Origin of the sequence: Sphingomonas sp., from assembly GCF_025353885.1 — a bacterium.
Lineage (GTDB): Bacteria > Pseudomonadota > Alphaproteobacteria > Sphingomonadales > Sphingomonadaceae > Sphingomonas_O.
On the sequence record NZ_JANXNX010000042.1, the window covers coordinates 1 to 44,262 of the forward strand.

Here is a 44,262-nt window from a genome sequence, read left to right on the forward strand (position 1 = left end):
TCCTCTCCCAAAGGCACTTCCTCGGGCATCCAGTGGATCTGCTGCTGGCGTTTCCAAAATTCATAGGCCCAGGGGTATTCGAAGGGCTTATACTGGTTGCGGGCTTCGGTGAGGGACATGGTTTATGCCTTTAACAGAATAGAAATTGAGCGGGGGCCCGAATAGGGATTCGGGCGTTGTGAGAGAGGAACCAACCAAAGGAAAAAACGATGGCCGATCTTTCGCAAATTCAGGAACATGCCGAAGTCATTGGTGCCGACGGCGTCCATGTCGGTACGGTCGATCACGTCCAGGGCGACCGGATCAAGCTGACGAAAAAGGACAGCGGGCAGGGCAGCCATGAGGGACATCACCATTATATCTCGGGCGGACTGGTCGCGGGCGTCGAAGACGGCAAGGTGCGGTTAAGCGCCAATGCCGACGTCGCCGTGACGTTCGAAGAAGAAGAGTAAGCCAGACCGACGGCCTCGCGTGTCTGGATTACTGGCACGCGAGGCACTCGTCATAGTCCTTCTCCGCCAGTTCGATGACGGGCAGGAGCACGGTGTTGTCCGCCTCCACGCCACCCGCAAAGCCAGCGCGCTGGATCGATTTCGAGCGCAGGTAATAGAGCGACTTCACGCCCAGCTCCCAGGCGCGGAAGTGGAGCATCAGCAGGTCCCACTTCTCGACATCGGCGGGGATAAACAGATTGAGCGACTGCGCCTGATCGATATACGGCGTGCGATCGGCCGCCAGTTCCAGCAACCAGCGCTGGTCGATCTCGAAGCTGGTCTTGTAGGTGTCCTTCTCGTCCTGACTGAGGAAGTCGAGATGCTGGACCGAACCGGCCTGCTCGAGGATCGAGTTCCAGACAGCGTCGCTGTTCTTGGATTTTTCCGACAGCAATTTTTCCAGATACGGATTGCGGATCGAAAAGCTGCCCGACAGTGTCTTGTGGGTGTAGATGTTGGCCGGGATCGGTTCGATGCAGGCGCTCGTCCCGCCGCAGATGATGCTGATCGACGCGGTCGGCGCGATCGCCATCTTGCAACTGAACCGCTCCATTACGCCACGGTCGGCGGCATCGGGACAGGGGCCACGCTCGGTCGCGAGCAGCATCGATGCCTCGTTGGCGGCGGTGCTGATGTGGCGAAAGATCTTCAGGTTCCATGATTTCGCCATCGCGCCCTCGAACGCCAGATTGCGCGCCTGCAGGAAACTGTGGAAACCCATGACGCCAAGGCCAACCGAACGCTCCCGCCCCGCCGAATATTTCGCGCGCGCCATTTCGGGCGGGGCGCGGTCGATATAATCGGTCAGGACGTTGTCGAGGAACCGCATGACGTCTTCTATAAAGACGCGATCGTCCTTCCACTCGTCCCAGGTTTCCAGATTGAGCGACGACAGGCAGCACACCGCCGTCCGGTCGTTGCCGAGATGATCGCGCCCGGTCGGCAGCGTGATTTCCGAACAAAGGTTCGACGTGCTGACCTTCAGGCCCAGTTCGCGATGATGGCGCGGCATGGCGCAATTCACGGTGTCGGCAAACACGATATACGGCTCGCCGGTGGCCAGCCGCGTCTCGACCAGCTTCTGGAACAGGCCGCGCGCGTCGACGGTCGCGCGGACGCTGCCGTCCTTGGGCGACAGGAGGTTCCATTCCTGGCCAGCGCGGACCGCTTCCATAAAGGCATCGGTCAGCAGCACGCCATGATGAAGGTTCAGCGCCTTGCGGTTGAAATCGCCCGATGCCTTGCGGATTTCAAGGAACTCTTCGATCTCGGGATGCGAGACGTCGAGGTAACAGGCCGCCGACCCGCGACGCAGCGATCCTTGCGAAATGGCCAGAGTCAGCGAATCCATGACGCGGACGAACGGAATGATGCCACTAGTCTTGCCGTTCAGACCGACCGGCTCGCCGATCCCACGCACCGCGCCCCAATAGGTGCCGATGCCGCCGCCGCGCGACGCCAGCCAGACGTTCTCGTTCCAGGTCTCGACGATCCCTTCGAGGCTGTCGGGAACCGAGTTCAGATAGCAGGAGATCGGCAGGCCGCGCCCGGTGCCGCCGTTGGACAGCACGGGCGTCGAGGGCATGAACCACAGTTTCGAGATATAATCGTACAGTCGCTGGGCGTGGGCGGCATCGTCGGCATAGGCCGAGGCGACACGGACAAAAAGGTCTTGATAAGATTCACCTGGCAGCAGGTAGCGATCGGTCAGTGTCTCCTTGCCGAAGTCTGTCAGCAGGGCGTCGCGCGAATGATCGACGTCGACCGGATAGGCCTGCGGCATGATCGTGTGCGAATCGGTTTCAGGCCGACCCGCTTCCGATTTCGATGCGGCAACGACGGCCTCCATCAGATCGACATTCATATCCCGCATCGCTCCATCACCATCCCGAAAATCCATCGCCATCGCCCCCAGTTGTTCCGTATTCGTTCGACTCGGAGGCGAACCTCCTTTTTAACACATCGCTGACGCCAGCGGGCATATCATTTCACGCAAAATGCGCTTTCCAGACAGACGCAGACCATCGGCCGCCAAAATGGCGTTGATCACCGTGACACTATCCATAGTATTACCCCCGGCCGAAGCCGCTCCATATAGTGCCTCATCTGGAAATCTATGCAAGTCGGTAAATGGGTTGTTCACCACTCGGTTCGTCGCAATTTAGATTCGGCTGGGCGACGGGAAGGGCGATGCACATAAGCCGGGCGGGCGGCGTGGACGTGGCCTTGCTCCCGCGCTATCCGGGCCAAAAGGGCGCGCACCCAATTTGTCCGGCCAGAGGGCTCTTACATGATCACCATCCGCGAATCCGATATCATCGAAAGCGTCGCCGACGCGCTGCAATATATCAGCTATTTTCACCCGATGGACTATATCCGGGCGCTGGGTGTTGCTTATGAGGCCGAACAGGGCCCCGCCGCCAAGGACGCCATCGCGCAGATCCTGACCAACAGCCGCATGTGTGCCGAGGGTCACCGCCCGATCTGTCAGGACACCGGCATCGTCACGGTCTTTGTCAAATGGGGGCAGGAATGTCGGCTCGAGTCCGCGCGGTCGCTGCAGGAGATCGTCGATGAGGGCGTCCGCCGCGCCTATCTGTTCCCCGAAAACAAGCTGCGCGCATCGATCGTCGCTGACCCCGCCTTCACGCGCGCGAACACCAAGGACAACACGCCCTCGGTCCTGAACGTCGAGATGGTGCCCGGCCATCACGTCGAAATCACCGTCGCGGCCAAGGGTGGCGGCAGCGAGAACAAGAGCAAGTTCGCCATGCTGAACCCCAGCGATTCCGTCGTCGACTGGGTGCTGGAGCAAATCCCGAAGATGGGCGCTGGCTGGTGCCCGCCGGGGATGCTCGGCATCGGGATCGGTGGCACTGCGGAAAAGGCGATGACGCTCGCCAAGGAATCGCTGATGGGCGATATCGACATGGCGCAGCTGAAACAGCGCGGCGCGCAGACCGATACCGAGCGGCTGCGGATCGAGATTTTCGATAAGGTTAACGCGTTGGGCATCGGCGCGCAGGGGCTTGGTGGCCTTGCAACGATCCTCGATGTGAAGATCGAAAGCTGGCCCACGCACGCTGCGTCCAAACCGGTTGCGATGATTCCGAACTGCGCCGCCACGCGCCACGCGCATTTCCATCTCGACGGTTCGGGACCGGCGTTTCTGGAACCACCAAAGCTCAGCGACTGGCCCGATGTCGACTGGAAGCCCGACAAGGCATCGAAACGCGTCAATCTCGACACGCTGACGCGCGAGGAGGTTGCTGGCTGGCAACCGGGCGACCGGCTGTTGCTGAACGGCAAGATGCTGACCGGACGCGATGCGGCGCACAAGCGTATCCAGGACATGCTTGCCAAGGGTGAGCCTTTGCCCGTCAGTTTTGCCGGTCGCGTGATTTATTATGTCGGGCCGGTCGATCCGATCGCGGGCGAAGTGGTGGGACCGGCTGGTCCCACGACTGCGACGCGCATGGACAAGTTTACCGAAATGATGCTGGCGGAGACCGGGCTGATCGCGATGGTCGGCAAGGCCGAACGTGGCCCCACCGGCATCGCCGCGATCAGGAAGCACAAGGCCGCCTATCTGATGGCGGTCGGTGGGGCGGCCTACCTCGTTGCGCGGGCGATCAAGGCATCGACCGTCGTCGGGTTCGCCGACCTGGGCATGGAGGCGATCTATGAGTTCACGGTCGAGGACATGCCGGTGACGGTTGCGGTCGATGCCACCGGGGAAAGCGTCCACCAGACCGCGCCGCTGATCTGGCAGAAGAAGATTGCCGAGGAGCGATTGCTGGCCGAAAGCATTTGACCAGCAATCCGATATCCGTACAGCGCCCGCGACCAAAGGCAGAATGAGACCCATGCGGCGCGCGATCGGACTGGCAGGACGGATAATGTTGTGGACGGTCGTGGTGCTTTGCGTCGCGATTGTCGTCCTGCCGCGCTTTCTGGATCGCATCTATTATACAGGGCCGGCATCGGCCCATTTCGATACCGCACGATTTTTCAATCCGGACGGCGAGGACACGATCGCGATGCCCGCCGGGGGCAGCCGCACCAATTTCTTTGTCCGTTACTTTTTCCAGCAGGACGGTCGTCCCGCGTGGCCGACCAACGTCCCGATCACGCCGGGTAAACCTGCTGCCCGGGTCGCCGGGGAACGGATGGTCATCACCTGGATCGGCCATGCCACGATGCTGGTGCAGACCCAGGGACTGAACATCCTGACCGATCCCATCTGGGAGAATACGGCTGGCCCCTTTGGCGCGGGTCCAAAACGGGTCATGGACCCCGGCGTCCGCTTCGAGGATTTGCCAAAGATCGACCTCGTCCTGATCAGCCATGATCACTACGACCATATGAGCCTGCCGACGCTCCAGCGGCTCTGGGACCGCGACAAGCCACTGATCGTCACCAGCCTTGGTAATGATACGGTTATGTCCGGGGTAACGTCGGTGGCGCGCGACTGGGGTGGCCGGGTGAACGTGCGTCCGGGCATCGATGTAATCGTGACGCGCAATCACCATTGGGGAACGCGCTTCATGGTCGATCGCAACCGCGCCTTGTGGTCGAGCTTCGTCGTGACCCTGCCGGGTGGCAATTTGTTCTTTGCCGGCGACACGGGCTTTGGCGACGGCAAATGGCCGATGGAGGCCAGGGGCTATGGCCCGATCCGGCTGGCCTTGCTTCCCATCGGGGCGTTTCGCTTCGTCCCTGGACAGATGGGCATTGCCAGCCATGTCGGGCCGATCGATGCCGCCGAAGTGTTTGCGCGGCTGGGCGCATCGCGCGCGATGGCGATTCACTGGGGGACGTTCCGCCTCAGCTATGAGGCTCGCGACACACCGCCCCGTTTGCTCGATGCGGTGATGAAATGCCGGACCGACATCGGCGGTGGCCGGGCATTCGTCGCGGTTCGGGCGGGTGCGCCAACCGAGGTAGGACCGTTGCTGGCCGATCCCCCCCCGACCGCGCCGGTCTCACGCGATCAAGTGGTTCGTTGTCTCGATACGCCGCAGGTGCGCGCACTGCGCTGAGGCGTTACAGGCTGGTCAGCGCGCCAGCCTGCGCGCAAACTGGATATCGACGGCGCGACGCACCGCCCCCGCAATCGCCGCAAGTCCCATTGGCGACGTCAGCCGCGCGACGTCGATGGGGTTGGTGACATAGCCAACCTCGAACAGGACCGCCGGTGTGTCGGGTGCCTTCAGCACGGCAAAGCCCGCCATCCGGTGAAATTCGCCCCGGAATGGCACCGCACCCGTCGCCTCGCGCCGCAGGATGTCGGCAAAGCGCGACGAATCGTTCATCGTTTCGCGCTGGGCCAGGTCGATCAGGATTGATGACACGTCCGATGCCTGTCCCGACAGGTTGACGCCGTTGATAATGTCGGCCTTGTTTTCGCGCGTAGCCAGGCGCGCCGCCGTGGTGTCGGACGCCACTTCGGACAAGGTATAGATGGTCGCGCCGGTGGCCCCGGTCATCGGCGCGCTGTCGGCATGGATCGATATAAACAGGTCGGCCTTCAGCGCCCGGGCGATCTGGGCACGTTCCTGAAGGATCAGGAAGCGGTCGTCGTCGCGCGTCAGGGCAACCCGGACGCGCCCGCCGCGGACCAGTTCATCGCGGATGGCGCGCGCAACCGCCAGGGTCAGGTCCTTTTCCCGGGTGGCATCGGTTGGCGAGACCGCTCCCGGATCATGCCCGCCATGGCCCGCGTCGATCACCACCAGCGGACGGTCGCCACGACCCAGCACGACGGGGCGCGGCGGTCCTGCTTCGGGAGGGTCGAGGGGGATGGTCACACTGTAACGGCTGCGCGGAGGTCGGGCGTTGCGCGCGATCGGAACTTCATAGGGCCGCGCCGCCGCGCCACCGGTCACCGGCGCCGACAGGCCAACCAGGGCCGCAATGATTGTCGCAACAGGCACTGGCACTTCATGCCTTTTGGTCCGCGCGGGGTCCAGTGGTCATCGGCACCGGTCAGGGGCGCAGGATCCTGGCAATCGCCAGCGCGGCCTTTTTGGGTCGATAGTGCAGGTCGAACAGCCCGTAATGGTTGCCCAGGGCGGGATGGGCCGGATCACGGTCGGGATAGAAATCGGACAGCTGATAAACGAACACCCGGCGAATGCCCGCCGCGACGGCGGCCCGGCACCCTGCGATCAGGAGTGCCGCCTGCCGCTCCTCGTTCATTTCTGATGTGCTGTAGCCGAACTCGGTAAACTGGATGGGCTTGGTGGGGCTGGACGATTGCGCCACCCGGGCCTTCATGCGGGCGATCCGCGGTTCGAGTAACTCCCCATTGGGCGGGTAAGGATGGAAATTGAAGAAATCGGAAGCACTGTCCTGAAAGGCCAGGTCGGTGAAGGCTATGACCGGGAGATGGTGAAGCGGCGCGCTGGCGCGCACGGCGGCATACAGGTCCGACTGGAAGGCAACGGCAGCGGGCGAGCCGCTTAGTCCCTTGTACGGGAACGGGAAATTGTTGACTTCGTTCGGTCCCTCGATCGCTGCCAGGATACCGGGCCATTTGCGCTCGATGGCTTCGAGGGCAATGATCAGCGCCTTGATCGGACGACGCCCGCCAACCACTGCGGTCAGCCTGACGGTGCCTTGCATCGCGGGGACCAGGGTGGCGAGGATGGACGGCGGCAATACCGAGTCCCGGATGTGCCGCAAGCCAGTCAGCCGCAAGGCTTCGGCCACCTTCGCCGGTGGCTGTCCCTGGCCCATATGGGTATTCACGCCGAGCGTATCGGCATTAAGCGGCAGCGTTCCACTCGCTCGCGCTTCGCGACATAGCACCGAGGCCAACAGAGGTAAGGCGAGCAAGCCGGTGATCGACTCTCGACGGTTGATTCTCATAACGCCTCACCAAAGTGATCTGAAAACTATCGAGTTTAAAATAAACGATATTGCTGTGACGTCCGCGTTACACCGAACGCCACCTCGTTCGCTAAGCGAAATGACGCTATCCGCCGGCCTGGCTTGCTCCCTTATAACAGGACTGCTACGACCTGTCGCACAACGGTTCGGGGGAACCCGTCCGAACTGTTATTACAGACCGCGTATGCCGATTCTCGGCCCGGTCACTCAGGTTGAAGCTCGCATGATGCATGGTTTTCCGCATGACCGCACCGCTTTTGAAGGCGCAGCGGCTTGCCGGATCGTGAACCCGGCGCACGTCGCCCGGCATGCAAAGCGAGCAGAGGCAATTTCCATTCCATCCAGCCGGACGGGCGAGGTGCGCGGGTTCGCAGCTTCGCTACCGTCCCGGAGACATTTAAATGACAATGCGTATGCTAATCGATGCGCGCCACCGGGAAGAAACCCGTGTCGCGGTCGTTAAAGGTAACAACCGGATCGAAGAATTCGACTTCGAATCCGCCGAACATATCCAGCTCAAGGGTAATATCTACCTCGCCAAGGTAACCCGCGTCGAACCGTCGCTACAGGCCGCATTCATCGAATACGGTGGCAACCGTCATGGGTTCATGGCGTTCAGCGAAATCCATCCGGATTACTACCAGATCCCGAAGGAAGACCGCGAAGCCCTGCTGGCTGAGGAAGCCGAACATGCCGCCGAGGAAGAGCGCCTGCGGGGCGGCGATCACGACGATGACGATTATGCCGTCGACGGCGATCATGACGACGACCATGAACGCGGACAGCACGACGATGACCTGCCGCACGACGAGGAGGACGGTGATGTGCCGCGCCCTGTGCCGACCGGTCGGGGAGTCGATGAAAACGCTGCGGAGAATTTGCGCCAGAAGCGCATGAACCTGCGCCGTCGCTACAAGATTCAGGACGTGATCCGCCGCCGCCAGGTGCTGCTGGTCCAGGTCGTGAAGGAAGAGCGCGGCAACAAGGGCGCGGCGCTGACGACCTATCTGTCGCTGGCCGGTCGCTACTGCGTGCTGATGCCAAACACGTCGCATGGCGGCGGGATCAGCCGGAAAATTTCCAACGTTGCCGACCGCAAGCGGTTGAAGACGATCATGGCTGAACTGGACCTGCCCAAGACAATGGGCTGTATCGTGCGGACCGCCGGTCTGCAGCGGACCAAGATCGAGATCCGTCGCGACTTCGACTATCTTGCCCGTTTGTGGGACGAAATCCGCGAAAACACGCTCAAATCGGCAGCACCCGCGCTCGTCTATCAGGACAGTGACCTGATCAAGCGCGCGATCCGCGACATCTACAACAAGGATATCGAGGAGGTCATCGTCGAGGGCGAGGAGGGATTCCGTCACGCCCGCGACTTCATGAAATTGCTGATGCCGACACACGCGCGGCGCGTGAAACCATATGCCGATGCGGTGCCGTTGTTCCAGCGCAACCATGTCGAGGAACAGCTGTCGGCAATGTACCAGCCGGTCGTCCAGCTGAAATCGGGTGGCTATCTGGTCATCAACCCGACCGAGGCTCTGGTTTCGATCGACATCAACTCCGGCCGTTCGACGCGCGAACACGGCATAGAGGCGACGGCGGTCGGCACCAACCTGGAAGCCGCGCATGAGATCGCACGCCAGTTGCGCTTGCGCGACATGGCCGGGCTGGTCGTCATCGATTTCATCGACATGGAGAACAACTCCAACGTCCGCAAGGTCGAGAAAGCCATGAAGATGGCGCTGTCCGATGACCGCGCCCGCATCCAGATCGGGCGAATTTCATCGTTCGGCCTGATGGAGATGAGCCGCCAGCGTCTGCGCACCGGTGTGCTGGAAGCATCGACGCGCCAGTGCCCGCATTGCGAAGGCACCGGGCTGGTCCGGACCGCTTCGTCGGCGGGCCTGTCCGCGCTTCGCATGCTGGAGGAAGAAGCCGGCAAGGGCCGCGCGACGATCTTCACCCTGCGCGCCAGCACGGAGGCGGCGTTCTACGTCCTCAACCGCAAGCGTTTCGAGATCAGCGAGATCGAGGAGCGCTTCGGCGTCCGTATCGAAGTGCTGCCCGACGGCGAGGTCGAGGGCGCACGGATGACGGTCGAGGCCAGTGGCCCGCCGCCCGCGCATCCGCCGCATTTCGAAATGCCGGTCTATGAAGAGGATCCCGAACTCGACCTGATCGAGGAAGAGGATGAGGAAGAGATCGAGGAAGCACCCCGTGGCGAGCGTTCCGAACGATCGGAACGCCCGCGCAATGCCGAGGGTGAAGGCGAGGGCGACGGTGAGCCGCGCCGCCGCCGCCGCCGCCGCGGCCGCCGCACCCGCCGCGATGGCGAGGAAGGCACGAACGGTGAAGCGGCCGAGCCCGAACTCGACGACAACGGCGAGCCCATCGAACGTGAAGCCGTGGCGCCGCGTGACGATATCGCCGAAGATGGCGAGGACAATGCCATTCCCGGCGAGACTATAGCGGATGGCGAAGAGCGTCGCAGTCGTCGTGGCCGTCGCGGTGGCCGTCGTCGCGGTCGCGGTCGTGGTGGTGAAAACGGCCAGGCGGTCGAAGGCGAAGGCAGCGAAGGCGAGCCGGGCACCGAAGGCCAGGGCTTTGCATCCAATGCCGACCCGGTGACCGAGCCCGTCCTTGGCGAAGCAGCCGACACGATCGAGGCTCCCGAAGTCGTCGAAGCGGCTCCCAAGCGCGCACGTCGCCGTCCTTCCAAGCGCGACGCGGAACCGCAAGCCGCTGCCCCCAGTGAACCGGTCCCCGAGATTGTCGAGGAACCTTCGGTAGCGCCGGTCACGGAAAAGCCCAAGCGGACACGTCGCGCAAAGGCGGCTCCGGCTGATGTCGCGGTCGCCGAAACGGAAGCGGCACCCGTACCCGCCGAAGTCGAAGCGGTCGAGCCAGCGGCCAAGCCCAAGCGCGCGAGCCGTGCCAAGGCCAAGGTTGCAGCCCCGGTCGAGGAAGCGGCAGCTATCGCCGACACCGCTCCGGAACCAACCGTTGCGGGCGTCGCGCAAACAGCATCCGCATCGCCGCAGACCAGTGCGCCTGCGGTCGAGTCGACAGTTGAGGACGGCAAGAACGGCGAGGACGAGCGACCGAAACGTGGCTGGTGGCAGAGTACGTTCGGCGCGACCAAGTAACGGCCTGCCCGTTGCGCCAATGGGCGTGACGGGCAGTCTTCCAGACCGATGGGTAAGCCAGCTTCACCCTCGGTTCAGCGCAGCAGGGCGAAGGGCAACGGTATGATCGATCGGTTCCTTCGCCGCGCCTTTGCCGCCGCACTGATGTTGACGCTGTCGGTGCAGCCCGCCGCGGCGCAATCGATCCTGCGCGACGCCGAAACCGAGGCATTGCTGCACGAGATGGCCGCGCCGTTGATCGAGGCAGCTGGACTGCCGGCGAAGAATGTCGACATCATCCTGATCGGCGATAATCAGATCAATGCCTTCGTCGCGGGCGGGCAGGTCGTCTACATCAACTCCGGCCTGCTGGCCGCCGCCGACAATGCCAACGAAGTCCAGGGCGTGATTTCTCATGAACTCGGCCATCTGGCGGCGGGCGATGTGTTGCGCGGGGCCGATGGCGCAAAAGTAGCGACCGGCATTACGATATTGTCGCTGATCTTGGGTGCGGCCGCCATCGCTGCGGGTGCGGGTGAAGCGGGCGCCGGGATATTCGCCGCCGGGCAACAGGCCGCAATGGGCAAATATCTGTCATTCTCCCGAACGCAGGAATCGGCTGCGGACCAGTCGGGCCGCCGGTATCTGAGTGGAGCCGGGATCAGCGGCAAGGGCATGATCAGCTTTTTCAAAAAGCTGCAGGGGCAGGAATATCGCCTCGCGATCGAACAGGACAGCGCCTACGACCGCACCCATCCGCTAACCGGTGATCGCATCCAGGTCCTACAGGACGCGCTGGCCGCCGACAAGGCGTGGAACAAGCCCACCGACCCTGCCATCGAAGCGCGTTTCCAGCGGGTGAAGGCCAAGCTGTTCGGCTTTATCAATGAAGCACCCTTGGTGCTGCGCCGCTACCCAGAGACCGACCAGTCGATCGCAGGACATTATGCGCGCGCCTATGCCTATCACAAATCGGCCTATCCTGACCGCGCCGTTGCCGAAGCCGATGCCTTGCTAACCGCGATCCCGCACGATCCGTATTTCGAGGAACTAAAGGGCCAGATCCTGCTGGAATCGGGTCGTCCCAACGACGCGCTGCCGGTGCTGCGCGATGCCGTGCAGCGGACCAATTTCCAGCCGCTGATCGCCGCGCTGTTCGGCCACGCGCTGATCGCCACCGAAAACCCCCGCAATTACGCGGAGGCCAAGTCGATCCTGAAATCGGCCATCGCGCGGGATAACCAGAACCCGTTTGCCTGGTATCAGCTTGGCGTCGTGTACAGCCATGAGGGTGACAATGCGCGCGCCGCTCTGGCGACGGCCGAACGTTTCAATCTGGAGGGCAACCGCGTCGCGGCGCTTGCCCATGCAAAAATGGCGATGATCGGAATACCGCCCGGATCGGCGGACTGGATTCGGGCGCAGGATATTGCGCTGGTATCGGACAATGGCGACCGCAAGAAGCGGAAGAAATGAAGAACTGGAGTTACACGATCATGGTCGGATTTGCAGCATTGATCGCGGGCGCTGCGGCGACCGTTGCGGTCTCCTCAAACGCGCCGGTTTCGACGATGGACAAAGCCGCGATCGAGCGGGTCGTTCACGACTATATCCTCGCGCATCCAGAGATCCTGCCCGAGGCGATGGAGCGGATGCGCGATCGTGAGGTCGGCAAGGCCGTCGCGGCCAATCGATCGATTATCGAAACGCCGTTTGCTGGCGGGTGGGAGGGTTCCGCCACGCCCGACGTCACGCTTGTCGAATTTTTCGATTATGCCTGCGGATATTGCCGCGCGAGCATTCCCGTCATCGACCGATTGCTGAAGGAGGACCCGAAACTGCGGATCGTCTATCGCGAATTTCCGGTGCTCGGTCCCGACAGCGAAGCCGCAGCCAAGGCCAGTCTGGCGGCGGCCAAGGCAGGAAAATACGGATCGTTCCACCGCGCCCTGTTTGCCGAGGGTCGCCCCGAACCGCACACCGTCGCCCGTGTGGCCAAGCAGCTTGGCATCGACCCGACCCAGGGCAATGGCCCGGATGCAACGCGCGAACTTGCCAACAACATGGAATTGCAGCGCGCGCTGAACTTGACCGGCACGCCCAGTTGGATCGTGGGCAACAAGGTCCTGTCGGGTGCGGTCGGCTATGATGTCTTGAAAGCGGCGGTCACCGAGGCACGTTCGCTTAAGCGTTAGCCTGTCAGGCTCAGTCGGGCACGGGCTAGGCGTTCGCCGCTAAACAGCGCTACAAGCCAGCGGACCGTGGGTGACTAATTTTTGAAGTCGAAATCGTCTGACAGATCGGATTCAAAGCTAATCGTGCTTTCCAGCTCCAGCGTTGTTGGACCGAGCGACATGGGGCAGGCCGCATCGGGAATGATCGCGACATCGAACAATTCGCTGACCGCGCCATCAAGTTTGATCCATTCCACGATCTCGCCATGTCGCAAATTCACGACCATAATGCCGCACCATGGCTCCCCACCGCGCTTTGCGATCTCTCCCTGAAGCGGCAGATCTTTGAATGTGCCGTCGCGCGGCTTTGATGCGGTGACGATGGCATGATCATTATGGATTGTCATGCCGCGCAGGAAGCCGGGGCAGAACGCGATATCTTCCTTTGAGCCGGTGTCGGAATCAATGCGCACGATCTGACCGCGACCTGAATCTAGGACATAGAGCTTGTCATCAACGAGGCGCGGACTATGCGGCATCGACAATTGATCGGTGACGATTTTGTTGTGGGCGACGTCAATCACCACGCCGCCCGACGCCCGGCGTTCGCGCCAGCCGGCAAGGGTATCGGTCTGACTCACGGCGGAAACATAACGAGGGACGCCATCGCTCATCGCGAGCCCGTTGAGGTGGCAGCGATCCTCGCCGACCAGCTTCGAGATAAAGTCGGGTTTCCATAAGGGGCGAAAGCTGTGCTGCCGATCAATAGTCGCAAGGCACGAATATTTGGTGTTGACGAAAATCAGGCGACCGGTGCGATCGACCCCCATTTCGTGAATATCGATGTCGCCTGTGGTGTGTGCTTCGCGCGGAATGAAAACGCGATCGAATTTTCCGTTACCCTTTTCACCGGGGCGAAGCATATTCTCAAGTCGCCAAATCTGGAAAAGCGAGCCGATGAAGAGGCGGTTACCGTCGTTGCACAATCCCATGGCACGCACATAATTCTGCTGGTTGAAAGATATCGCGCCATCGGGTTGAACGCCGACCAGGAAAAGCTGACCGGTTTGATACGACGTGAACGCCAGGCTCACGCGATTGGCGACCAACCACGACCCGAATGTTCGGGACACGGTAATTTCGGTCGCATTGGGATCCAGCGGCGTGTCTTGCCGCCCGACAGCTGACATCAAAAGGCCCCCGCTTTCGCGGGGGCCTCCGATTCACAATTAACCGATTCGATCATTAGAACTTGATACGCAGTCCCGCACGACCGCCGCCACCCCTATAATCGTCGCTATAGTTGCCGAAGCCTTCGACAAAGCCAGTGACACCGCCGGGCGTTGTGATGTTGAAGCCGATCTTGCCTTCGCCATAAGTGCCGATGCGATCATTTCCGTAGTTGAAGGTCGAACCATTTGACGTGAATTGCAGACCCCGTCGGCCCTTGAACTCATGAACGGCATTTCCCGATGCGTAAACCACGGCACGGTTGCCGCCCATTTCAAAGGCTGACCCGATGCGCAGGCCTGCCTTGCCACGAACACCATCCAACTTGTCAAAGTCGATCGTGGCGTTTGTAACGTTGGGCGAGTTCAAGTCGGTACGCACATAGGCCACGCTGACGATCGGCTCCGCATAGAACGTATTCGACCCGAAGCGGATGCCTACTTCGCCCTGCGCACCATAGGATTTGCCGTGATAGCGGCTGCTGAAGTTAGCGACCGGACTCCTCGAATTGAGCCAGTAATAGTCGTACTTTGCAAGCGCATTCGCGAACACGTTGCCCGACACAAAGCTGGCATACACGCCACCGTTTACAACGTCATACGTCGTGCGATCGGCCGAGTTGCGGAAGCTGAGTTCCGAATTCGCGTAACCGCCGGTGACGCCGAACACAAAGGCGCTATCGCCCGATGCGCCGCCCAGATCGAGGCCGATCTGGCCGCCGAATGCGTCCTGCTTGTAGCTGGTGTCGACAGCGCGTGTGACACCGAACGCGGTGAAGTTTCGGTTGGTGTCCTTACGGGTTTGCGTCCCGCCGTACATGATCCCCCAGACCCTGCCACCGGCAACCGCAGTCTCTGGCCCAGCAGCCCATTTTGAATCGCGCAACTCCGACATATGCGCCGACCACGCGTCTGCCGACTTATACCAGACATTTTGCGCTGCTTCGTTGATCTTCAGGGCGCGGAACAGCGCGTCCCCCGGCGTTCCGACCAGTGCAAAGCTGGTCACTCCTGCCGCAGTCGACGTTGCCAGCGAGTAGTTCACAAAGCCGATATTTTGAGACTGGGTGGCAAGGCTAAACGCCGTTGCCGAAGTCCCCGCACCGCCGGTTGCAATCACCAGCCCCTGATTCACTCCGGCGTTTGCGCTGCTCACATTGTTCAGCGTCACCAGTGTCGAACCCGTTGCTGCGCCATTGACGATCAGCCTGTCGCTCGTCCCCGCGCCGCCCGTAGAAACATCGACGCCCAAGGTGCTCGCCCCGCTGCCGGTAAAGGTGCCCGGCAAGGTAAGCGTGTCACCAGTATGGCCGTTGACCAGGCTGACCGTGCCGCTGTTGTTGAACGCTTCCAGACCAGTCAGCGTAACCCCGCCCGGTGTGGGTGCTGTAGGGAGGACGTTAAAGCGACCGCTGTTGTTAAACGTGTCGTTGCCAGCCCCAAAGTCCGACCCACTGGTTGCATTGAATGTGCCCGTGTTCGTCAGCGTGTCGTTACCACCCGAAAGCATGACTCGACCGTTGATACTGCCAGAGTTTGTTACCACCGCCGGGCCCCCAAGGGCGACGACTGCGGCACCCGTTGGCCCGCCTGTAATCGTTCCGGCGTTCGTCAGCGAAGAACTTGTGGTGCCGTTCAGCACAATGCCGTTGACGCCGCCAGCGATAGAACCAGCAGAACCGACCGTTGCCGTCGTTGTGTTGCCCGTCAGTACAACCGCGTCGCCGTTGGTCGCATTTACCGCGCCGTTGATGTTGCCTGTTGCCAGGCCGGTCGCTGTTACAACCACGGCGCGCGGCGTTACCGGCGTTCCGCCCGTTGTCGACGCTCCTCCCGTTGCAGTCACGTTGTTGACGGTCGCCGTGGCGTTCCCAGCGGTGCCGGTAACGGTGATGGCATCGCCGTTGGACGAGTACGCCTTGGTGCCCGCAGTCGAAACTGTCCCGGTAGAGACGACGACTGCATTGGCGCCGGTCGCAACGATGGCCTGCGAGTCATTTGCGGTCGTGCTCACATTGACCGCGTTGACGGTAGCCGTGCCCGTCGTCGCATAGGCGTAAATGCCGCGGGACGAGGCACCGGCAGTTGTCACCGCCCCAGTCGTGCTGACGGTGGCGTTACCAGCGGTCGAATAAGCAAAAATGCCCGTGTTATCGACCGACTGCGTTTTGACGTTGGCGCCCGAGACAACGACATTGCCCGTTGCGATTGCCTGCACGCCGGTCCCGAAAGTGCTGTTGGAATTGACGGTCCCAAAGGTGGCATTAGCGCCAGTTCCGCCTTGGGCGACGATACCATTGGCGGCAAAGCCGGTGGTATTCACAGTGTTGGCGTTAACGGTCGCGGTTCCGTTTCGGGCCACCGCATACAAGCCGTTTGACTGGCCCGAGGTCGTAACGGTGCCGGTGCTCGTTATCACGACAGGACCGGTGCCATAACTCTGGGCGAAAATACCATTGGCGTTATTGCCGGTCGTTGTGACCGAGCCGGTCGAGACCGTAATTGGTCCGGTGTTCGAAACGGCCTGTACGCCGCTGGCGGAGTCTCCAGCGGTCGACAGCTTGCCCGCGGTTACAGTGATCGCACCGCTATCGGTGTTGGCAAAGATTGCCGAGCTGTTCGGAAAAAATCCGGGGCCGCCCCCCGCCAGGCCTGTGGTCGTGATATCGCCAACGTTGATGGCAATCGGACCAGTGCCGCTCGCGGTGGCATCGATGCCGCGCGCATTTAACCCGCTTGTAGAGATTGCGCCATTGCCAGTGATAACGACGCCGGTGGTCCCCACGGCCACGATGCCCGTGGCGCCACGTGTAAATGCAGTGCCATCGCCCGTTGTTGCGATCGATCCGTTATTGGTGATTGTCGTGGTGCCACCACCGCTAACATTGATAGTGTTGGTCGCGGTGACATCAGCATTGGTCGTCAGGCTGAGGTCAGTGGCCGGGATATAGGTAATTCCACCCGGATAGGGATTGCCTGCTGCCGTGCAGATCACAGTGCCAGTCGTCGCCACGCCGCATTCGTCCGCTGCTTTCCCGGGCGAGGCTGCCATGGCGCTGGCTGCAAGCGCAAATCCCACAGAGGTGCCGCGCAGCAGCGACCGACGGGAATAAGGGGTAGACGTGCTTTTGGCACTCATGCTGTAAATTGCGCGCACTTGGACTCTCCTGAACCAAACAGAATGTCCCCCCGGCGCCGCCAGTATCGCCGAACGAATGAATGCGCGACTAAATTATTTCTAGTTTCCGCACCCGAAATGAAGCATCTTTTGAAGAACTTGTTCGTATGGGCTTCCGTAATAGACTGGGGTCATATCGGTATGCCCCAACCGGGTCAGCGCAACCCGACTATTTTGACAGTCTGTGAAACTACCCAGCTCCGGGCGATGGGCATCGCGAACGGCTGACGCCTGCGTAAAAATGGTCGCTGAGTGACTGACGCGTGTCTGCGCGTCAGGCGTGGTTATTGAGCACCGCGGCTTCCGCAAGCGATCTAACAGGTCCTGGCCCCTGATGGGAAAGGCAGCGCGCGTTGGACCGGCCAGACACGCTTCGGGCCACGGTTCGCAGACAGTATATCAAGCCCGGGCGATTACCGTTCGATACAAGCTCGCCCCGGCGTAATCACGAAACTCGACGCCCATGCCGCCTTTGTCCAGCGTAATGGCCGCAAACCCGGACCGTGCGACACAAAACTTCGTGCCTGCAACCGGCTTGACCGGACGAACCTCCGACCCGGCACCACAGCCCAGATACGCGACACCGTTGTCGACGATATGCTGCAAGTCATGGTCGTGGCCGTTGATATACGCCTGGACGCCGTGCCGTTCCAGCAGCGGCTTGATCACCGCGACCATTTCCGGCGTGTCGCCATGACCGCTCCCGCCAGAACGTATCGTGTGGTGGCCGACGACTAATTTCCGCGACGCCCTGGACGCCGACAGTGCGCGGTCCAGCCAGGCGACCTGCGCCTCACTGTCCTGCGACGCAACGTTCCGGGCGATCTGGCTGTCGACTTTCGTGCGGTAGGAATGGACCAGCGGCGAGCTGTCGATCACGAACAGATCGGTATCGGGCATACCGATGTCGGCCCCGCGCAGGACGTGATAGCGGCTCGGCATTTTCCAGCGCCGACTGCGCTTTGCATAGTCGAGTTGCGCCTGCGGGTTGCCGCGATAGTCATGATTGCCGAGCGCAACGTGCCATGGAACCTGCAACGCCGGATCGGTGTAGATATCCTCGAACGATGTCTGCCATTGCCGATCGTTCGCTGACTGCACGCCGTTTTCGTAGAAATTATCGCCGACCGACAGGACGAAGCGTGCTTTTAATTCATGGGCGGCCTTGCCCATTGCCATGGCGACATCGCGCTGATGCTGCGCGCCGTCGCGGCCCCAGTCGCCGACGACCAGAAAGCTGGGTGATGCCGCCGTGGCCGCTTGGGCAAAAGGTGCCGCGGCCGCTACGACAGCCATCCCGCCGATGACGGTGCGGCGATTCACTGGACGGTCGAACATGGCAGGCACCCCTCTGGTCAGAACTTGAACTTCACGCCCGCCTCATAAGTCTGGTCGTAGAACTCGCGCTGAATCGGTCGGTCAGGGCTTCCTTCGTAAAGCCGCAATGGCGCATTCGTCAGGTTCTTTGCATTGAAATAAACCCGGACGTTGCGCGTGATGTCGAGCGACGACGTGAAATCCAGCGTGGTGCGCGGGCTTTGATAAACATCGAACCGCGCCTCGTCGCCGATGCCGAACAGGCTCAATCCGACATATTGCGCGGCGAGGCGAAGCTCGACACCATGCGCCTCATACAGGGCGGCGGCATTCCAGGTGTATTTCGATGAAGCGGGCAACCGCCGTCTTTCACCCGTTCGCAATTCGACTTCGCTGTCCACATAGGTTGCGTTGCCGTCGAACCCGAACCCATCGAAGGGCGCCGGCAGGAACGAGAATTTCTGGGTGTAGGCGACCTCGATTCCCCGCGCATGGGCCTTGGGAACGTTTTCATAGGAGTTGATTGTGATCGGGCTCGACGGGTTGGGCAGCAACGGATCCGACGCAGCTGGTTGCCTGCGTGCGACGATGTAATTCTTGAACTCCTTGTCGAACAGGCCAACCGACACGATGCCCGAATGTGGCAGGTAAAGCTCAAGCGCTAAATCGTAATTGTCGCCGGTCGTGGGCTGCAAGTCCGGATTGCCACGCGTAATGATGTTGTTGTCGGTATCGACGTTGACCGGTTTGGCGACCTGCGCGAACCCGGGGCGACCGATCCCCGTCGAATATGTGGCCCGGGCCAGCAACTTCGGGGATATGTCATAGCGCAACTGTACGGTCGGAAAGGTGTTGATGTAATTGCGCTTGCGTGTTCGGATGTCCGCTGTGTCGCCATTGCCAACGGCGTCGGCCGTGTATCGCGCATCGGTCCATTCGACCCGGACACCCGCCAGCGCGCCGAATTTCCCGGCGGTCAACGTGTACATTCCGTACGTTGCGTAAATGTCTTCGGTCGCTCTGAAATAACCGGTGTAGTCGGGAACCAGGCCACTGGTGGGCGATGAATTCGCCAGATTGCGAATCGCACCGACGTCGATCTGCGGGCCATTGGTGTAATGATTGTCATAGAAATTGGTGATTGCCGGGCTCGAAACCGTGGCAAGGTTGACGGCGGGCGAAACGAAACTCTGGGCGAAGGGCAGGTCGGTCTTGGTCCGCGTGCGAACCTCGCCACCGAACTGGATGCGGCCCTCGGTCGATCCGAAGTGCGTTTCGAGCGTGCCGTTCGCGGCGTAGGACCATTCCTTGTCCACGGCGCGTTCGGTGAAGTTTTTCAGTCCGCCCGGGCCCGCTTTCTGCGTGTACAGCGCAGCGTTGTTCGGGTCGGTGCCGTCGGTGATAGCGATCTTTGGAAAGTCGGGATTGGTGATATTGTCATAGGTAACCGCAACGCCGGTGGGGCCTGCGAAATTCGTCAAGTAATTCTGATTCACAAAGAATGTCGCCCGCGAATAGGCGGCGTGGTAATCGAGGTTGAAGTCGCCGAACCGGTCGTGTCCGCCAACGACATAGACCTGGTTGCGATGCGTTTCCTTTTCGTCGGTACCCTTGATCGACAGGTCGGACAGCGCGGTAAACCCGTTCGGATTGGCGGGATCGGCCAGCGGTGACCCATCGAGATTGTCGAAGGTAAGCCGGTTCTTGCGGACTGATTCGACGTAACCCGCGATCGAAGCGCGCAGATAAATCTGATGATCGTCGTTCGGCGTGAAAGCGAACTCGCCGCCATAGCCGAACCGACGACGATGATAGTCGTAACGGCGCAACTGGATGTCGGCGAACGCCTTGTTGACCTGCTGCGCGCTGAACGGCTTGCCCGACGTCGCAGTCAACGTGTCGTCGTTGATATAGTCGGCCTCGACATCGTCGAACCCGCGCTTGTCGTCGCGGCGCGATCCGGTCAGCACGAACGAGAACGGCTTGTTGTCGCCGCCGAAGCGCGCGCCCACCGCAAGATCGAGGTTCAACGGGCCGCCATGCTTGTGCGCCGGTTCATAGCCATAGCCGATCGCGCCCTCGGCGAACGGGTGCTCGACGTGCGCCGCTGATCGCGGGGTGAGTTCGATCGAGCCGCCCAGTCCCTCGGCGTCGTGATTGGGCATACCGGTCTTGCTGACGATGATGCCGTCGATGGCGCCGGTCGGGATCGTGTCGAATTCGACCGCGCGTCCGCTGCCAAAGATCGTGCCGCCGGGATTGGTATTGAGCAACACGACGCCGCCATAGGTCGCGCCGTTCAGATTGCCGTCGATGCCGCGAATGTTGACAAAGCGGCCCTCGCCGGTGTCGCTGGACAGTGAAATGCCGGGAATGCGGCTCAGCGATTCAGCGGCGTTGAAATCGGGATATTTGGCGATTGCCTCCGCCGACTGCACATTGATCAGATTCGGAGCCAGTTTTTGCTTTGCGCGCGCCTGTTCCTCCTCGCGCGGGGCGGTTACGACGATTTCAGGAGTCGGCGCTTCACTGGCGAATGCCGGCGAGCACAACACAGTCGAGACAAGCGCCAGAACACGGATTTTCATTTTGGTAAACACCCCGGTTTTCGATCCGTGGCATCTTCATGATGCCTCCGATTGCCGCGTGATGCTGCCCATTTATGACGGGTTGGAGACTATGCTGGCCATTCGGGTGAAGGTTGGGAAGATACAATGTTGGTCATCGCCGCGACACAACTGCCACGTGAAATGACCCCGCGATTGCCGCTGGTCGCGCGCCCGGCGTCGCTGGCGGGGAGAAGCGTGCTGTCGGCAGGTAGAGCGTCCCGTCCGCAGGATCGATCGCCCCCGTCCGCGCACCGGTTTCGGACTTTGCCGTAGCCACGACCTTGGCGCCACCGACAGCATCGAGCGCAACGATGCTCAGCGTTCCGTCCCGGCCGCACGGGATGATCGCGGTTCGTCGCACGGTGTCCATGATGACAGCATCGGGGCCGCTGCCGATCGCCAGCAACTTCACCAGTTTGTGCGAACGCGCGTCCACGACGGCGGCCTTGCCATTGGCGCAGGCGCTGATCAACTGCCCGGTCCGGTCGTCATAGCCCAGTCCGGACGGTCCGGTGCAGCCGGGCAGGGCGGTGGTCGCGCTGACCTTGCCGCTCGTCAGGTCGGCGCTTTCGATCTCGTTCAGATCCTCGTTATTCACATACAGCATGTTGTTGCGCCCAAGAACGCCGAATTCCAGACCGGGCTTCAGCATGATCGTCCTGACAACCTTGCGCGCCGCCACATCGATTAGCGAAACCGTCCCGTCCTTGGCATTCATGACCACGGCCCTGCCGCTGGCGGCGTCGTAGAAGGCGGCGTCGGGATCGGACCCGACCGCGAACCGGGCCAGTTCATGACCGTCACCGGTCGCCAGCAATCGCACGCTGTTGTCGTGCGCGCTGGTGACGAGCAATTCCGCCTTGCCGGGGATCGGTACGACGGCGTGCGCCTTGGCGATTGCACCGAACGACCGCACCCTCCTGGTCGCCAGATCGACTGCGGTCACGACATTGCCGTGCGCGATGTAAAGCTGCCGCGCGGCCCCATCGATGCTGGCATAATCCCAACCGCCATCGGGTCCGGCGATCGATCCGGAGACAGCATAGGGTGGCACCGGTCCGGCCCCGATCAGCGCGAGGGCCGCAGCGGAAACGAACAGGGTTTTGAAGGTGGCGTGCAGCATGGACAAGACCCGATTCGTTTGGAGATGGGTCTTCAGAGTGGCGGCACGACCGCCAGGAGGCCAGCGGCTTTGCAAGACATTGGGAAAATTTATAACTACATCCGCCCGTCTCCGCTATCGCTGAGGCAACGATCAGGGCTTCGAAAATAATGCGCGTGCTGTTGGCCGAGGATGATGCTGAAACGACCGATCTGGTCACGCACGCGCTGGAACGGCTGGGCCATGTCGTGACCGCGGTGGGCACGGGCGGCGACGCGCTCCACGCCGGAGTTGCCGGAGCTTTCGACGTGATCGTGCTCGACCGGATGCTGCCCGGTATCGCGGGCGTGGACGTGCTCAAGCGGTGGCGCGCGGCGGGCGTTCATACGCCGGTCCTGATGCTGACCGCGCTCGGGGGTATCGCCGACCGGGTTGGCGGGCTGGAGGCGGGGGCCGACGATTATCTGGTCAAACCCTTTGCCACCGTCGAACTGGCGGCGCGCCTGACCGCGCTGCAACGCCGCCCGGTGATCGCCGATCTGCCCACCCGGCTCCAGGTCGGCGCCATCACCCTCGATCTGCTGAAACGGGAGGTCAGGCGGGAACACCGCGAAGTCCATCTGCAACCGCGCGAGTTCGCATTGCTGGAACAACTCATGCGCCACGCGGGCGAAGTCGTCACGCGTTCGATGTTTCTGGAACGCATCTGGGGTTTCCATTTCGACCCCCAAACCAACATCGTCGAAAGCCACCTCAGCCGCCTCCGGTCCAAGCTAAAGGACGGCTTCACCTGCGATCCGATCGAAACCCTGCGCGGCGTCGGCTATCGAATGCGCAACGATGCCTGAGTCCAGCGCCGCCTCCAGTGCCCGCGCCGCATCCAGTGCCGCCTACCGCATCGCCTTCACCTATTCCTGCGCCTTTGCTCTCGCCATTCTCGTGCTCGGCATTACGGTCTATTATGCGGCCGATGCCCAGTTCCGCTATCAGCAGGACGTCGGCATCGCAGAGAGCAGCACGCTGCTGATGCGCGAATATCGGGAAGGCGGCATCGCCGATCTGCGCGAGGCCATCACCAAGCGAGAAGGACGCGATGCCGACAGCAGTTACCATTATGCGCTGTTCGACCCGGCGGGCGTCCGCACCGGCGGCGCGCTCGATACTGCCCGCTCGGAACCCGGTCGCCGTGATCTGATCGTCAGGAGTGCTGACGGAACGAACCGCCCGGCACGGGCGCTCGTGACCCAGTTGCCGGGTGGATACCGCGTCGTGGTCGCCGCCGATCTGGCGGCGCTGGAGCGGATCGACCGGATCATCCTCGAACTGTTCACTGCTGCATTCCTGATCGTCGTCATCATGGGTATCGTCGGCGCATTGTTGCTCGGCAGCTATTTGCGCCGCCGCCTCGGCACGATCAGCAACACCGCACAGGCCATCATAGCGGGTGATCTCGACCAGCGCATTGCCGTCAGCAACCGCAATGACGAGTTCGACCGGCTCGGTTCGGCGCTGAACGCGATGCTCGACCGCATCGCCCGGCTGCTGGCAAACCTGCGCCAGGTGTCGAGCGATGTCGCGCATGATTTGCGAACCCCACTGGCCCGACTGCGCGGCCAGATAGAGGGGGCGCTCGATGAAGATCAGGAGCCAGCCATCCTGCGCCGTTCGCTGAAAAACGCCCTGAAGCAAAGTGACGAACTCTTGTCGCTGTTCGCCGCGATCCTGCGCATCGCAGAGGTCGAATCGGGCGCGCTGGCCAGAAACTTCAGGGCCGTCGACCTTACCGAACTGGCAACCGACCTGCATGAATCTTATGCCCCCGCGGTGGCGGATCACGGTCGCGCGCTGAACAGCGCGATCCAGCCCGGCGTGACTGTTTTCGGTGATCGCGAACTGATCGCTCAGGCTCTGATCAACCTGCTCGACAATGCCCAGCGCCATACGCTGCCCGGAACCCGCATCCTCATCTCTGCAAGAACAACCGGGCAACAGGTCGTCCTGTCGGTGTCCGACGATGGTCCGGGCGTCCCGGCGGACGACCACGCGCTGATCGTCCGTCGTTTTGCCCGGCTCGATACCAGCCGGACAAAGCCCGGTCATGGGCTGGGGCTCAATCTGGTGTCGGCCATCGCCGACGCGCATCGGGGGCATCTGTTGATCGAGGATAATGGCCCGGGCCTGTGCGTGTCGCTCCTGTTACCGGCGCACCCTTGATGCCCGGGTCCGGCCCGCCGGGGTGCGACGACATTGGCTTACCCCAATGCCGGACGACAACCCCGCTCGTAGGTTTGCGGATCGGACAGCTTACCCTAATGCGCTGGCAATGAGGGCACCCCGCGATCATCGGATGGACCACCGGCCCGCGCTTGCCGGTCTGTGTGCGCTGTCGATTCTGTCGGGGTGCGCGACCTATTCATCGGTGCCGCTGCGCCAGCCCGAAACGGTTCTGTCCGCGCCCGATCGGGCAATCCTGTCCGCCGATGCGGCGAAAATCGACCGTCCGTGGCTGGTGCCGCAGCCGATTGACCTGGCGTCGCCATTGACCCCCAATGCGCTGGCCGTGATCGCAGTCCTCGAAAATCCGGATCTGAAGGCGTTGCGCACGAAATCGGGCGTGGGCGAAGCTCAGGCATTTGCCGCGCGTCTGCTGCCCGATCCGACCGTGCAACTCGGGTTCGACAAGCTGCTTTCGGGGCCCGACGTCTTCAACGGACTGTCCAGCCAGCTCGGGTTCGACCTCAACGCCTTGCGCACCGCGCGGTTGACACGCGAAAACGCCGCAGCAGCAAACCGGCAAGTGCGGCTCGACCTTGCCTGGGCCGAATGGCAGACGGCGGGGCAGGCGCGGTTGCAGGGCGCGCGCATCGTCGCGCTCGAAGCGCAGATTGGCATGGCCAGATTGACTGCCGCTTCTGCTGACCGTCTGTTACGCGCTGTACAGCGCGCGGCGGGGCGGGGCGATCTTTCGGCGACCGATGTCGATGCCCGGCGGCTGGCCGCGCTCGACGCGGGCGACAAGCTGCGGACGGTCTCGCGCGACCTGACGACCGCGCGCGGTGACCTGAACAAGCTGCTGGGCCTGCCCCCCGAAACCGCGCTGCGGCTGGCGGTTGCGCCGCCGCCGCCGACCCCGCCCGCGACGCCGGTCCTGGTCGCGCACGCCATCGACCGTCGCCTCGATCTACAGGCGTTGCGCGCAGGATATGATGCCGCACAGGGCGATGTGCACCGGGCGATCCTGAACCAGTTTCCCAACCTGTCGCTGACGATCGCGGCGGCGCGCGACACCGCCGACAACAGGACGCTCGGTCCCCAGATCGGCTTTGCGTTGCCGCTGTGGAACCGCAACCGTGGCGGCATTGCCGTGGCACAGGCGACCCGGGCGCAGTTGCGCGCCGAATATGACGCGCGCCTGTTCCAGACCCGCGCGGAAATTGCGGCGGCGGTCGCGGCGCTTGCGACCCTGCGTGACCAGCGGGCCGCGTTGCTGCGTGACCTGCCCTCCATCGAACGCCTCGCCGACGGCACGGCGCGGGCCGCTCGACGCGGCGATCTTGCTCCCGCAGTCGCACAGACATCGGCGCAATCGCTGCGCGACCGCAGGACGACAGTGTTGCAACTCGACCAGCAGGCAGCCGAAGCGACCATCGCGCTCGAGCTTTTGTCAGGCGGTCCCAGTGAAGGATGGACGCAATGAAACTCTATCCGATACTCTTGCTACCCATGTTCGCGCTGACCGCGTGCGGGGAGGCCGAAGCACCGACAGCCGAGGTCGCGCCGACGGCAACGGTCAAGTCCGCTAGGGCATCGCTTGGGATCTCGGCTGGCGACCTGGCCGTCTATGGCGTGACAGAGGCGGGACCTGGCGGCGAGCAGTCGGTCGTTGCCGCGCGTGAAGCGATCCTCACTGCCATCCTCGCGCCGACCGGCACCGCCGTCCGTGCCGGGCAACCGATTGTCACCCTGCGCCCAAGTCCGACCGCCGCATTGGAACGTGCCAAGGCGTCGAGCGATGCCACACTGGCCAATGCCGCGCTGTCCCGCGCCCTGCGTTTGCGATCCGACGGGCTGGTCAGTGACGCCGATGTCGAAACCGCTCGCGCCGCTGTTCGTGCCGCCGTTGCGACCCAGGCGGCGACCGGCAGCGGTGGCAACGTCCTGCGCGCCCCTGCTGCGGGCACGGTCCAGGCGCTCAATGCCAGACCCGGCGACCAGATTGCGGCAGGCACGGCGGTTGCGTCGGTGGCCATAGCGGGAGAGCGTCGCGCCCGTTTCGGCGTCGATCCGGCAACCGCCGCGCGCATCCACCCCGGCCAGAGCATCAGGATCGACGGTCTCAGCGGTGGCGCAGCGACGACCGCCGCCACCGTCACCGCAACCGTCGTCGGCGTCGATCCGGCGGTCGACGCAACCACGCGGCTGGCATCGGTGTTCGCACGACTGCCCGTCACCTTCGGCGTCGGAACGCCGTTGCGCGGCCATATCGCCATCGGAGGCCAGACGTCGGGAGTGACGATCCCCTATGCCGCGCTGCTCGACGATGGTGGCAAGAGTTTCGTGTTCGTCATCGACCGGGGCGTCGCCAAACGACGCGACGTCGCGCCAGGCAACACTGCGGGCGACAGCGTTACCATCCTGACCGGTTTGAAAGAGGGCGAGCGCGTCGTCACCGAAGGGGGCACCGCGCTCGAGGATGGCATGAAAATACGCGAAGCCGGGTCGGCTGCCCGGTGAGGGAACTGATCCAGCGTCACAGCCGGTCGATCTGGCTGAGCGTCTTCCTTGTCACGCTGGCCGGACTGGTCGCCGCGACGCGGCTCCCCGTGACGCTGTTCCCGCATATCGACTATCCGCGCGTTGTCGTCGCCATTGATGCCGGGGACCGCGATGCGACCCAGATGGCGACGCTCGTCACCCGGCCAGCCGAAATTGCGTCGCGCGCCATTCCTGGCGTCACCCAGATCCGCTCGGTCACCAGTCGCGGGTCGGCGGAGGTGTCTTTGACCTTTGGTTGGGGCGATGACATGGTCGCCGCCACGCTCGCCACGCAGGGCGCGCTGGCGGCGATCGTTCCCGACCTGCCCACCGGCACGCGATTTACCGTCCGCCGGTCCGATCCGACAATCTTTCCGGTCGTCGGCCTGTCGCTGACCTCGGCAAAACGTTCCGATACCGAATTGGCGCAGGTGGCCCAGCTCCAGTTGCGGCCCATCCTGTCCACCGTGCCGGGTGTGGCAGGGGTCGATGTCATCGGCGGCTCCGCGCCCGAACTCGAAGTCGAAGTCGATCCGGTAAAGCTGCAAAGCCTTGGCCTGACGACAAGCGACGTCGCAACCGCGCTCGGTAGCGCCAACAGCGTCGCTGCCGTCGGTCGGATCGAGGATCGCCACCGGCTTTACCTCGCATTGGTCGAGAATCGCGTTGCCAATGAATCCGATATTGCTGCGATTCCGGTCAAATCGGGGGCCGCAGGCGGCGTCGTAACGATCGGGCAGGTGGCGACCATCCGCCGCGCCCCAGCCCCCGCTTGGACGAAGGTCACCTCGAACGGCACCCGCGCGGTACTGGTCAACGTCCGCCAGACGCCCACCGCCGACGCCGTCGCGCTGGTCAAGGCCGTCGATGAACGGATCAAGGCGGCGGCACTTCCCGCAGACGTAAAGATCAGCGTCTTTTACGACCAGTCCGAACTGGTCACGGGCGCCGCCAATGCCGTCCGCGACGCCATCTTGCTGGGGGCGGCGCTGGCGGGAATCGTGCTGTTCGTGTTCCTGCGCAGTTGGCGGCTGATGGTCATCACCGCCTCGATGCTGCCCGCCGTCCTCGCTGCGACGTGTCTGATACTGTACATTTCTGGCATGAGTTTCAATATGATGACTCTCGGCGGCATGGCGGCGGCTGTTGGACTTGTCGTCGATGACGCGGTCGTCATGCTCGAGCATCTGATGCGCCGCCTCCAGGGGCATCAACGTGATAATCTACCAACTTCGATGCTCGCCGCCGCCCGCGAAATGTCGAAGCCGCTGTTTGGCTCGACAATGGCCACCATCATCGTTTTCCTGCCCCTCGCCTTCATCACCGGGGTCACCGGCGGCTTCTTCAAGGCGCTGGCGATCACCATCGTTGCCGCCCTTGGCATTTCGCTCCTTTATGCCCGGTACGTCCTCCCCCTGATCGCCGACCGCTGGCTGACGCACAAGGATGCCGAGTCGGCTGAAAAGGCCGAGGGCTTCATGGGCGGCATCACCCGCCGCTACGAACGCGGCATCGACCGCGCCCTGAAACGCCCCGCACTCTTTGCCGGCGTCGTCGCGGTGGTGATGATCGCGGTCGGTGGCTTGTCCTGGAGTCACGTCCAGTCGGGCTTCATGCCAAAGATGGACGAAGGCGGCTTCATCCTCGACTATAAGGCAAAGTCGGGTGCGGCGTTGACCGACACCGACCGGCTCTTGCGCCAGGTTGAAAAGATCATCCGCGCCACGCCCGAGGTGGCCAGCTATTCCCGACGGACGGGCTTCCAGTTGGGGGGTGGCCTGACCGAAGCTGACGAGGGGGATATCTTCATTCGCCTCCACAATGGTCGTCGTCGTCACATCGAAGACGTCATGTCGGAAGTCCGCGACAAGGTGGCGGCGCAGGTCCCCGGCCTCCAGATCGAGACCGCACAATTGATGGAAGACCTGATCGGCGACCTGACGGCAGTCCCGCAACCGATCGAGGTCAAGCTGTTCGGTGACGACGAGACGCAACTGGCAGGTGCCGCACAAAAGGTCGCCGACGGCATCGGCTCGATCAAGGGTATTGCAGAGGTCAACAATGGTCTTCGCGTCGCCGGCGACGCCGTGGTCATCACCGTCGACCGCGCGGCGGCTTCGCTCGCCGGCCTCGAGCCCGCCACCGTCGCAACGCAGGTCGGGTCGCAGGTCGACGGCGTCATCGCCACGCAGGTTCAGGCCGGTGAACAAGTGATCGATGTGCGCGTGCGACTGCCGCAGGATCTCCGCCGCCGGGCCGATGCGCTCTCGTCGTTGACCTTGCGCGCGACCGACGGACGGATCGTCTCGCTCGGCTCCATCGCGAAAATCACCATCTCCGCTGGCCAGAAACAGATCACCCGCGAAGACCTGTCGCCGTTCATCCCGGTGACCGCGCGGCTTGACGGTCTCGATCTCGGCAGCGCCATAAGTGCGGTTCAGGCCAAGGTGGCTGCGCTGAAACTGCCCCCGTCGATCCGCGTCGAATATGGCGGGCTCTACCAGCAGCAGACCCAGTCGTTCCGCGACTTGACCACAGTGTTTGTCGCGGCGCTGTTGCTGGCGGCGCTGCTGTTGACCCTGTTGTTCGAGAAATGGGCATTTACTCTGGGGGTCATCGGGACGGTGCTGGTGTCAGTCATGGCCGTCTTTGCCGGGCTGTGGGTGACCGGCACCGAACTCGATATCTCGGCGCTGATGGGGCTCACGATGGTCGTCGGCATGATCACTGAACTCGCCATTTTCTATCTGGCCGAACTCGATACCGAACACTCGCTCAGTGCCGAAAGCCTGATTGCGGCAGGGCGGGCACGGCTGCGCCCGATCCTTATGTCCGCCCTGATCGCGATCCTCACGCTGCTGCCGCTTGCGCTTGGAATCGGTCGCGGTTCGGGACTGCAAAAGCCCCTCGCCACCGCAATCATCTTCGGGCTGGCGGTTGGGGCGCCATTGATTGTAACCTTGTTGCCCATGCTCGTGCTGGTGATGACGCGAGGTCGAAAGGACGTCGTTGCCCGTTGATCGGCGGTTTGGAAGATGAGTGCGGATGGATTGCTGGCTGTTCTATTGGGCGACCGCGCAATGCTGCTGCGGTTCCTGATGGCACGCGGCGCTTCGCCAGCGGAGAGCGAGGATATTCTGCAGGATATCTTTTTGAAACTCAGGACTGCGCAGATCGGCCCGATCGGCGAGCCAAAAGCCTATCTTTATCGAATGGCCCACAATCTGCTGAATGACAGGAGGCGCGCCGCGGCACGACAGGAAACCCGCGAAACGGCATGGGCCGCAACGCGCTTCGGGGAAGACGGGCAGTCGCTTGGCGCGGCTTCGGTCGAAGAACGCCTGATCCAGCGCGAACGGTTGAAAACGGTCGAAGTGACGCTGGCGCGGCTGCCCGAACGGACGTCGTTTATCCTGCGTCAGTATCGCGTCGAGGGGGTTTCACAAAAGGCGATCGCTGCAAATCTGGGGATTACGATCAGCGCGGTCGAAAAGCATTTGCAGCGCGCCTATCGCGCGATCCTCGACGTGCGCCGTCAGCTGGATGCGGATATCGACGATCCGCGGCGTCTTGGCACAAAGGGCGGCGACCGATCATGAGCAGGCAAGAAAAACCGATGGATGCCGAAACGATCGAGGCGCAGGCGATTGCGTGGCATTTCTCACTTGCCGACGCTAACGCCGCTACCTGGGACGATTTCACGACATGGCTAGAGGCGGATCGTCGACATGCCCTCGCCTATGACCGGGTAATTGCTGCAGAATGCGACATCGATCATGCGTTGCCCACGCCTTTGGGCGCCGCGAACGACCATGACACCGGCAGGCCCTTTCGGTGGCGCTGGTCGGGCGCAGGCTTTGGCATAGCCGCTGCTGCTGCGATGGCGGTGCTTTATTCAGGGTTTGGAAGTTCCTATCCTGAACCTTTCGAGGTTGCCACGGGCCTGGGCCAGCAGCGGACCGTGAAACTTGCGGACGGCACGAAGATTGCTCTGAACGGGAGCAGCATGGTCACTCTGGATCGTCGTAATCCTCGCCTTGCCGTGTTGAAGTCGGGCGAAGCTGTTTTCACGGTGGTACACGATGACAAGGCACCGTTTATCGTGAACGTTGGAGGAGGCCGGATTGTCGATGTCGGGACCATATTCAACGTCGTTACCGTCGGCAAATCCGTGACGGTGACGGTGAAACAAGGAAGGGTCCGCTATACCTCGGGCGTAGCGGATGTCCCCCTGCAACGCGGACAGAGTTTGACAGACGCCGGTGGTAGCGACCCGATTGTGATCGGTAACAGGCATGTCGATGCAATCGCATCATGGCAAACGGGGCGGCTTGACTATGATCTGCAGCCGCTGGGTCTCGTATCTCAGGACGTCGCCCGCTATCTTGGTGTCCCCGTAACAATCGACGCCTCCCTCGCCGGAAGGCAATTCAGCGGCACGATCCAGATCGACCGGGATCGTCCCCGCTTTTTCGCGCGCCTCGCCAAGTTGCTGGGTGTAAAGGCGAGGCCAGATGGCAATGGTTGGAAGCTTACCGCGCAATAATATGCGCAACTGCTGTATTGCCCTGGCGGTGATCGGCGTGGCGGTGACGCCCGCGGCAGCGAAGACCAGACCGGTATTCGACATTCCGGCGGGCAATGTGGGACGTGCCCTCGTCGAGTTTGGCAGGCAGGCCGGGTGGAACGTCGGAATGACCGACCCGGTGCTCGCGCGTCGCCCTTCGAACCGGGTCAAGGGTCGTCACAGGCCGGTCGAGGCGCTGCGTCTGCTGCTCCGATCGACGGGCGCGAATTTCATGATGCTGGATGACCACAGCGCAAAAGTGTTTGCGGACGCCCTGCCGGCCCTGCGTCCAGCGCCGTTGTCGCGTCCGGCGGACGCGGGGCCAACTCCCGAAATCGTGGTTACCGCCAGTAAGCAACAGACCCCGCTCGCGCGGTATGCAGGAACGGTAAGAGTTGTCAGTTTAAGCGCGGCTTCGCCATCTTCCAGCACCGCGCAGGGAACTGCCACTCTTGTCGCGCAGCTTCCCATGCTTTCATCGACCGAACTGGGCCCTGGACGTAACAAGGTCTTCATTCGCGGGATTGCCGACAGCAGCTTCAATGGCGCGTCGCAATCCACCGTGGGTCATTATCTTGGCGACGCAAGACTGACATTCAACGCGCCCGACCCCGATCTCAATCTGTACGACATGGATCGCGTCGAGGTTCTGGAAGGCCCACAGGGCACGCTTTATGGAACCGGTACGGTCGGCGGGATCATCCGGTTTGTGCCCAATCCTCCCGATATGGCCAACGTCAAGGGGTCGATCACGACCGCGATCGATTACACGTCGAAAGGCGGCGGCGGGGGAGACGGCGGCGCCATGGTGAATGTGCCGCTGATGATCGACAGGTTGGCGATGCGGGTGGTGACCTATGGATCGATCGAGTCCGGCTATATCGACGACCCATCTCGCGGCCGATCGAACGTTAATCAAACGAAAACGAAGGGAGGACGGCTGGCATTGCGGTGGCAGCCTTCTCCGGACTGGACTGTGGATGGGGGGCTGGTGGTTCAGGACATCGCGTCCGCCGATGGGCAATATGTCATCGCGGGAGCACCCGACCTGACGCGTGTGACAAGGATTGCGCAACCGTTCGATAACGACTTTCGGTTGGGCTATATCACCCTGACGCACCATGCCGGTTCGATCTCGCTGACATCGACGACTTCGATCGTCAGGCATGACATCGCGACGGTTTTTGACGCCACGCCGAACAATCCGGTAGCGCCCACGTCCCGCTATGACGAACAAAGTGATATCACTCTTATTGCACACGAAACCCGCGTTTCCGGCGCTACGGACACTCTGTCGTGGGTGGGGGGACTGGCGGGGCTTTACAACAAGAACCGGTTCACGACCGCGATCGGCGGGCCATCCGCGTCGACGGTTTCCAACGGAGTCGAAAACCAGGTCGAACAGTTGGCCAGCTTTGGCCAACTCACCTATTGTCCGCATTGCAAGGTCGAATTTTCGGGGGGGGCGCGCGCAGAGGTAACCCGGTCCGAAGGGTCGCTTCTCTTACGAGCGCAGGGGGACGTCGCCGAACCCTCGCGGGTTGATATTCGCCTTTCGCCGTCATTGGGAATCGGCTGGCACGCGGGTGACAGGCTGCTGGTTTTCGGGCGTTTCCAGCAAGGTGCACGATCGGGCGGTCTGGCCGTCTCGCCTTTGGATAACCGCACCACTTCACAAAGGTTTCAAGCCGACACGTTGCGGGCTGTCGAATTGGGAGTGCGGGCCGGTGGCAGGGAGACGACCCATGCATGGCTGAATGCCACGCTGTCGTATGCGCATTGGAACAACATCCAGGCCGACCTTATCGACAGCGCCGGGCTGATCTATACGACGAACCTTGGTGATGGCTATGTCCTGGGGCTTGAAGCGCAGGGAGGGATATCGCCGCTGGCAAATTTGATTGTCGACGGCGCCCTTTTCATAAACTCAAGCGCGCTGTCGGACCCTGTGCCAGCATTTGACACATCGCGGGACCGCGATCTGCCCGACGTCGCGGCCACGGGAGTCCGACTTTCCGCAGCATATTCGATGCAACTCTCCCAAAGGGACGCCATCGATTTTAGCGGCACGCTGCGCTATGTTGGCCCATCGAAACTCGGGATCGGCACACCGTTTGCGCTATCGCAAGGACGCTATCTGATGAGTTCGATGGCCGTTAGTTATGCCGTCGACGACACCCGAATATCGCTGGGCATCGATAATCTCGGCGATGTTCGCGGCAATCGTTTTTCATTCGGCAATCCGTTCGGCTTTGCGGCCGGTGACCAGCGAACCCCGCTTCGGCCGCGTTCATTTCGGGTGGCGGTGAGCCGAAGCTTTTAGCGTACAAAAATATCTCCATCGCCAGTGCGGGATTGCGTGAACGGCGACGTCTTCTGCAAAACACCATGCAGGATGAGTTATGCCAGCACGCCAGTCAGCCTTGGTTCCTACGGCGCACCCTGTTGCTATCGCAACTTTAGACTGCCCGCCAAGGAACCAGTCATCCGCAAAACTATCGCAACGCGTTGGCAGGGCTGATGACCTGGGCTGTTTCCAGGCGTTCGGTCGGCTAATTGTGTGGGCGTCGCGAAACAGTTTTCAGTCCGGTTCTTAGCCGCCCTCAGGGCGAATAGACGTCTGCAAGAATGCAGCGTGTTAGAGTCGTCGGCTTTCGTGACAAACACGATCACGTCCCGCGCCTATGTCTTTCGGCTATCGAACGCGTGTCGCGCAGCTTCGATTTCGGTCAGATTTTCTCCGGCCCACACCCAGACGCCACAGAATGCCTCGCCCAGGCTCAATCCAAGGTGCGTCAGCCGGTATTCGACTTTTGGCGGGATCACCGGGTGGATCGTCCGCACTACCAAGCCGTCGCGCTCCATTTGACGCAGCGTCTGCGTCAACATTTTCTGGCTAATGCCATCGACCCGTCGTCCGAGTTCGGTAAAGCGCAGCTCTTCGCCGTATGCGAGTTCCTCGATCACGAGCATCGTCCATTTGTCGGCGACGCGGCCGATCAACTGCGTCACTAGCGCCTCGACCCGCGGATCGACTTCAACGGGGTGCGCCGGGGATGGCGGGGCTTTCGTCATAGGCTCACTCTCTTTCGGGTAAGTATAAATCTTTCTGGTGCCTTCTTTCTGGACGCGAGTGTCGTCTTAAATGGACTTCAGCAACCACACAATCAGGAGACGCGACATGAAATCGACTGGAAACACGATCCTAATCACCGGCGGCGGGACCGGCATCGGTCGGGCACTGGCGCACCGATTTTCCGACCAGGGCAACATCGTCATCGTGACCGGGCGAACGCAAGCATCACTCGACGAGGCAGTTGCTGGGCGCGACACGATGGTCGCCTACACGCTCGACATAACTGACGCAGATGCGATCCAGACCTTTGCGCAAGAAGTGGCCGAGCGGCACCCTGCGCTGAACGTGGTCATCAACAATGCCGGGATCATGCGGTTCGAAGATTTAACACAGGCCCACAACGGTGCCGATGCCGAAGCGACGGTGGTCACCAATCTGCTCGGCCCGATCCGGCTGACCGCAGCACTGACCGCGCAGCTCGTCGCCGCGGACGATGCAGTGATCGTCAACGTCACCTCAGGGCTGGCATTCGTGCCGCTGATATCGACGCCAACCTATAGCGCGACCAAGGCGGGGCTGCATTCTTATACGGTTTCGCTTCGTCATCAGCTTGATGGCAAGGTCGAGGTCATCGAGCTTGCGCCGCCCGCAGTCCAGACCGACCTCACGCCCGGGCAGGCAACCCGCGAAGGCTATCTGCCGCTGGACGACTATATCGATGAAGTGATGGCGCTTTTTGCTCAATCGCCGACTCCGACTGAGGTTCTGGTCGAGCGCGTGAAATTCCTGCGCAACGCCGAAGCCGAAGGGCGGTTCGAAGCGGCGCTGACGGCCGTCAACGCGCATTGAATTGCGGCGGTGCTCCTTGCAGCTCAGCGTCGCGCACCGCCGCCACTCGCACACGCGGGATCCGAGAGCGTGTGGAATTTTACACGGGAAGGTGATGACTCTTGACGAAACGCTTGTCCGCTGCAGCGGCCCGTGCAGCTTCGTATACCATTTCGCCCTGCGCCACGTCTGCCATTGGGCCGCCCAACGGCAGCATCATCTCGGTGTGACGAAATATGATATTACGCGAGCGATTGACGGTCAGCAAACTTTTGCAAAACTCGAGACAGTTCTTCGATCGAATACGGCTTGTGGAGGAGCTCAAAGCCATGTGCTCCGCCTTGCGCTAGCACATCGCTGTAGCCGCTGGTGAGAATGATCGGCAGATGCGGATAAAGCCGCTGGATCTGCTGCCCCATTTCGATGCCAGACATGCCTGGCATCGCCACATCGGAAAACACTGCATCATATTCACCGACGCCCTCGGCCAGCTTGGCGAGTGCCGAAGCGGCGTTACTTGCCAGCGTGGTTTTATAGCCCAACTCGGTGAGTGCAGCAGTCGCGAATTCGCCCACTTGCGTGTTGTCCTCAACCACGAGGATGCATGACCCCTCTCCGATACCAGGCTTCTCTGCGATATAGGGAATGGTTTGCGGATCGGCTGGCGTCTGAACAAGTGGCAAATACATTGTGAAGGTTGATCCTTCTCCTTGCACACTCTGCACCTGGATGTCCCCGCCCGACTGTTTGGCGAACCCGAAAACCTGACTCAGCCCCAATCCCGTGCCTTCACCCACGCCTTTGGTAGTGAAGAAAGGTTCAAAAATCTGGTCCAGCTTGTCGGCCAGAATACCCGCTCCCGTGTCGGTCAGGGCAACGGTGACAAATGGTCCTTTAACCCTGGAGTGCGCCCGAATTACGGGCATATCTGCGACAACATCGACCTTTATGGTAAGATTTCCCTGTGCTTTCATGGCATCGCGGGCGTTCACCGCCATGTTGACGATCGCGGTGTCGAACTGGCTGCGATCGGCGTAAACAAAACAAGGTTCGGCGCGCAAATCCAGTGCTATCTTGACCCGCGACCCCGTCAGTGTTCCGACCATGTCCCGAATTGCCCGCAGGCTTTCGACAGCGTCGAATAATTCGGGTTGAAGCGCTTGCCGCCGCGAAAATGCGAGAAGCTGATTGGTCAGTTTGGTCGCACGATTGGCGGTATCGGCAATGGCGTCGATATAGCGCTGGCGCTTCTCATCCGAAAGATCGGGCAGTCGCAACAGTTCGGTCGAACCCCGAATGACGGTGAGCAGATTGTTGAAATCGTGCGCGACCCCGCCGGTAAGCTGACCGACGGCCTCCATTTTTTGCGATTGGCGGCGTTGATCCTCGGCCACGAGGCGTTCGTTCAGCGACGCGGCAATACGTTCTTCGAGCGTGTTGTTGAGATCGTGCAGATTTTGCTCGGCAAGCCGCGCAGCGGTATTGTCAAATTGTGAAGCAAAAAAATATATCAAATCACCGTTGTCATCGAAAACCGGTGACACAAACAGCCTGTTCCAGAATTGTTCTCGGTCTTTTGTGTAATTCAGAATTTCAATTTCGATCGGCGAGCGCTGCGTGATCGCCTGACGAATTTTGGCGATGTTCTCCGGTTTCGTTTCTGGACCTTGTAGGAACCGGCAATTGCGCCCGAGAATTTCGGCACGTGCATACCCCGTCAGGCTGCAGAAGGCGTCATTGACGAAGATGATCGGATTGTCGGTCTGGTTGGGGTCCGTGATAAGCATCGGCATACGGGTCGCACGCATGGCGGACGCAAACGGGTCCGAACTTTGTCCTGCCTGACCAATTTCCGCTGCGATGCGACCCTGTTCGTAATTGTCTCTCATGTGCCCAATTTAACCGGCTGACTTGCAACCTCGCAAGCCGCGAGGTGTTCAGCGGCTTATAATGCTAGACGGGCTCGTTTGATCCGGAGCGTGACAATCAGACCACCCTCCGACCAATCGTAATCGATCGAGCCACCCAGTTGTCCGGTGACACTCCGTTTCACCAGCAAGCTGCCAAATCCCGCAGGGAATTCGGGCGTCTCGACAGCGGGGCCCCCACGTTCCAGCCAGGTGAGGATGATGTCATCGCTTTCTGTGACGCTGGAAACATCGAGCGTGCCGGTAGGCACGGATAGCGCGCCGTACTTCATCGAGTTCGTGGCGAGCTCGTGAATGATGAGCGCAATACCTGTGGCCGCCCCCTCTCCAACGCCGGTACGCTCAACCGCGACCCTTATCCGGCCTTTGAAAGCGCCTAGATCATCATAGGGGGCAAGTAGAATCGAAAGCAGATCACCGAGCAATGCCGCAGCCCCTTGACTGACGGCGAGAGGTCGAACCAGATCATGCGCGCGGCCCAGCGCCGTTAGTCGCCCGGTCAACTCGTGCGCCATGTTCTCAATGCTCGTCGCTGATCGCGACGTGATCGTCGTGAGGCCCGATGCAATAGCGAGGAGGTTCTTGACACGGTGGCTCATCTCCCCGGCCAGGAGTTCGTTTCCTTCCTCGGCCTGTTTCCGACCTGTAACATCAAGAAAAATCCCGAACATCGTGCGGGCAACAATATCCGCGTCATCACCTTTCCCGCGTGCCGCAATCCAGCGAACTTCCTCACCGATCATTATGCGGAAGTCTGTCTCGTAAGCTCCTAGAATTGCGCGCGTTGCGGCAAATGCGGCGCGAACCCGGTCGCGATCAGCCGGGTGGATGTGGGATGACAACTCCTCGAACGTAACCCTGTCGCTCCAGGGCATGCCCCATAACTCGTAACCACGCACGTCCATGGTCAGCAGGTCTGTGTCGACATTCCACGACCAGAGGGCAACGCCTGCTGCCGTTACCGCCAAACGAAGCTGCTCTGGTTGCCATTCGTGCGCTACAGGCAGGTCTGTGGTCACGTCATTCTTTCGTTAAATGCCTTCATCAGTTCCGGCGTCCCCCGGATTACGACGATCGTTGCACCAAATACCATGTATTTACAAAACGGCTGTTTTTTCGGCAGGATTTAGCCCGGCTTATATGTCGAACGAAACTGGGGTGCCCTACCCATTACCGTTCATACCTCCCGAGATTTACGAAACCGGTGAATTAGGGCTTAATGCTCTGCCGCGTCGCAAAGCAGTTTCGAAGCTCAGTTGCACGGTCAAGGCGATGATTAAGTCGGATACGCGTGCCGACGCTGCCGCTTCGCCGGCTCGGCAGCGGCGAGATGCTGGACACTCGACCCGTAAAGGGCTGACGCCGCCGCGGCAGCCCTGCATAAAGAAACCCCGTGAACAGAACCGGGCCGCTACCTTCCAAGGGCGCGGGCGCGTTTCGGCCATAAGCAACTAGTGTACTGCCTTGCCGCCTGTCCAGTCCGCCTATTGATACCAACGAAAATCAAAGCGAGTATCTGTCAACCACGTGCGCTGCAGTAAAGGACAACTGCTAAATCCTCGGCGCTCCAAGCGCCCCCTTTTCTACCCACTTCGTCGCGTCCAGACGGCTGGCCGACAAAAAGCGGCCGTCAGGCCGCGTGAACGAATTGCTGAAGTTGGGGAGGGCGAAGAGCGTCCTGAACGATCGGCTTTGGGTCTCCGGCACCGCCGAACGCCTGTCGCAATTCGTAGGCTCGAGCTCGCTTTCTAGAGATATAGAAGCTTGCGGCAGTCGGCACGCCGGTGTGCAAACGACCAACATAAAGATTACCGTACCCGCACCCAAGTCTGGCTTTTGCAGGCGAACCCGGCAGCCAAGCAACCTTCGCCGACCAATGTGTTGGCATCGATCTGTTCGATCGTGCCCGATACTGTCTGCCCAATATCTGGCACAAACACACTGCCGCTCCAACGGCCGCGTTCCTCTTCTATGAGATCGCGAAATAGCATAATCCCCAGCAGCGGGCCGCCCCCATTTGCACGCGCGTCGGACTCAGCTTGAGGGGATGCCCAGACTATCTTGCCGCACATTGCGCGCCCGCAATTTAGAAAAGCGACGCGAACCGACCTTTTCGGATTTGTCCATACACCCTTTGGCACCGCGGCGGTTGCCACTACCGGAAACATTGACAGAACGGTGGCTGCCGCCATCATTGTAAACCGCATCTTTTCACCCGTTCCTGAAGTTTTTTACAGCTTACACACAAAAAGATGATCCTCGGCTGAACAGAGAGAGTGTCATCCAAATTGAGCGGCTCCAACCACCTTGGTCTGCCGAAGTCTTGTATCCACCTCAGCGAAAGTACCCAGATTGAAATCCGCTATCATCGGCACGGCTGGCTGGAGCATCCCTGCGAAAGATCGGGATGCGTTTCCCCCGACCGGTACTGCGCTGCAGCGCTATGGCCAGGTCCTCCGAGGTGTGGAGATTAATTCTTCATTCTATCGCCCGCACCGGGCGTCGACATGGGCCCGCTGGGCGGCAAACGTCCCCGATCATTTTCGCTTCAGCATCAAGGTGCCAAAGACGATCACGCATCAGGCAAAGCTGATCGACTGCGCGGCGCTCACAGACCAGTTCGTGGGTGATCTCGCGCCGCTCGGGGAAAAGCTTGCGGTGCTCCTCGTACAACTTCCGCCGAAACTCGGATTCAGTCCCTCAGTTGCAGCGGCGTTCTTCGCCGACCTGCGCGCGATGACCCGTGCTAGCATCGCCTGTGAGCCGCGCAACATCGGCTGGTTTGGCGCGGAGGCCGATGCTCTGCTTGGGCGTTGGGGCGTAGCGCGGGTGGCAGCCGATCCGGCGCTCGATGCCGCCGCCGCATTGCCGGGCGGCTGGCGCGGTCTCACTTACCGACGGCTTCACGGCTCGCCGCTAACGTATCGGTCCCCTTATTCGAATGAAGCGCTCGAGGCCGTCGCGCGCCTGATTGAGGAAGAAACCCGGAATGGAGCCGAAACATGGTGCATGTTTGACAACACGTCCGGTTCCGCTGCGTTGGGAAACGCACTCGACCTTGCCAGCAAGCTTGCATCCCTGGTGAACCAATGAACCGCCACGTTGTTGCCGCAGGTCGGCCCCTGTGACTAAAGGGGCTTTGAAAAGGCGCGCTCGATCTTATCGACTGCGGTCGGAAGCGAAGCCAGTTCTGGTACAACCGCCGCTGCCATGCGTGCGCCACCAAATAACTCGCGTAACCGCTCGCTGACCAGATGTTGCTCGGTAGTTCCGAACATCGGCTCGACGCTACGCAGCATTGTAAAAGTCATTCCGGCCGTGAGATCCTCGTTGCCGGTAGACGCGCGCATTTTCGTCAGTGCACTCGCCGCCGACCCCATTACGTGCATCAAGCCGAAGGCAGCATCGAGATACTTCGCCTGCCACGCTCCCGCCTCGCTGCCGCTTCGTCCGAAACTCTGGACGAGGCAGCGCAACAGCAAGCCATAGGCCGCGTTCGCGAAATCGAGCACACGTGCCGCCGCCGGTTCATCGACGAATAGCTTGCCATCCGGTTCGGGCGGACGACGCATCACTGGATTGTCCGCGACTGACCAGGCAGGGTCGAATGTCGGATCGCGTTCGACCAGCACCTGATATTCGCTCCGAACCGCCAGAAAACGTTGATAATGTGAATCTGCGCGGTCGCCGGGCGACCCTTCGCCCTGTTCGACTATGGTTTCGATCGCAGCAAGCGCGCTGGCCAGGTCACCAATCGTCGCGACACCCTCCAGGTCGATGACGTCGGGCCCAACCTGACCCGCTACCGGCCCGACAAAAAGCTCGGCTTCGCCGAGGCGCTTCACCGAAGCGACGAGGTTGACCCGCAATGCTTCATACAGGCGTCCGACCGTCAGGTAATCCTGCACGCTGGGCATCAAGCCATGATAAGCTTCTTCGCGATCATAGGCTTCGCCGTGCTCGAACCCTTCGCCATCTGGCAACTCCGTTCCCTGCGGCCGTTCAAGGAAGATTAAGTGGTCAAGCGTTTCAGGCGAGAAGCGCGTTAGCCGTACTGAGACGCCTGACGGGAAATAGCCCGGTGCGACGGGAAAATTCGGGCGCCCGAACCATGGCCTGCCGCCAATGGCAATCGTCAGATTGGCCACAAGCAAGAGGTGCACCATCTCGTCCATCGCAACCGATATGATGGCCTGGCGCCAGCGACCAAGGAGTGCTTGCGTGCCTAGCTCAAGCGACGGGTCATCCGTCCGCAGGCTAAACGCCGCAAAAAGGTAGCTGCACATTAAAGTGTGTTCGATCTCCGCGGCTTCAGCCAGCAGATGGAACAACTGCTCGCGTGGGCCGACGATGATATCGGGCTGGCTCGTATGGGACTCGTTCACGATGCGCGCATATTTCTGTCTGCCCTCCGCCACGACCAGCACCCTTCATCAAAAATGTTCATAGGCTTATTTCATAAACCGATGAAGCAAGATCTGGATCGATGATCCTACAATTTTTCAATTTGGCGATTTAGGGCAGTCAGTATCGGCTGCTGTGCTCGCCGTCGGCCATGGTCGCGCGATAGCGCAGCGGCGAGGAGCGTGGGAGAAGGGCCTAGCTCAATCGTCGCCGGAACGGCCGATCCTATACGGTCCCGATCGCGTGGCCAGCGTCCGTCCCTTCCAGCTCAGCCGCACCCGCCCGTCGTGGACCAGCCCGTCGACCGCTGCGTGGACCGCGGGCATCGCGCCGCGCCAATCTGGCGCGATCGCGCGTGCCACTTCGCTCGGGCAGATCGTCGCATCCGGTGCGCGACGCGCTAGCAGGAGCAGCGTCGTGGCCATTGGATCTGTCATACAAAACAGGTCGGCCCTGCACGCCACTCGGTCAAGCCAAGAAAGGGGCTAGCTGACTTGTTCAGGCGGGTTAGCCGACGCAATTGCGACCGACGGGCTTTGCGGCGGCGCGGACTAACCTGAATGAGCATCCGCTATCGGCGATCGCCAAGAGCGGAGTGAACGTCCATATATGGGTCTACTAGGCCAACGCTCTTGTGATCACACCGGCCATGGCGAGGAAGCCCGCCGGCACGAAGGCGCACAACAGTCGCGATCGACTGATGCCCTTCACGTCATCGAGCAGCAGGGCGGTCGCGATGAGTGCAGCGAGTTCGGTCCACAGGTGATAGCGAAGCTCGGCCGCGACGCTGAACACCAGATAGCCCCCGCCATAAAATAATGAGGACAACGCGATCGGCGAGATAAGCCTCGCGTTCGGCAGGCCCCAACTGGCAATATACACACCAAGCGCGAGCCCCATGAACACGATCGGCCAGCCGAGTGGTGTGTGCGCCGTAGCCATTGCGAGCGCGTCCAACGCATGCATCGACGGGTTGGGTGTAACGTGAAATCCCCAAGGGTTCGGTGCTGCCTGGTTGGGCACAGGGCGCTCGATCTCGTCGGGGAGCGGCAGGAGTCGTGTGTTAATCGCGAAGTGGTGCAGCCGATGCTCGGCATAGGCGACCGGATGCGCGAGCACTGCGCGCGCCCAGAACGGGTAGGGTCGGACCTGCAGCGGATCGACGCTGTCGTTCCACGCGGTGAAGCCAAGCGGGCATTCGGGATCGACCCAGTCCGAATAGCTGTCCCACTTGTTCGGCTGATAACAGCGATGGTTGACGCGGACGGGAGTGGCCACGTCCAGATCCTCGGGAAAGACGCTGACGCCGGCGTGCTCGGTGATGCCGCCCAGGTCGAAGATGATGAGCGACAGTTCGACGCCGCTGGGCTTGGCGCCGATTAATCTATTGGCGACCGGCATCGCAGCCAACAGCGCTGCAGTGGCGATCAGGCTAGTACCAAGCAACCGGGGCCAACTGCTCCACCACCAGCGAGGCAGGAGCGCGATCGACAGCGGCAGGCAGGCGGTAAAAGCGTTGAAGCGCAGCGTTGCCGCAACGATCAGCATCGCACCTGCCAGAACGCGCGAAGGGACACCTCCGCCACAGGCGAGTAAGCCGCTGGCGACGAGCAAGGTCCCCGTCATCAGAGAATCCTTGAGGATCATACCCGTCAGCGCAAGGCCGAGCGGCCAAAGCCCGCAGGCGAGCAGTGCCCAGGCCAGCGCGCTGCGTCGTCGTTGCCACGCGGTACTCGCAAGCAACAACAGACCTCCCCAGTATAGCGCCAGCTGCATCAGCAGCATGGACGGTGGGCCGGACTGAATGCTAATTAGCTGGCGCCAAACCCACTGCATTGCCGGCGGGTGCCAGTCGTCTATATCGCCGCTCAGCGCCTCGCCGTACTGGCGTACCGGGTCCCAGGTCATCAAGCCGGGCCAATAGGCCGACGCAGTCAGCGTCGCGGCGGCGACCGCCGCAAACGAAAGCAGCAGATAGCCGCGTCTGATATCGTTCCGCATGCTTGATTCTTGACCTGTCACGCTGCGAGAAGTCTGGCAGTCAGAGATCGCGGTCAAGCACTCGTTAATTCTACTTGCACCCGCAACAGCGGAAATCGCTCAAAGTTATAAATGAAAAGACTGCCGCTTTCTATACGCGGCCGAGAACACTGACCATCTGTAAGTGGGTCCTTACGACAAAGCGCTGTCGCCCATAACCGCTCATTTACCCCTAGCGGCTAACCGCCTCGCAAGCGGGAATCTATAGCGTATCAATGTCTACTCCCTTCCCGCCGCAGTCGCGCTTAGCGCTGATAGGGAGGCTCAGGGGAAACAATATGATTATTTCCTTACTTGCTATCGCTTTACTCCAACAAACCCCACAGCAAGAGGCTGAACCGAAGGCGCATGAGAATCAACTCAAGGAATGGATCAAAGACCATCAAGCCGAACTAATACCAAGACTCTCTGATTAGAACCGATGCGCCCAAGTTGGGAGCCCGAGGGACATGATTCGCCATGGTTGGTCGGTGAGGCGGTTCCAGGCGAAGCAGCAGTGATCGAGAATATCGTCGTAGGATTTGAAGACGCGGTTT

Annotated in this window: 31 protein-coding genes and 2 pseudogenes; 16 read left to right on the top strand and 17 right to left on the bottom strand. The window is 61.4% G+C overall.

Annotation, left to right across the window (positions count from 1 at the left end; all coding sequences use genetic code 11):
- The coding region (locus Q0R02_RS04515) for a ribonucleotide-diphosphate reductase subunit beta (protein ID WP_367271430.1) at positions 1 to 119 on the bottom strand (119 nt) is incomplete at its 3' end.
- A gap of 90 nt (positions 120 to 209) precedes the next feature.
- On the opposite strand from Q0R02_RS04515, the gene Q0R02_RS04520 reads away from it, so the two are divergent.
- Positions 210 to 452: a DUF2171 domain-containing protein gene (locus tag Q0R02_RS04520; RefSeq protein ID WP_293881220.1), complete on the top strand. Its 243-nt coding sequence runs from the start codon at positions 210 to 212 to the stop codon at positions 450 to 452.
- A 28-nt stretch (positions 453 to 480) separates the two neighbouring features.
- Here the strand turns inward: Q0R02_RS04520 and Q0R02_RS04525 are convergent, their stop codons facing one another.
- On the bottom strand, positions 481 to 2,394 hold the full coding sequence (locus tag Q0R02_RS04525; protein WP_293881221.1) for a ribonucleoside-diphosphate reductase subunit alpha: 1,914 nt from the start codon (positions 2,392 to 2,394) through the stop codon (positions 481 to 483).
- 390 nt (positions 2,395 to 2,784) lie between these two features.
- On the opposite strand from Q0R02_RS04525, the gene Q0R02_RS04530 reads away from it, so the two are divergent.
- Positions 2,785 to 4,308, top strand: a complete 1,524-nt coding sequence (locus Q0R02_RS04530) for a fumarate hydratase (RefSeq protein ID WP_293881222.1) — start codon at positions 2,785 to 2,787, stop codon at positions 4,306 to 4,308.
- 52 nt (positions 4,309 to 4,360) lie between these two features.
- The gene (locus Q0R02_RS04535; RefSeq protein ID WP_293881223.1) at positions 4,361 to 5,536 is read left to right on the top strand and encodes an MBL fold metallo-hydrolase; all 1,176 of its coding nucleotides are present in this window, start codon (positions 4,361 to 4,363) and stop codon (positions 5,534 to 5,536) included.
- 15 nt (positions 5,537 to 5,551) lie between these two features.
- Here the strand turns inward: Q0R02_RS04535 and Q0R02_RS04540 are convergent.
- Both Q0R02_RS04540 and Q0R02_RS04545 read right to left on the bottom strand, forming a co-directional pair.
- Positions 5,552 to 6,334: pseudogene (locus Q0R02_RS04540) on the bottom strand (N-acetylmuramoyl-L-alanine amidase); the annotation flags it as partial.
- A gap of 148 nt (positions 6,335 to 6,482) precedes the next feature.
- Positions 6,483 to 7,367 (bottom strand): hypothetical protein, encoded by an 885-nt coding sequence (locus Q0R02_RS04545; RefSeq protein ID WP_293881224.1) that lies wholly within the window; start codon positions 7,365 to 7,367, stop codon positions 6,483 to 6,485.
- Positions 7,368 to 7,789: 422 nt separating this feature from the next.
- Here Q0R02_RS04545 and Q0R02_RS04550 point away from each other — a divergent pair, with 422 nt between their 5' ends.
- The 3 genes from Q0R02_RS04550 to Q0R02_RS04560 all read left to right on the top strand — a co-directional run bounded on the left by Q0R02_RS04550 (position 7,790) and on the right by Q0R02_RS04560 (position 12,714).
- The gene (locus tag Q0R02_RS04550; RefSeq protein WP_293881225.1) at positions 7,790 to 10,540 is read left to right on the top strand and encodes a ribonuclease E/G; all 2,751 of its coding nucleotides are present in this window, start codon (positions 7,790 to 7,792) and stop codon (positions 10,538 to 10,540) included.
- A gap of 102 nt (positions 10,541 to 10,642) precedes the next feature.
- Positions 10,643 to 11,995 carry a M48 family metalloprotease gene (locus Q0R02_RS04555; protein ID WP_293881226.1) on the top strand — a complete coding sequence of 451 codons (1,353 nt, stop codon included), beginning with the start codon at positions 10,643 to 10,645 and terminating at the stop codon, positions 11,993 to 11,995.
- Positions 11,992 to 12,714 (top strand): DsbA family protein, encoded by a 723-nt coding sequence (locus tag Q0R02_RS04560; protein WP_293881227.1) that lies wholly within the window; start codon positions 11,992 to 11,994, stop codon positions 12,712 to 12,714. The genes Q0R02_RS04555 and Q0R02_RS04560 overlap by 4 nt, the downstream gene beginning before the upstream one ends.
- A gap of 74 nt (positions 12,715 to 12,788) precedes the next feature.
- On the opposite strand, the gene Q0R02_RS04565 is transcribed toward Q0R02_RS04560, so the two are convergent.
- From Q0R02_RS04565 to Q0R02_RS04585, 5 genes are all read right to left on the bottom strand, one after another.
- Positions 12,789 to 13,883 carry a TIGR03032 family protein gene (locus Q0R02_RS04565; RefSeq protein ID WP_293881228.1) on the bottom strand — a complete coding sequence of 365 codons (1,095 nt, stop codon included), beginning with the start codon at positions 13,881 to 13,883 and terminating at the stop codon, positions 12,789 to 12,791.
- A 55-nt stretch (positions 13,884 to 13,938) separates the two neighbouring features.
- On the bottom strand, positions 13,939 to 16,974 hold the full coding sequence (locus tag Q0R02_RS04570; protein ID WP_293881229.1) for an autotransporter outer membrane beta-barrel domain-containing protein: 3,036 nt from the start codon (positions 16,972 to 16,974) through the stop codon (positions 13,939 to 13,941).
- 525 nt (positions 16,975 to 17,499) lie between these two features.
- Positions 17,500 to 18,438 (bottom strand): tartrate-resistant acid phosphatase type 5 family protein, encoded by a 939-nt coding sequence (locus Q0R02_RS04575; protein WP_293881230.1) that lies wholly within the window; start codon positions 18,436 to 18,438, stop codon positions 17,500 to 17,502.
- 17 nt (positions 18,439 to 18,455) lie between these two features.
- On the bottom strand, positions 18,456 to 21,005 hold the full coding sequence (locus tag Q0R02_RS04580; RefSeq protein ID WP_293881231.1) for a TonB-dependent receptor: 2,550 nt from the start codon (positions 21,003 to 21,005) through the stop codon (positions 18,456 to 18,458).
- 133 nt (positions 21,006 to 21,138) lie between these two features.
- The gene (locus Q0R02_RS04585) at positions 21,139 to 22,149 is read right to left on the bottom strand and encodes a gluconolactonase (RefSeq protein ID WP_293881232.1); all 1,011 of its coding nucleotides are present in this window, start codon (positions 22,147 to 22,149) and stop codon (positions 21,139 to 21,141) included.
- Positions 22,150 to 22,298: 149 nt separating this feature from the next.
- Here Q0R02_RS04585 and Q0R02_RS04590 point away from each other — a divergent pair, with 149 nt between their 5' ends.
- From Q0R02_RS04590 to Q0R02_RS04625, 8 genes are all read left to right on the top strand, one after another.
- A complete protein-coding gene (locus Q0R02_RS04590; RefSeq protein WP_293881233.1) occupies positions 22,299 to 22,976 on the top strand; it encodes a response regulator transcription factor in 678 nt (225 codons plus the stop codon).
- Positions 22,969 to 24,342, top strand: coding sequence for a HAMP domain-containing sensor histidine kinase (locus Q0R02_RS04595; RefSeq protein WP_293881234.1), 1,374 nt, complete (start codon positions 22,969 to 22,971; stop codon positions 24,340 to 24,342). The genes Q0R02_RS04590 and Q0R02_RS04595 overlap by 8 nt, the downstream gene beginning before the upstream one ends.
- 109 nt (positions 24,343 to 24,451) lie before the next feature.
- A complete protein-coding gene (locus Q0R02_RS04600; protein WP_293881235.1) occupies positions 24,452 to 25,825 on the top strand; it encodes a TolC family protein in 1,374 nt (457 codons plus the stop codon).
- A complete protein-coding gene (locus tag Q0R02_RS04605; protein WP_293881236.1) occupies positions 25,822 to 26,862 on the top strand; it encodes an efflux RND transporter periplasmic adaptor subunit in 1,041 nt (346 codons plus the stop codon). The genes Q0R02_RS04600 and Q0R02_RS04605 overlap by 4 nt, the downstream gene beginning before the upstream one ends.
- Positions 26,859 to 29,903, top strand: coding sequence for an efflux RND transporter permease subunit (locus tag Q0R02_RS04610; protein ID WP_293881237.1), 3,045 nt, complete (start codon positions 26,859 to 26,861; stop codon positions 29,901 to 29,903). The genes Q0R02_RS04605 and Q0R02_RS04610 overlap by 4 nt, the downstream gene beginning before the upstream one ends.
- 15 nt (positions 29,904 to 29,918) lie before the next feature.
- The gene (locus tag Q0R02_RS04615) at positions 29,919 to 30,482 is read left to right on the top strand and encodes a sigma-70 family RNA polymerase sigma factor (RefSeq protein ID WP_293881238.1); all 564 of its coding nucleotides are present in this window, start codon (positions 29,919 to 29,921) and stop codon (positions 30,480 to 30,482) included.
- Positions 30,479 to 31,429, top strand: a complete 951-nt coding sequence (locus tag Q0R02_RS04620; RefSeq protein WP_293881239.1) for a FecR domain-containing protein — start codon at positions 30,479 to 30,481, stop codon at positions 31,427 to 31,429. Before Q0R02_RS04615 ends, Q0R02_RS04620 begins: the two co-directional genes overlap by 4 nt.
- Entirely contained in the window at positions 31,398 to 33,773 is a 2,376-nt protein-coding gene (locus Q0R02_RS04625; RefSeq protein WP_293881240.1) for a TonB-dependent receptor, read from the top strand. The genes Q0R02_RS04620 and Q0R02_RS04625 overlap by 32 nt, the downstream gene beginning before the upstream one ends.
- Before the next feature lie 359 nt (positions 33,774 to 34,132).
- Here Q0R02_RS04625 and Q0R02_RS04630 read toward each other — a convergent pair whose 3' ends face one another.
- The gene (locus tag Q0R02_RS04630; RefSeq protein WP_293881241.1) at positions 34,133 to 34,525 is read right to left on the bottom strand and encodes a helix-turn-helix domain-containing protein; all 393 of its coding nucleotides are present in this window, start codon (positions 34,523 to 34,525) and stop codon (positions 34,133 to 34,135) included.
- Between the two features lie 106 nt (positions 34,526 to 34,631).
- Between Q0R02_RS04630 and Q0R02_RS04635 the strand changes: the two genes are divergently transcribed.
- Positions 34,632 to 35,375, top strand: coding sequence for an SDR family oxidoreductase (locus tag Q0R02_RS04635; protein WP_293881242.1), 744 nt, complete (start codon positions 34,632 to 34,634; stop codon positions 35,373 to 35,375).
- Positions 35,376 to 35,596: 221 nt separating this feature from the next.
- Here Q0R02_RS04635 and Q0R02_RS04640 read toward each other — a convergent pair whose 3' ends face one another.
- The 3 genes from Q0R02_RS04640 to Q0R02_RS04650 all read right to left on the bottom strand — a co-directional run bounded on the left by Q0R02_RS04640 (position 35,597) and on the right by Q0R02_RS04650 (position 39,477).
- Complete coding sequence (locus tag Q0R02_RS04640; RefSeq protein WP_293881243.1) at positions 35,597 to 37,162, bottom strand: PAS domain-containing protein; 1,566 nt, start codon at positions 37,160 to 37,162, stop codon at positions 35,597 to 35,599.
- 137 nt (positions 37,163 to 37,299) lie between these two features.
- Complete coding sequence (locus Q0R02_RS04645) at positions 37,300 to 38,301, bottom strand: HWE histidine kinase domain-containing protein (protein ID WP_293881244.1); 1,002 nt, start codon at positions 38,299 to 38,301, stop codon at positions 37,300 to 37,302.
- A 789-nt stretch (positions 38,302 to 39,090) separates the two neighbouring features.
- On the bottom strand, positions 39,091 to 39,477 hold the full coding sequence (locus tag Q0R02_RS04650) for a DUF2147 domain-containing protein (RefSeq protein WP_293881245.1): 387 nt from the start codon (positions 39,475 to 39,477) through the stop codon (positions 39,091 to 39,093).
- 157 nt (positions 39,478 to 39,634) lie between these two features.
- Here Q0R02_RS04650 and Q0R02_RS04655 point away from each other — a divergent pair, with 157 nt between their 5' ends.
- Positions 39,635 to 40,375, top strand: a complete 741-nt coding sequence (locus Q0R02_RS04655; protein WP_293881246.1) for a DUF72 domain-containing protein — start codon at positions 39,635 to 39,637, stop codon at positions 40,373 to 40,375.
- Between the two features lie 35 nt (positions 40,376 to 40,410).
- Here Q0R02_RS04655 and Q0R02_RS04660 read toward each other — a convergent pair whose 3' ends face one another.
- The 4 genes and pseudogenes from Q0R02_RS04660 to Q0R02_RS04675 all read right to left on the bottom strand — a co-directional run.
- Positions 40,411 to 41,667 (bottom strand): ferritin-like protein, encoded by a 1,257-nt coding sequence (locus Q0R02_RS04660; RefSeq protein ID WP_293881247.1) that lies wholly within the window; start codon positions 41,665 to 41,667, stop codon positions 40,411 to 40,413.
- Between the two features lie 219 nt (positions 41,668 to 41,886).
- On the bottom strand, positions 41,887 to 42,111 hold the full coding sequence (locus Q0R02_RS04665) for a DUF3253 domain-containing protein (protein WP_293881248.1): 225 nt from the start codon (positions 42,109 to 42,111) through the stop codon (positions 41,887 to 41,889).
- A 193-nt stretch (positions 42,112 to 42,304) separates the two neighbouring features.
- The gene (locus Q0R02_RS04670) at positions 42,305 to 43,687 is read right to left on the bottom strand and encodes a hypothetical protein (RefSeq protein ID WP_293881249.1); all 1,383 of its coding nucleotides are present in this window, start codon (positions 43,685 to 43,687) and stop codon (positions 42,305 to 42,307) included.
- Between the two features lie 451 nt (positions 43,688 to 44,138).
- Positions 44,139 to 44,262, bottom strand: a pseudogene (locus Q0R02_RS04675) (IS630 family transposase); the annotation flags it as partial.

Excerpts from the sequence above, each read along its gene's own strand:
- Q0R02_RS04635 (WP_293881242.1), top strand. The coding sequence starts at position 34,632 with ATGAAATCGACTGGAAACACGATCCTAATCACCGGCGGCGGGACCGGC.
- Q0R02_RS04580 (WP_293881231.1), bottom strand. The coding sequence starts at position 21,005 with ATGAAAATCCGTGTTCTGGCGCTTGTCTCGACTGTGTTGTGCTCGCCG.
- Q0R02_RS04620 (WP_293881239.1), top strand. The coding sequence starts at position 30,479 with ATGAGCAGGCAAGAAAAACCGATGGATGCCGAAACGATCGAGGCGCAG.
- Q0R02_RS04585 (WP_293881232.1), bottom strand. The coding sequence starts at position 22,149 with ATGCTGCACGCCACCTTCAAAACCCTGTTCGTTTCCGCTGCGGCCCTC.
- Q0R02_RS04565 (WP_293881228.1), bottom strand. The coding sequence starts at position 13,883 with ATGTCAGCTGTCGGGCGGCAAGACACGCCGCTGGATCCCAATGCGACC.
- Q0R02_RS04555 (WP_293881226.1), top strand. The coding sequence starts at position 10,643 with ATGATCGATCGGTTCCTTCGCCGCGCCTTTGCCGCCGCACTGATGTTG.
- Q0R02_RS04525 (WP_293881221.1), bottom strand. The coding sequence starts at position 2,394 with ATGGATTTTCGGGATGGTGATGGAGCGATGCGGGATATGAATGTCGAT.
- Q0R02_RS04530 (WP_293881222.1), top strand. The coding sequence starts at position 2,785 with ATGATCACCATCCGCGAATCCGATATCATCGAAAGCGTCGCCGACGCG.
- Q0R02_RS04640 (WP_293881243.1), bottom strand. The coding sequence starts at position 37,162 with ATGCGTGCGACCCGTATGCCGATGCTTATCACGGACCCCAACCAGACC.
- Q0R02_RS04560 (WP_293881227.1), top strand. The coding sequence starts at position 11,992 with ATGAAGAACTGGAGTTACACGATCATGGTCGGATTTGCAGCATTGATC.
- Q0R02_RS04665 (WP_293881248.1), bottom strand. The coding sequence starts at position 42,111 with ATGGCCACGACGCTGCTCCTGCTAGCGCGTCGCGCACCGGATGCGACG.
- Q0R02_RS04535 (WP_293881223.1), top strand. The coding sequence starts at position 4,361 with ATGCGGCGCGCGATCGGACTGGCAGGACGGATAATGTTGTGGACGGTC.
- Q0R02_RS04575 (WP_293881230.1), bottom strand. The coding sequence starts at position 18,438 with ATGTTCGACCGTCCAGTGAATCGCCGCACCGTCATCGGCGGGATGGCT.
- Q0R02_RS04615 (WP_293881238.1), top strand. The coding sequence starts at position 29,919 with ATGAGTGCGGATGGATTGCTGGCTGTTCTATTGGGCGACCGCGCAATG.
- Q0R02_RS04545 (WP_293881224.1), bottom strand. The coding sequence starts at position 7,367 with ATGAGAATCAACCGTCGAGAGTCGATCACCGGCTTGCTCGCCTTACCT.
- Q0R02_RS04570 (WP_293881229.1), bottom strand. The coding sequence starts at position 16,974 with ATGGCAGCCTCGCCCGGGAAAGCAGCGGACGAATGCGGCGTGGCGACG.
- Q0R02_RS04650 (WP_293881245.1), bottom strand. The coding sequence starts at position 39,477 with ATGATGGCGGCAGCCACCGTTCTGTCAATGTTTCCGGTAGTGGCAACC.
- Q0R02_RS04550 (WP_293881225.1), top strand. The coding sequence starts at position 7,790 with ATGACAATGCGTATGCTAATCGATGCGCGCCACCGGGAAGAAACCCGT.
- Q0R02_RS04605 (WP_293881236.1), top strand. The coding sequence starts at position 25,822 with ATGAAACTCTATCCGATACTCTTGCTACCCATGTTCGCGCTGACCGCG.
- Q0R02_RS04590 (WP_293881233.1), top strand. The coding sequence starts at position 22,299 with ATGCGCGTGCTGTTGGCCGAGGATGATGCTGAAACGACCGATCTGGTC.
- Q0R02_RS04600 (WP_293881235.1), top strand. The coding sequence starts at position 24,452 with ATGAGGGCACCCCGCGATCATCGGATGGACCACCGGCCCGCGCTTGCC.
- Q0R02_RS04625 (WP_293881240.1), top strand. The coding sequence starts at position 31,398 with ATGGCAATGGTTGGAAGCTTACCGCGCAATAATATGCGCAACTGCTGT.
- Q0R02_RS04520 (WP_293881220.1), top strand. The coding sequence starts at position 210 with ATGGCCGATCTTTCGCAAATTCAGGAACATGCCGAAGTCATTGGTGCC.
- Q0R02_RS04670 (WP_293881249.1), bottom strand. The coding sequence starts at position 43,687 with ATGCGGAACGATATCAGACGCGGCTATCTGCTGCTTTCGTTTGCGGCG.
- Q0R02_RS04595 (WP_293881234.1), top strand. The coding sequence starts at position 22,969 with ATGCCTGAGTCCAGCGCCGCCTCCAGTGCCCGCGCCGCATCCAGTGCC.
- Q0R02_RS04630 (WP_293881241.1), bottom strand. The coding sequence starts at position 34,525 with ATGACGAAAGCCCCGCCATCCCCGGCGCACCCCGTTGAAGTCGATCCG.